General features: G+C 49.9%; 43 protein-coding genes and 1 pseudogene. 32 read left to right on the top strand and 12 right to left on the bottom strand.

Annotation, left to right across the window (positions count from 1 at the left end; genetic code table 11):
* Positions 1 to 87: 87 nt before the first annotated feature.
* A complete protein-coding gene (locus tag LQV63_RS05805; RefSeq protein WP_019422981.1) occupies positions 88 to 1,431 on the bottom strand; it encodes an ABC transporter substrate-binding protein in 1,344 nt (447 codons plus the stop codon).
* A 412-nt stretch (positions 1,432 to 1,843) separates the two neighbouring features.
* Here LQV63_RS05805 and LQV63_RS05800 point away from each other — a divergent pair, with 412 nt between their 5' ends.
* Positions 1,844 to 3,145 carry an MFS transporter gene (locus tag LQV63_RS05800; RefSeq protein ID WP_233696000.1) on the top strand — a complete coding sequence of 434 codons (1,302 nt, stop codon included), beginning with the start codon at positions 1,844 to 1,846 and terminating at the stop codon, positions 3,143 to 3,145.
* A gap of 237 nt (positions 3,146 to 3,382) precedes the next feature.
* Positions 3,383 to 4,147, top strand: a complete 765-nt coding sequence (locus tag LQV63_RS05795; RefSeq protein ID WP_233695999.1) for an SDR family oxidoreductase — start codon at positions 3,383 to 3,385, stop codon at positions 4,145 to 4,147.
* 198 nt (positions 4,148 to 4,345) lie between these two features.
* Here LQV63_RS05795 and LQV63_RS05790 read toward each other — a convergent pair whose 3' ends face one another.
* Together LQV63_RS05790 and LQV63_RS05785 are read right to left on the bottom strand one after the other, a co-directional pair.
* Positions 4,346 to 4,585, bottom strand: coding sequence for a hypothetical protein (locus LQV63_RS05790; RefSeq protein WP_233695998.1), 240 nt, complete (start codon positions 4,583 to 4,585; stop codon positions 4,346 to 4,348).
* A 213-nt stretch (positions 4,586 to 4,798) separates the two neighbouring features.
* Positions 4,799 to 5,542: a YwaF family protein gene (locus tag LQV63_RS05785; RefSeq protein WP_233695997.1), complete on the bottom strand. Its 744-nt coding sequence runs from the start codon at positions 5,540 to 5,542 to the stop codon at positions 4,799 to 4,801.
* A gap of 266 nt (positions 5,543 to 5,808) precedes the next feature.
* Between LQV63_RS05785 and LQV63_RS05780 the strand changes: the two genes are divergently transcribed.
* Genes LQV63_RS05780 through LQV63_RS05770 form a run of 3 tightly spaced genes read left to right on the top strand, consistent with a single transcriptional unit; the run spans position 5,809 to position 7,745 of the window.
* Positions 5,809 to 6,129: a PadR family transcriptional regulator gene (locus LQV63_RS05780; protein WP_019422986.1), complete on the top strand. Its 321-nt coding sequence runs from the start codon at positions 5,809 to 5,811 to the stop codon at positions 6,127 to 6,129.
* Entirely contained in the window at positions 6,126 to 7,463 is a 1,338-nt protein-coding gene (locus LQV63_RS05775) for a DUF4097 family beta strand repeat-containing protein (protein ID WP_233695996.1), read from the top strand. The genes LQV63_RS05780 and LQV63_RS05775 overlap by 4 nt, the downstream gene beginning before the upstream one ends.
* 21 nt (positions 7,464 to 7,484) lie before the next feature.
* Positions 7,485 to 7,745: a hypothetical protein gene (locus tag LQV63_RS05770; protein ID WP_233695995.1), complete on the top strand. Its 261-nt coding sequence runs from the start codon at positions 7,485 to 7,487 to the stop codon at positions 7,743 to 7,745.
* 97 nt (positions 7,746 to 7,842) lie between these two features.
* On the opposite strand, the gene LQV63_RS05765 is transcribed toward LQV63_RS05770, so the two are convergent.
* Positions 7,843 to 9,195: an Nramp family divalent metal transporter gene (locus tag LQV63_RS05765; protein WP_233695994.1), complete on the bottom strand. Its 1,353-nt coding sequence runs from the start codon at positions 9,193 to 9,195 to the stop codon at positions 7,843 to 7,845.
* A 310-nt stretch (positions 9,196 to 9,505) separates the two neighbouring features.
* Here LQV63_RS05765 and LQV63_RS05760 point away from each other — a divergent pair, with 310 nt between their 5' ends.
* The 5 genes from LQV63_RS05760 (at position 9,506) to LQV63_RS31980 (ending at position 13,223) form a co-directional block, all read left to right on the top strand.
* Positions 9,506 to 11,407, top strand: a complete 1,902-nt coding sequence (locus tag LQV63_RS05760) for a heavy metal translocating P-type ATPase (protein ID WP_233695993.1) — start codon at positions 9,506 to 9,508, stop codon at positions 11,405 to 11,407.
* Between the two features lie 144 nt (positions 11,408 to 11,551).
* On the top strand, positions 11,552 to 12,199 hold the full coding sequence (locus tag LQV63_RS05755) for an SGNH/GDSL hydrolase family protein (protein ID WP_019422991.1): 648 nt from the start codon (positions 11,552 to 11,554) through the stop codon (positions 12,197 to 12,199).
* Positions 12,200 to 12,432: 233 nt separating this feature from the next.
* On the top strand, positions 12,433 to 12,570 hold the full coding sequence (locus LQV63_RS05750; RefSeq protein WP_233695992.1) for a hypothetical protein: 138 nt from the start codon (positions 12,433 to 12,435) through the stop codon (positions 12,568 to 12,570).
* Positions 12,571 to 12,628: 58 nt separating this feature from the next.
* Positions 12,629 to 12,925 (top strand): hypothetical protein, encoded by a 297-nt coding sequence (locus LQV63_RS05745; protein WP_233695991.1) that lies wholly within the window; start codon positions 12,629 to 12,631, stop codon positions 12,923 to 12,925.
* The gene (locus LQV63_RS31980) at positions 12,903 to 13,223 is read left to right on the top strand and encodes a helix-turn-helix transcriptional regulator (RefSeq protein WP_407672893.1); all 321 of its coding nucleotides are present in this window, start codon (positions 12,903 to 12,905) and stop codon (positions 13,221 to 13,223) included. Before LQV63_RS05745 ends, LQV63_RS31980 begins: the two co-directional genes overlap by 23 nt.
* Positions 13,224 to 13,233: 10 nt before the next feature.
* Here LQV63_RS31980 and LQV63_RS05740 read toward each other — a convergent pair whose 3' ends face one another.
* Complete coding sequence (locus LQV63_RS05740) at positions 13,234 to 13,461, bottom strand: hypothetical protein (RefSeq protein WP_233695990.1); 228 nt, start codon at positions 13,459 to 13,461, stop codon at positions 13,234 to 13,236.
* Positions 13,462 to 13,494: 33 nt separating this feature from the next.
* Here LQV63_RS05740 and LQV63_RS05735 point away from each other — a divergent pair, with 33 nt between their 5' ends.
* The 13 genes from LQV63_RS05735 to LQV63_RS05675 all read left to right on the top strand — a co-directional run bounded on the left by LQV63_RS05735 (position 13,495) and on the right by LQV63_RS05675 (position 28,847).
* The gene (locus LQV63_RS05735; RefSeq protein WP_233695989.1) at positions 13,495 to 15,000 is read left to right on the top strand and encodes a potassium/proton antiporter; all 1,506 of its coding nucleotides are present in this window, start codon (positions 13,495 to 13,497) and stop codon (positions 14,998 to 15,000) included.
* Between the two features lie 350 nt (positions 15,001 to 15,350).
* A complete protein-coding gene (locus tag LQV63_RS05730; protein WP_019422994.1) occupies positions 15,351 to 15,641 on the top strand; it encodes a hypothetical protein in 291 nt (96 codons plus the stop codon).
* 133 nt (positions 15,642 to 15,774) lie between these two features.
* Positions 15,775 to 17,886 carry a methyl-accepting chemotaxis protein gene (locus LQV63_RS05725; protein ID WP_233695988.1) on the top strand — a complete coding sequence of 704 codons (2,112 nt, stop codon included), beginning with the start codon at positions 15,775 to 15,777 and terminating at the stop codon, positions 17,884 to 17,886.
* 266 nt (positions 17,887 to 18,152) lie between these two features.
* Positions 18,153 to 19,313, top strand: a complete 1,161-nt coding sequence (locus LQV63_RS05720; RefSeq protein ID WP_233695987.1) for a ParA family protein — start codon at positions 18,153 to 18,155, stop codon at positions 19,311 to 19,313.
* On the top strand, positions 19,310 to 20,593 hold the full coding sequence (locus tag LQV63_RS05715) for a CpaF family protein (protein ID WP_233695986.1): 1,284 nt from the start codon (positions 19,310 to 19,312) through the stop codon (positions 20,591 to 20,593). Before LQV63_RS05720 ends, LQV63_RS05715 begins: the two co-directional genes overlap by 4 nt.
* A 4-nt stretch (positions 20,594 to 20,597) precedes the next feature.
* Positions 20,598 to 21,371, top strand: coding sequence for a type II secretion system F family protein (locus LQV63_RS05710; protein ID WP_233695985.1), 774 nt, complete (start codon positions 20,598 to 20,600; stop codon positions 21,369 to 21,371).
* An 88-nt stretch (positions 21,372 to 21,459) separates the two neighbouring features.
* Positions 21,460 to 22,338: a type II secretion system F family protein gene (locus LQV63_RS05705; protein WP_233695984.1), complete on the top strand. Its 879-nt coding sequence runs from the start codon at positions 21,460 to 21,462 to the stop codon at positions 22,336 to 22,338.
* 56 nt (positions 22,339 to 22,394) lie between these two features.
* Positions 22,395 to 22,580 carry a Flp1 family type IVb pilin gene (locus LQV63_RS05700; RefSeq protein ID WP_019423001.1) on the top strand — a complete coding sequence of 62 codons (186 nt, stop codon included), beginning with the start codon at positions 22,395 to 22,397 and terminating at the stop codon, positions 22,578 to 22,580.
* An 18-nt stretch (positions 22,581 to 22,598) separates the two neighbouring features.
* Positions 22,599 to 23,300, top strand: a complete 702-nt coding sequence (locus LQV63_RS05695; protein WP_233695983.1) for a pilus assembly protein — start codon at positions 22,599 to 22,601, stop codon at positions 23,298 to 23,300.
* 36 nt (positions 23,301 to 23,336) lie between these two features.
* On the top strand, positions 23,337 to 25,601 hold the full coding sequence (locus tag LQV63_RS05690; RefSeq protein WP_233695982.1) for an acyl-CoA cholesterol acyltransferase: 2,265 nt from the start codon (positions 23,337 to 23,339) through the stop codon (positions 25,599 to 25,601).
* Positions 25,602 to 25,614: 13 nt separating this feature from the next.
* A complete protein-coding gene (locus tag LQV63_RS05685) occupies positions 25,615 to 26,577 on the top strand; it encodes an AAA family ATPase (RefSeq protein WP_233695981.1) in 963 nt (320 codons plus the stop codon).
* A 99-nt stretch (positions 26,578 to 26,676) separates the two neighbouring features.
* Complete coding sequence (locus LQV63_RS05680; RefSeq protein WP_233695980.1) at positions 26,677 to 27,183, top strand: A24 family peptidase; 507 nt, start codon at positions 26,677 to 26,679, stop codon at positions 27,181 to 27,183.
* Positions 27,184 to 27,224: 41 nt separating this feature from the next.
* Positions 27,225 to 28,847, top strand: coding sequence for a DUF6382 domain-containing protein (locus LQV63_RS05675; protein WP_233695979.1), 1,623 nt, complete (start codon positions 27,225 to 27,227; stop codon positions 28,845 to 28,847).
* Positions 28,848 to 28,951: 104 nt separating this feature from the next.
* Here LQV63_RS05675 and LQV63_RS05670 read toward each other — a convergent pair whose 3' ends face one another.
* Complete coding sequence (locus tag LQV63_RS05670) at positions 28,952 to 29,872, bottom strand: TIGR01777 family oxidoreductase (protein WP_233695978.1); 921 nt, start codon at positions 29,870 to 29,872, stop codon at positions 28,952 to 28,954.
* A 146-nt stretch (positions 29,873 to 30,018) separates the two neighbouring features.
* Entirely contained in the window at positions 30,019 to 30,489 is a 471-nt protein-coding gene (locus LQV63_RS05665) for a DUF2621 domain-containing protein (RefSeq protein ID WP_019423008.1), read from the bottom strand.
* Between the two features lie 123 nt (positions 30,490 to 30,612).
* On the opposite strand from LQV63_RS05665, the gene LQV63_RS05660 reads away from it, so the two are divergent.
* Entirely contained in the window at positions 30,613 to 31,734 is a 1,122-nt protein-coding gene (locus LQV63_RS05660) for a deoxyribonuclease IV (protein ID WP_019423009.1), read from the top strand.
* Between the two features lie 46 nt (positions 31,735 to 31,780).
* A complete protein-coding gene (purU, locus tag LQV63_RS05655; RefSeq protein WP_019423010.1) occupies positions 31,781 to 32,686 on the top strand; it encodes a formyltetrahydrofolate deformylase in 906 nt (301 codons plus the stop codon).
* 1,419 nt (positions 32,687 to 34,105) lie between these two features.
* Here the strand turns inward: purU and LQV63_RS31975 are convergent.
* The gene (locus LQV63_RS31975; RefSeq protein WP_157259650.1) at positions 34,106 to 34,219 is read right to left on the bottom strand and encodes a putative holin-like toxin; all 114 of its coding nucleotides are present in this window, start codon (positions 34,217 to 34,219) and stop codon (positions 34,106 to 34,108) included.
* Between the two features lie 674 nt (positions 34,220 to 34,893).
* On the opposite strand from LQV63_RS31975, the gene tkt reads away from it, so the two are divergent.
* Positions 34,894 to 36,912, top strand: a complete 2,019-nt coding sequence (gene tkt, locus LQV63_RS05650; protein ID WP_233695977.1) for a transketolase — start codon at positions 34,894 to 34,896, stop codon at positions 36,910 to 36,912.
* Between the two features lie 175 nt (positions 36,913 to 37,087).
* On the opposite strand, the gene LQV63_RS05645 is transcribed toward tkt, so the two are convergent.
* A complete protein-coding gene (locus LQV63_RS05645) occupies positions 37,088 to 38,404 on the bottom strand; it encodes an esterase/lipase family protein (protein ID WP_233695976.1) in 1,317 nt (438 codons plus the stop codon).
* 361 nt (positions 38,405 to 38,765) lie between these two features.
* Between LQV63_RS05645 and rarD the strand changes: the two genes are divergently transcribed.
* Complete coding sequence (gene rarD / locus LQV63_RS05640; protein ID WP_019423014.1) at positions 38,766 to 39,701, top strand: EamA family transporter RarD; 936 nt, start codon at positions 38,766 to 38,768, stop codon at positions 39,699 to 39,701.
* Positions 39,702 to 39,894: 193 nt separating this feature from the next.
* Here the strand turns inward: rarD and LQV63_RS05635 are convergent, their stop codons facing one another.
* Entirely contained in the window at positions 39,895 to 40,788 is an 894-nt protein-coding gene (locus LQV63_RS05635) for an NAD(P)-dependent oxidoreductase (protein WP_233695975.1), read from the bottom strand.
* Positions 40,789 to 41,064: 276 nt separating this feature from the next.
* On the opposite strand from LQV63_RS05635, the gene LQV63_RS05630 reads away from it, so the two are divergent.
* From LQV63_RS05630 to LQV63_RS05610, 5 genes are all read left to right on the top strand, one after another.
* Complete coding sequence (locus LQV63_RS05630; protein ID WP_019423016.1) at positions 41,065 to 42,420, top strand: glucose-6-phosphate isomerase; 1,356 nt, start codon at positions 41,065 to 41,067, stop codon at positions 42,418 to 42,420.
* Between the two features lie 102 nt (positions 42,421 to 42,522).
* The gene (locus LQV63_RS05625; RefSeq protein ID WP_233695974.1) at positions 42,523 to 43,155 is read left to right on the top strand and encodes a YigZ family protein; all 633 of its coding nucleotides are present in this window, start codon (positions 42,523 to 42,525) and stop codon (positions 43,153 to 43,155) included.
* A gap of 14 nt (positions 43,156 to 43,169) precedes the next feature.
* Positions 43,170 to 43,772 (top strand): TetR/AcrR family transcriptional regulator, encoded by a 603-nt coding sequence (locus LQV63_RS05620; RefSeq protein ID WP_019423018.1) that lies wholly within the window; start codon positions 43,170 to 43,172, stop codon positions 43,770 to 43,772.
* Between the two features lie 417 nt (positions 43,773 to 44,189).
* On the top strand, positions 44,190 to 44,822 hold the full coding sequence (locus LQV63_RS05615; RefSeq protein ID WP_233695973.1) for a hypothetical protein: 633 nt from the start codon (positions 44,190 to 44,192) through the stop codon (positions 44,820 to 44,822).
* Between the two features lie 127 nt (positions 44,823 to 44,949).
* Positions 44,950 to 53,532: a GH36-type glycosyl hydrolase domain-containing protein gene (locus tag LQV63_RS05610; protein ID WP_233695972.1), complete on the top strand. Its 8,583-nt coding sequence runs from the start codon at positions 44,950 to 44,952 to the stop codon at positions 53,530 to 53,532.
* A 332-nt stretch (positions 53,533 to 53,864) separates the two neighbouring features.
* On the opposite strand, the gene LQV63_RS05605 is transcribed toward LQV63_RS05610, so the two are convergent.
* Positions 53,865 to 54,371 carry a DUF4825 domain-containing protein gene (locus LQV63_RS05605; protein WP_267933917.1) on the bottom strand — a complete coding sequence of 169 codons (507 nt, stop codon included), beginning with the start codon at positions 54,369 to 54,371 and terminating at the stop codon, positions 53,865 to 53,867.
* 42 nt (positions 54,372 to 54,413) lie between these two features.
* Positions 54,414 to 55,221, bottom strand: a pseudogene (locus tag LQV63_RS05600) (IS1595 family transposase).
* Positions 55,222 to 55,418: the final 197 nt, after the last annotated feature.

Here is a 55,418-nt window from a genome sequence, read left to right as displayed (position 1 = left end):
CCATGTAGGTTCTGCCTACACTGCGCTCCTCCCTCTTCAGGTTCATGCAACCTTCTTGGTGTTGAAAAGTTCATTATTTGAACACGCTTAATTGCTGTCTTCCAACACTTTGTTGATTTCTGCTGCCGCTTCCTTCATCAAATGAGCCGGGTCCCCGTGTTCGAGCACCATTTTTCCGACCGCTTCAATATAGAAGTCGCTGAACTCCGGATACAACGGATGCTGGATGCGAGGCTGAACGTTATCGAAATTCTCGAGCACCACTTTGTATTGCGGCCAGCGTTCTTGATAAGCTTTGCCTTCCTCGGTATCGACGACTGACTTATGTGTTGGCAAATAGCCGACTTTTTCCGCCCATTTAATGTTGTACTCTTTGCTCGTCATGAACTGAATGAACTTCCACGCCGCTTCTTTTTGATTGTCTTTGGCACCGCTCATCATGACGATACCAGCTCCGCCGATATTGGAAATGCGTGTTTTGTCGCCAGGGAGGAAGGAGACACCGACTTCAAAGTCTGCATTTTCCACATACGTCTTAATCATGGCGGAAGTGTGTTCGATCATGGCGATTTTACCTTCCAGGAACATTTGGCGCATCGTGCCAGACGCTCCTTTGCCGTATCCGATATGCATGGCGCCTTCATCCACCCAACGATTGAAGTTCTGAATGTAGCGCAGGCTTTCTGGCGAATCGATGCTGGCTTGCGTCATATCGGCGTTCAAGACGGAGCCGCCGCCGTTGATCATCCATGGGTCATAATACCAGTTGTCCCATCCTGGAACGGAAAGAGCATAACGATCGGTTTTTCCATCTTTTTTCACAGTAACCTTCTTGTTGAACGCTTCGACTTCGTCCCACGTTTGCGGCGGCGTGACGCCGAGCTTGTCGAGCATCGTCTTGTTGTAAACCATGACGCTCATGCTCACGATAAGCGGAAATCCGAATTGGCGGCCTTCGTAAGCATAGGCTTTCGCCATGCCTTCGGAGAAGCTGGACATGTCAACCTGATCACGCTCGATATAAGAAGTAAGGTCTTCAAAGATTCCGTCATGCGCAAACATTGGCAAGGAAGAGACCTCAACGTTCGTTACCGCAGGAACATCGTTCGCTGCGACTGCAGCCAGCAGCTTCTTGTGCAGATCGCCATAGCCGCCTTGATAGACAGGTTCAACCGTAATGTAAGGATATTTCTTATGAAATTCTTCAATCATGTACGTCAAGCCCTCTTCTTGGGCTTCCGCATGAGAATGCCAGTATTGGATTTTGACGGGTGTCTTGTCTTCTTTCTTTGCTGCCGGAGCGGCAGCTTCCCCTTGGCCTTTGGCCGCATCGCTTGTGCTTTCCGAGGCGGAGCCAGTAGAGCATCCGACGACAGCGAGGAACAGCATGGAAATAACAGTTAGCATCGTAAACCAACGTTTTTCTTTCATAGATACATTTACACTCCTCATGAATGGGTTCCTAATGTAGGGTAAAGAGTGAGCTAACGACAAATTGGATTCTTTAGTAAAATCATCGGAACTGTGCACATGTCCCATTGTAAAACGTGATTTTTAACATAGCGTTAAGCTAGTAATAAGGAATTGTAAATAGTGCCATTAATTTTGCAGGGCTATTATAGAAATGCCTACTTCATCCTATGGGTATGCGCTTTCAAAAATAACTCGAATATTTGCAACATTTTAATAATCTATGAAAACGAAACCGCCTAAACTTTTCGTGTGCTAAAATAGGGAATATTCTTAATTCTGACACGAAAGGGACTATGAACAGCATGATGCGCATACGTGTACAAGATAAGAGCATGGGATTTCTTCTGAGCCTCGGTGCGGAGGCAGGCAGATGACTTCCATGGAATCCTTGAATCATAGTTTCTATCGCAAGAGGCAGCTCCGCCATATGTATGTCTACATGTTTATGCTTTTTACGCCGGCGGCGGTCTTTTCTTCTTTTTTTCCGTTATATTACAAAGATATCGGTTATAGCGACGCCATGTACGGATTGCAAAACGCGGTGCTTCCCATCGTTGGCATGATCGGCAATTATTTAATTGGCTATTTGAGCGACAAGTTCGCGGCCATGAAGCCTCTCCTGTTGGCCCTCTTGCTTGCGTTGATTGGAGTATTGTTTTTCGTCTTTCATACCTCGGAGCCGTGGACGGTGATGGGACTCATTTTTGTTTTTCAATTTCTGTGGGTTCCAGCCACGTCGCTGACCGACAGCATGGCGATGCTTGCGGCGAGACGGCTGGGAGATTCCTATGCGGTCATTCGCGGCTGCGGCGCGGCAGGGTTTGCCGTATCGGCGGTTCTTATCGGATGGCTGCTGGAGCGGCTGCCGGGACATGCATCGATGGGATGGATCGTGATGGTTCTGGTCGGTTTGACCGGCTGCGCGCTGCTGCCGCTGCGGGATCCGAGACGGGACGATACGGAACGAAATGCAACTGAAGCGCTTGCGGCAGAGGTTAGTGAAGAGAGTGCGGGCGGATTGTCGACTCGGAAAAAGCCACAGGCAAAAGTGAACATGAAAGAGTTCTGGAGCTACGTCTTCACGCGGCGCTTCGTATTATTCATGGTCGTGCTCATCATTTATAATATGACGCTCATCTTCAACGACCAATATTTTAGCTTCATGATCCGGGATATGAACGGAAGCTCGCTTGACATCGGTCTCGGGTGGATGCTGCCGGCGGCGACGGAAGTGTTTGTCTTTTTATACTTGGGCCGTTCTGGCCGGCAGTTCCGGCCGCTCTTCATGCTGGCGTTGTCCGCGGTCATTATGGCTGCACGCGCGCTCGTCATCTACACAACCGACGTCTTGCCGCTCATCTTGTTTATGCAGGCGGTTCAAGGAGTAGGCATTGCCCTGTACTTCATTTATTTGGCGGAGTATATGATGGATCTTATTCCAGACCGCTTCCGCGCAAGCGGCCAAGCGGTTATGTCGGTCATTATGAGCATCGGGGCGACGATGACGGGAAGTCTTATCGGGGCTTTTATATATAATCAACTGGGAACAAAGGCTCTGTATTTAGGCATGGGGCTGCTCCTGCTCGTATCCGCCGCCGGATTTATTGCCGCGGAACGTCTGGAAGGGCGGCATGGCACCGTTTGCCCAGAGACAGATACCCACTCTGCATGAGGCGAGCGCTCATCGCATGCAGAAGGTTCATTCCGTTATATTCAAATCTGATATCAAAGCCGTTCTCATCGTCGTGCTGCGACTGGGAACGGCTTTTGTGGATTTTGTGTACCTTTAAGACCGCTCTCTCAGTGACTCCCTCTGAACGACAAACATGAATTCCGAATGAGAGAGCAACATTTCAAACATCACCTTGTGCTATAACTAAACATGAATTCCAAACAAGGAGATGAGGGCATGAGTAAGTTGAAGGGTAAAATCGCTTTAGTAACCGGTGCAAGCCGGGGGATTGGTCGTGGCATTGCGTTACGTCTAGCACAGGATGGCGCATTCGTCGCCGTGCACTATGGAAAAAGACAAAATGAAGCAGAGGAAGTGGTTCATAAGATTCAACAAAGTGGAGGTTCCGCATTCACGATCGGTGCTGACTTAAATGCCCTTAACGGCATTCGTGATTTATATGCGACATTGGATGAAGCCCTTCGGAAACGTACAGGCGATAATCGGTTTGATATTCTTGTGAATAACGCTGGAATCGGGCAAATTCTAACCGTTGAAGAGGCAACGGAAGAATCTTTTGACGAGGTCATGGACATTAATGTCAAAGCACCGTTTTTTGTTACCCAGCAAGCCTTGCCGCGCCTGAAAGATGAAGGCCGTATTATCAATATCTCATCGTTTGTTACACGAGTGGCCTCCCCTACTGTTTTCACCTACAGCATATCGAAGGGTGCGGTCAACACACTTACGCACGTCTTGGCTAAGCAACTTGGGAGCCGTAATATTACGGTGAACGCTATCCTGCCTGGCATTATTAATACAGAGATGAATGCCGGGACGTTGCAAGATCCCAATGGACAGAAATATGCCGCTGGTCTTTCCACCTTCAACAGGTGGGGGGAGCCTGAAGATGTGGCGGATATTGCCGCCTTTCTTGCCTCATCGGACAGCCGTTGGGTAACCGGGCAATTGATTGATGCAAGTGGCGGATCTCATCTATAAATGAACGGGCACGTTAGTTGTATGAGTTCTACCAGAAAATCGGACTCCTTTATGAAATGAAGAGTCCGGTTTTTTGATGTTATAACCTGGCATAAGGGCCTCTCTTGATTTCAATCCGGTTCTATAGGGGCATCTTCGGGAATGGGGGTGGATGGCTCCTCGGCTCCTTTTAGGTGATAAAAGAAAATGTCAATACTTTCAAGCAGCAGCCTCACGGCCAGAGCAAGGAATGTCTCCACTGCCCGTCGTCGCATAAGTGATATTGAATACGGACGTGAGCGTCATTGCATGAGGCTCCTTCACTTCATTCTTAATCGCTAGATTCAGCCATTGCAGGAACAGCGCCCCAGGACTTTCCGGCAGTCGTGTCACATCAAAGGGCGGAAAAGGCCCAGACAACGATTTTAAGCTTCTTAATAGTTCATTTGGATTGTTCATCTGCACCATACCTCCTTGTCCTTCTCAATATATCTATTAATAACTCAAAATAGCTCGATATCCCCCCGTACCGAAAGATCAACGTGACTCTGGGCGTGTTTGTCAGAAAAATGCATGTATCCCGGTCAGTATATAGTGAGGCTGCTGCTGACTCCCGCTCGTGATTGTCATAGATCTGCGGTTGCCAGTCCGTCGGTATGTGAAGCACTGCGATTAATCATAGCCCGTCTCCTGAGGCTGCACTTGCCGAACTCGCGCAGAGATGGCAAATGGCAGGTACATGAGCAAGAACACCAAGCATGCGACAACCTCCAGCGACAGCAAATACCATGGATACGGTCCAAGCACATCCAGAAGCGAGGCCGTCTCAGGCTTGCGGGCGAGGAACATGTAATTGCCGCCGGTCATTGCGTTCACGGTGCCGACTGCAACAAGGAGCAGATTGAGAAAGCCCATGGCAGCGAATACAGATTTGAGGGTAGGACGGTATCCTTCCACCCAGAGCATGTACAGCACAGCCAAAATAATAGCGATATGCGCCGCAAAAAACTCGATGAATCGGAAATGAGGATAGTCATAATCAAGCGCTGGGGTGAGCAAGGCCTGCAAGGCTCCGCCAATTCCAACGAAGTATACGATCTGGAACAAGCGCCGGCTTTTCCAGATGAGCATGGCAACTGACAGATATAACGATATGGTGCACAGTTCAAGCGGCAGCGTATCCTTCACGTCGTATTGCCCATGCCAGATGTACCACACATTCAACGACAGCTCGGACAGCACGAGTACTGTCACCAGACTGAAGCGGACGATGTTCCCCGCTCGTTTCTCCCGCAGACTGTTCCGGAACGTATATAGACACAAGATAGAGCAGGCGAACAGGGCCAGGACGAAGAGATGAGTAGGAGAATAGGCAGTGAACAGGGCCGAAGCTTGTATATCGAATAGTCGAACCATGGGAAGATCCTCCATATAAAAACTGGATTTATTATACCACACCGAGGAAAATCGTCACGCTTTAATTTTGATGACAGAAGGGGGCGCTTTGCAATTAAACCTAGAATTTAGGCACTTAGTATTTATGCACTTAGAAATTATGCAAATGGATTTTAGTTTAGAAAGGTACCTTGTATTGTACAGTAGTGTGTGTTACTATGTAGAACAACAAGCCATGGAACTATTGACCAGATAAGTTGAAATAGATGTGAAAGGAGGCGAAACGGTTGAACGTTCAATTCAAGAAAGGGGCCTTGGAGCTATGTGTGCTTGTGCTGACCTATGAACAAGACCGCTACGGCTACGAACTCGTTCATCGCATTTCAGAGAAGTTCCTCGTGGCAGAAGGCACGATGTATCCTCTGTTGCGCAGACTGACGCAGGAAGGTTATTTTTCGACGTATTTGAAAGAGTCGCCGGAAGGGCCGTCCCGAAAATATTACAAGCTGACCGAGACGGGCGAGACTTACATGCGCGAGATGATGGCAGAATGGAGCCGCTTCTCGGAAGGCGTGGATGAAATTATTATGGAGGTCATGAAAGCATGAGCATGCAGAGACTGGAATTTTTAGTGAAGCTGGAACGGTTGTTGGAGGGAATCCCGGATTCCGAACGCAAGGAAATAATGTCAGATTTCGAAACGCATTTCGAAGAGGCGCGTGAAATGGGCAAAACGGATGAGGAAATCGTGCGCTCGCTTGGGAGCGTTCAGTCGATTGCAGACGAGATCATCGAGCAGTATCGCCCACATGCGGCTCCATCGGGCGGTTCCGGTGAAGAAAAGCCCGAATCTGGTGAGCGGAAAGAACCATTTCAAGCGGGCGGTTTGAACTTCGATTTGCCGAACTTTGGGCACAGCTCACCAGAGCGGGATCTAGCATACGGGCATGTGGGAGCGGCGATTCATGCGGCGAACATCATGACCGACATGGCGGACGTTTTTACCGAATCGTATGACGGCGATACCTTTGCTTACCGATTCGATAGTTCCGACCCGGAGCAATATGAGGTGATAGAGGAAATTAGCCACGATACCTACAACATTAAGGTCATGCTGCGCAGAACCGGAGCGAAGCGATTCTTTTCGTTCATCTCATCGGCCGGCGCCGATCTGCATGTCCGTGTGCCGCAATCGTTCCGCGGCAGCATGCGGCTTCATTCCAACTCGGGTGATGTGAAGCTGCGGTATTTGCAGAACGAACAGCTGCATATCCAAGTGAATTCCGGCGACGCAAGCATCGAGAACAGCTCGATCGGACTGCTGCGTATAGACGCTAAGTCAGGGGATGTGGAGATGGAGAATTGCCGCTTCGGTGTACTGGAGGCCGAGGCGCTATCGGGAGATTTAGCGATGGAGAACGTGGCGGCGCAACGGGCTCACCTCAAGTCCACATCTGGAGATATGGAGTTGGAAGATGTTGAAGCGGGAGAGCTCGTGATGGAACTGCTGTCTGGAGACTTGAACGTACGGGATGGACGTGGCGTGAATTGGAGCTGCAGCACTGCCTCCGGTGACGTGAAGCTGGTACGTATCGCGGCTGATGTGGAAGCGGCTTCGGCTTCGGGCGATGTGGCCGTGCAGGACATCTGCGGCACGCTGCGAGTGGACGTGAAGAGCGGGGACATCCGCTGTGCCATAGGTCCCGATACCGGCGCATGTTACATCGACAACGTCGCCGGCAGCATTGATGCCCGCCTTGCGTCCTCCATTCGTCAAATGCAGTTGGAAGCGTCTGCCCTGTTAGGAGACTTGTCGCTCAACGTGCCTCTGCTGCAACGGCGAAAAGGATCGGATGGCTTTTTCGAAGGCGGCATCGGAGAAGGCGGTCCGCTCGTCAGATTATCCACGAAGGTCGGAGACGTCAACGTAAAAATGGATTAAGAAGAATGAGGAGTGAAGTACGTGCAGCATGATTATTATTCCGTCGAGAAGCTTATTGAGATGGAGCAAGGACAGGTAGAACGTCAGTCGCGTCACATGCGGATGCTGGGACAGACGAAATGGCTCCCGGCAGAAACGGGGTTGAACGATTTGCGTGACAAGGCGCTTTTCGTGCTGCGGGAAATGCTTGATTCCGATCAGGAAGAGGTTCGGCTCCGTGCGGCTGAAATCATCATGCGGCTCCAGCCGGGCAAGAAGCGCATCTTCCGTCTCGGTTCATGATACAGGCAAAGGCTGCCCCCTAATCGCGGTTCGATTGGGAAGCAGCCTTTTATGTTTTAATAGGAGTTCAAAAAAGGATCTTTTTGAACAACCTCCTCTACATCAATGTTCTTACAAGCAAATAGAGATTCAAGCCTGCAATAATGATGCCGGCTATCCAAGCGAGACTGTTCATCCAGAGTGGGGATACGAAAGCTCCCATCTTTTTCTTATCGCTCGTGAACCGGATGAGCGGAAAGACCGCAAACGATAATTGCAGCGATAGAATAACTTGACTCAATATGAGCAGTTCTGCCGTTCCTTGCTCTCCGTAAATGGCGATGACGATGACCGTAGGCACGATGGCGATAAGACGCGTAATGAGGCGGCGCACCCAAGGCTTTAATCGAATTTGCAGAAAGCCTTCCATGACGATTTGCCCAGCGAGGGTTCCAGTCAAGGTCGAGCTCTGGCCGGAAGCGAGCAGCGCTACAGCGAATAACACGCTTGCCATGCCCGTACCGAGCAGCGGCGTCAGCATTTGATACGCATCCTGTATTTCCGCAATCTCGGTATGTCCACTCGTATAGAATGTAGCGGCCGACAAAATCAAAATAGCGGCATTGACGAACATGGCCAGCATCAACGCAATCGTTGAATCGAGCGTTGCGAACCGAATCGCCGATTTCTTGCCCTCGTAAGACTCTTCATAGTTCCGTGTCTGTACGATCGATGAGTGTAAATACAAATTGTGGGGCATGACGGTTGCCCCGAGAATACCGAGCGCAATGTATAGCATTGCCGGATTTTTCACAATCTCGGCACTAGGAATGAATCCGTGCAGCACTTCTTGAACGTCGGGTCTGGACAAAATAAGCTCTGTGCCGAAGCACATCATAATCGTAGCAATCAGAACAACGATGATAACTTCAACATATCGAAATCCTTTGTTCTGCAGCAGCATCACGATCAGAATATCCAATGATGTAATAATGACCCCGATAATAAGGGGAAGTCCGAACAACAGCTGCAGCGCGATCGCCGAACCGATAATCTCCGCCAGATCGCAGGCCGCGATTGCCAACTCACACAGAATCCATAACGCGAAATTGACCGGCTTGCTGTAGTGGTCGTGACAGGCTTGCGCCAGATCTCTCCCCGTTGCAATTCCGAGTCGTGCAGACAATGATTGCAGCAGCATGGCCATCAGATTTGATATCAAAATGACGGATAAGAGCGTGTAATTAAATTGCGCGCCGCCTGCAATATCGGTTGCCCAGTTCCCGGGATCCATATAACCGACGGCGATGAGGTAGCCCGGACCGACAAATGCGAGAAACTTCCGGAAGAAGCTGCCCTTCTTCGGTACCGGCATTGATTTATACGCTTCGGGAAGACTAGGCTCATCCCGCTGTTGCTTCCATCCGTCTTGAACGTCAGCCGTTGGTTCATCATTAGCATACGGCTTCATAGTATAACCCTTCTTTCTAGCTGTATCGAGATAAAGTATATGTTATACCTATATAAATATTATACTCCCCAACTAACGAGTTTGCATCAGGCGAATAATGTTTCCTTGAGGCAAAAATAATCTTTTGTTCACATTTTCTCGATTGCAGATTATAATAAGTATAGAAAAGTTTCCTCTACTCAAAAAAAATGACTGCGGTGAAAATTAATCTCATTCTCAATGTATGCTGTTCCCTTCACGGGAACAGCATGTCGCATTTTTAGGGGGTTAACAACGATAGTCATTATCAATGAAGGAGGATATTACAGTTATGATGAAACGAACAACAATCCAATTGTGGTGTGAAAAATATGGTGAGGCTCTCGCAGCTGCAGGCACCTTAATCTTTATTTTACTGGCTTTAGTTACCGGAACGGTGTCGGAAATATGGTCTGTCTCTTTCTACCTGTTAGCTTATGTTAGCGGAGGCTGGTTAAAGTTAAAGGACGGGATTGTTACGCTGGTCCGAGACAAGGATTTGGATGTCAACCTGCTAATGATCGCGGCTGCGGTTGGTGCGGCCAGCATCGGGTATTGGTCGGAAGGCGCCGTGCTGATTTTTATCTTCGCTCTGAGCGGTGCGTTGGAGACATTCACGATGAATCGAAGCTCCCGCGATATATCCGCGCTGATGGAACTGAAGCCCGAGCATGCGAACGTGCTGCGGAACGGTGAAGAAGTGAACGTTCCAGTGGAAGAGCTGCAAATTGGCGATCTGATATTAGTTAGACCAGGAGAACGTATTCCGGCTGACGGGATGATAACGGAAGGAAGTTCGGCTGTAAATCAAGCCTCCATTACCGGGGAGAGTCTCCCTGTCGATAAAGTTCGGGGTGATGAGGTGTTCGCGGGTACGGTGAACGGCCAAGGGGTGTTATATGTGGAAGTGACGCAGAGCAGCGATTCCACCCTCTTTTCCAAAATCATTCGCCTCGTTCAGGAAGCGCAAAGCGAAATGCCGAAATCGCAGCGGTTCATCGAGAAGTTCGAACGCATCTATGCCAAAGTCATTATATTGGCAACGCTCGCGCTCATTTTCGTCCCGTTCTTGCTCTTCGGAGTATTGTGGGAGGACGTGTTCTACCGTGCCATGGTATTTCTCGTCGTCGCATCGCCGTGCGCTCTAGTCGCTTCGATTATGCCGGCGACATTGTCGGCTATCTCGAATAGCGCCCGCAAAGGCATGCTGTTTAAAGGCGGGGCGCATTTGGATCATATCTCGCGTATTAAAGTGATTGCCTTTGATAAGACTGGCACGTTAACAAAGGGAGAATTGTCGGTTACAGATGTTGTTCCGTATGCCGGTCTGTGTGAGCACGAGCTGCTTCAGGCGACGGCTGCGCTTGAAACGTTATCGACGCATCCCATTGCTAAGGCAATCGTGCAGAAGGCCGATGCGTGCCGAAGCGAAGATGACTTCGATGATGCATGGATGCGTCCGACCGACTATCAAGCATTGACAGGGCTGGGCATCGCGGCGCGCATGGGTGGCATGCGCTGGCGCGTCGGCAAACCGAAATTTATTATGCCGGCGGATGAAGAGAATGATGTGCACGGCGTGGTGCGCAGCCTGCAGCAGCAAGGCAAGACGGTCATCGTCGTTCAGCGAGAAGAAGAGATTGCCGGCATTATCGCACTGCAAGATCGCATCCGTCCGCAAGCGAAAGTAATGGTGCAACAGTTGAAGCGGATCGGCATCCAAGTGGCAATGCTGACTGGTGATCAGGAGCAGACGGCTGCGGCTATTGCGAAGGAAGCCGATATCGAATTGGTATTCGCCGAGCTGATGCCGGAGGATAAATTGGATATCGTGAAGAAGCTGAAGGCTCAATACGGCGAAGTCGCTATGGTAGGGGACGGCGTGAATGACGCTCCCGCACTTGCAGCCGCCTCCGTTGGCATTGCCATGGGGGCAACCGGCAGCGATGCAGCTCTGGAAACGGCGGACATGGTGCTGATGAATGATGATCTGGATAATATTAAGCACGCTATTTTACTTGGAAGAAGAACGCAGTCGATTGTTAAGCAAAATATCATTTTTGCTTCTGTAGTCATCTCGGCATTAATTATTACGAATTTCGTGTTCGGCGTTCCGCTTCCGCTTGGAGTAGTCGGTCATGAAGGAAGCACTATATTAGTTATATTGAACGGACTCCGGCTCCTCAAATCCTGAATACTTTTTCCTAAATTACAGGCTTCCGGATGAACAAGCAGGAAAATGCTGGCCTCATATCGTATCTATATATTGAACAAATGCTCCTCGTTAACTGGTATAATGAGGAGAGTTATTCCATAACCATGTAGGGAGGTTCATTCCTTGACATTGCAACAAGGCGATAAAGTTGTCATTATTGGGGATTCAATTACCGATTGTGAGCGGGCGAGACCGGTTGGAGAAGGATTATTCGGCGCCCTTGGCAAAGGATACGTCTCTGTATTCGATGCGCTGCTCCAGACGGAGCATCCTGAGCTTGGCATCAGAGTCGTTAATATGGGGCTTAGCGGCAATACGGTTATGGATGTGGAAGCTAGGTGGAACACCGATGTCATTCAACAACACCCGGATGGGGTAATCCTTTGCATAGGAATTAATGATGTGTGGCGCCAGTTCGACATGCCGCATGTGGAGGAATCCCACGTGTATGCGGACACCTACGAAGCTGCATTGGATCGTCTGGTGAAGCGGACGAAGCCTCAGGTGAGATGGATGGCGCTCATGACTCCGTACTATATCGAACCAAATCAGGAAGACGAGATGCGCCGTATGATGGATGAATATGGTGGTATCGTCAGGAGAACGGCCGAGAAGCACGGTACGTTTTTTGTCGACACACAGGCGGTATTTGACCGGTTGCTGCTCAATATGTACCCAGCCGCCTTAGCGTGGGATCGTGTCCATCCGAATATGATAGGACATATGGCTATCGCAAAATCGCTCATTAACGCATTGCCCGTGTCATCCTAATGTTTAATACTCCATCATTCAGCGTCCCGGTATAGGTTTTCTTTTGAATAGTCACAGTAAACAGCCGACAACCGGGACTTTTTCCCCGATAAGAGGACGGCTCGAATATGTCCTCATTTCCGTAACGAACCAAATCAAATGCAAGTTATACACCGCGCGATAAGTATATTGTAACCGCTTACTTTATCTGGCATGCCCATATTCCGCATATCGATCATGAATAGGAGGAATGAATGATGTCTGTCGTACAAAGTGGTCGGGTTATGAAAAATATGTGGGTGAATCGGGATATGGCTGAACTTGTGGCCGCCGTATGCGGTGCATCGGGTCGAGTGGATGCCGCAGGGAAAGACCGAGATCATCGGCTGTGAATTCCTTCCTATATATATTAATGATCGCTTTAATCAACCGATGCTGCAGGAGGATTGCTTGGATTATCGATATTTGCAGCCGCTCTTGGCTGAAGAAGGCAAGCAGCTTATGCATGTGAGGCTTATTGGCGAAGATGATCTCCAAGTGCGTCACATCCTCGATGAAATGCTGAAGGAATTTCGGATGAAGACGCCGCATTATGGTCTCATCATGAAGGCCAATCTGCTGAAGCTGCTCGTCATTATTAGCCGCATTCGCAAGGCGGAGCGAGAGGAGGGAGACGCTGCTCCCACGATACCTAAGGAAGCGGATCGTCTCAACCGTTGCCGCGATGCGGTGCTGGCTTTCGATTGACTTCGTGCAGAAGCATTATCGCGAAGAGATTCGTCTTGATCAAATATGCCGTCACGCCTCTTTGTCCAAAACCTATTTTTGTGATGTATTTAAAGCCTATACCGGGAAGACCTTTAACGAGTATTTAAATGATTTGCGGCTCCAGCATGCCACAGAGCAGCTCCTCAAGCCTGACGTTACCATCGCTGAGGCCTGCCGGGCGGTGGGATTCCGTGATCTGACCCACTTTTCGCGCATGTTTAAAAAGTGTATAGGCGTTTCGCCTTCTCATTTTCGGAAAATAAGCCGACGATTGTGAACATTTGACCTTAACCCTTCTGTTTCCCGTCATGAAGCGAAAGAGCCGTAAACACTTCAACGTTTTCGGCTTTTTTTGATTTGTCTAAATTGGTTACGATATAATGAATAGGCATATGCGCCTGGTATAAGTTTACTTGGCTTCCATAACCCAATGCCCCCTGCCTCATTCCTTTATTGAATTGCAAAGCATCATGAAGGATCAACGCCGCATTGTTGCGCGTTATCTCAACACTCATCTAAGAATTATCACATGAAAGGGTGATGCCGTCTTGTGGACGACTGACGGATTGTTATTTCTCTTCGGGGGCTTATTGTTAGCCGGGGTGATCAGTGCCAAATTCTCGAACCGATTCAATGTGCCGTCCCTTGTTTTTTTCATTATAGTCGGTATGGCCTTGAATCCGTTTATTTTTTACGATAATGCCAAGTTGACGCAGCTATTCGGGATTTTGGCTCTGATCATTATTTTATTTGATGGCGGGATGCAGACGAATTGGAGGCACATTCGCCCGGTTATTGGATCCTCCGTCGTCTTGGCAACATTAGGGGTTGTCATTACGGCCGTTGTGTTTGGCGTAGGCGCCGTCTATATTTTGAATATTGATTGGCGGGAAGGGCTGCTGATCGGCGCCATCGTCGGCTCTACCGACGCCGCGGCCGTCTTCGCCGTGCTGGGGACTCAGAATGTAAAGCAGAAGCTGACGTCTACCTTGGAGGCAGAATCGGGAACGAACGATCCAATGGCGGTATTTCTCACGATCTCATTCATTGAACTTATTCAAGTACCGGACATGTCACTGTGGAACATGCTGCTCTCCTTCCTATGGCAAATGGGCTTAGGCCTAGGTCTTGGCTTGTTGGCGGGGTGGATCGCCATCCAAATCTTGAACCGCATCTCACTTGATACATCCGGGCTCTATCCGGTATTGTCCATCGGCTTCGCCATCTTTACATACAGCGGCGTCGGTTTGCTGCATGGCAGTGGATTTCTAGCCGTTTACGTGATGGCATTAGTGCTCGGGAACGCCGATTTGCAATACCGGTTCACCATCGTCCGTTTCAATGAAGGCTTTGCCTGGATGATGCAGATTATGATGTTTATTCTTCTTGGATTGCTTGTGTTCCCACATCAGTTGGTGGAAGTAGCCTGGCAGGGGATCGTGCTTTCTATCATCTTGATGTTTGTCGCGAGGCCGATCGGCGTGTTCATCAGCTTGATTATTAGCAAATTCTCACTGAAGGAGAAGACGCTGATTGCTTGGGCGGGGTTGAAAGGAGCGGTGCCTATCGTCATGGCCACCTATCCGATGATTGCCGGGCTAGAGCATGGACAATTGTTCTTCAACGTTGTATTCTTTGTCGTCCTGACGTCCGCCCTCATTCAAGGAGCAACGATTTCACCTCTGGCCAAACGGTTGGGATTATCGGGGGATGCTCCGGGCGAAGCGGTGCATGCGCTTGAACTGGTGTCTGTCGGAAAGACGAATATGGATATGGTGAAGAAGACGATTGAGCCAGGTGCAAGCGTTGAGAATCGCCCTCTGCATGAATTGAAGCTGCCGGACGACACCTTGATCACCGCAGTTATTCGCGGAGAAGAGATGATTGCGCCGAAAGGGACGACGAAGCTGCAAGCCGGCGATGTGGCTTACGTGCTCGTATCGAAGAAACAGCGGGACGAAATTCGCAAGCTGTTTACGGAGAAGGAAGAAGTGCGTTGCGAGGCGTCTGATAACGAGCTTGAGGCAGAAGTGAACAATAATGAAGTGAAATAAATGATTCGAATGTTTGCATCATGCTGTGATCGATTTCCTTTAATTCAGCTATTTAATCAGGCACTATGAAATAGATAGGGTGTATGCGTTTTTAACCGCAACGCCAGACGGAAGATACGCTGATTGTATTTGTATCCCCCCCACCATCGCATGAGGCGTAGTTCCTATTTTGTCGACAAACGCACCTGTATAATAGCAGGTGTGTTTGTTCGTTATGAACATTTTTTCAGCATAGATGCAAAAAAATGAGGAAAATGTTGCATAAGCTATTGTGAAATAGGTCCATTTGACCGATATTATAATAGTGTATTGCAAAAGTAGCACAGCAAAGAAAGGTGAAGTTCATAACGATGAATTACGAGAAATTAAATGAAGCGTTCAAGCATTTGGGGTACCACCCGAACCGGTATATTCACGTTGTGGATGTAACCAGTCAGACCGTCGACTTTGATTACAGTGACAAAGAGCGGGTGGATCAGCTGGTTATTGGCGCGGAGGAGCCGATGACCGTCGAGGAGCTGCGTCATGCCGCCAGAGATAAGCTAGTCGGGGAACATCCCGATTTTCAATTTTACCGCGAGGTGAATGTAACGAAGCTTGATGTTGTGCACGCATTCGATCTGGGAGAAGAGTGCTCATAGCCGCGCTCACGATCTGGGAGCAGGTTATACATATGTAATGCCTGGCACCTTATCCTCTCATGAGAGGCTTCATGGGATAGGGTGCTTTAACTTACACAGCAAAGAATGATTCAGAGATAAGGAGATGAATCGGTTGAAGGGGAATCAGGGGAAACAACGCAAGAAGCAATGGAGTTGGAAAACGCTTACGTCTAAGATTGTCCAAAATCCGGCTCGTTCGGTCGGCGCGAAGCTGTTCCTTTTGTTTGTCGTCAGTATTATCGTGTTCGTATTTGGCGTAGGTATGTTTTCCTATATGGTGTCGAAAGATGCGATTGAGAAGCGCGTAACGAATTCAAGCTACCAGACGATGGTGCAGGCTACGCAGAAGATTGATATGCAGCTTACCCAATTTAACAATATGACGATGCAAATTATGTTCGATCCGAACCTTACCTCATCGCTGAAGACGATGCGCGGATTGAAGGTCGGAACCTACGACATGATTCAGATGACGGATGTGGTTCAGAAAACGCTTCAGACCTATAGCGTAGGCAATTCGCTTATCGAGAACGTGTACCTCATTCCGATTAACTCAGATCGTACACCGTTATCAGCTATGGGCGTACGACAAGGCATCCAGGATATTAAGAAGAACGCTTGGTTCGAAGAGGCCAAGAACAGCAACGGGCAATCAATCTGGGTAGGCACGATGCCGAAGGGTGTCGATAATTCGCCTGAGTCTACGTTCGGTATTGCAAGACCGATGCGTGATTTGAATTCCGGCGAAGCGGAATATATCATTTTCTTGGAAATTAAGTTGAGAGCGATTAGCGATTCCTTGGAAGATATCGATATCGGTGATGGTTCAACGATTCAACTCTTGAATCAGCAAGGGAAATATATGTTTGCCCAAGACGCGAAGGCATTGACGACTGCCGCGCCGGATTGGCTGCAGCCTAAGGCAGAAGAAGGCAAAAAGTCGTTAAGCGGGGGAACGACGGTCCGTTCAGATGACAGTGGTGACATGCTGCTCGTGTACGATCAGATGAAATCGAACAAGTGGGTTCTCGTAGGAGCAGTGCCTGTTGAGGAATTGGTAAAGGACGCGAAAAGTATCCTGACCTTGACCTTCATATCGATGGCTGCTGCAGCGTTGCTTGCTGCTGTTATCGGCTGGCTCGTCATTAAATGGGTGGCAGCACCGCTGGTGAAGCTGCGCAACTTGATGAATGAGGGGGCGGAGGGGAATCTCTCCGTGCGGGCAACGTCGAAGAGCAAAGATGAAATCGGTCAATTGGCGCAAGGCTTTAATATTATGATGGAGCAGATTACGATGCTCGTGCAGAGTACGGATGCGAGCGCGCGCGCCGTGCTGGAAACGGCAACGTCTTTGTCCGAAGCATCACGAACGACAGCCATTTCCGCGAAGGAAATCGCCGTTGCGACGGAGGAGATTGCGAAGGGAGCCACTTCCTTGGCCGTAGAAGCCGAGCGAGGACATGATCTGACGCATAATATGGCTTCGCAAATGAAGATGGTTGTTGGAGCGAACGAGCAAATGGATGCTTCTGCGCAAGCGGTGGCGGATTCAAGTGAATTGGGTGCGTCGAATATGACCTCTTTGATGGAGCGGACTACGTCGACCGGAGAAATGATGCGCTCTTTGGCTAATAAGGTCAACACGCTGAGTGAAAGCACGCAATCGATTCGTAAAATATTGGAAGTGCTTCATAACATGACGAAGCAGACGAATATTTTGTCTCTGAACGCTACGATCGAAGCCGCACGTGCAGGAACGGCAGGCAAAGGATTTATGGTCGTGGCCGATGAAATCCGCAGTCTCGCGGAACAATCACGTCAGTCCATCGATGTCGTCGGCCAAATTACCGAGCGTATCCAGCTGGAAATTACCGAGACAGTCCAAGCATTGTCTGAAGCGATTCCGATGTTCCAGAAGCAGGCGGAAGCTGTAAATGAGACGGATGTCATCTTTGGAACCGTTCAGAATCAGATGGGTGGCATGATTCAAGAGCTCAGCCACGTTACCGGTTCGATTGAACGGTTGAATGAAGCGCAATCCACGCTTGTTGAAGCGATGAGCAATGTGAGCGCGGTTGCGGAAGAAGCATCTGCTACTTCTGAAGAGGTGGCATCGTTAAGCACGGAGCAGCTGAATATTTCCAACCGGTTGGTCGAACTGTCCCAACAGTTGGAAGACGTGTCCGTAAGCTTGAAAGACAAGCTGTCGCAATTTAAATACTAGGCAACAATTAGCCGGATTCAATCCGTAACGAGAAATGCCCGTATTCCTGATGTGAGGAGTACGGGCATTTTGTTTTAGCGCAGTCAAAACAACGGGATATTGCACATACCATTAAAATATGGTACTGTAGGAATAACTTCACATTGAACGATTGTACGGAAGCACCGTCATCGAGCTAATGGCATGTTCTGCATGTCAGCTTGGTGGCGGTGCTTTTTTTGTGCTTGGAATTCGATGCGGTGAAGTGGAAAGGAGAGAAGAAAAGTATGAGCAGGTGGGATATCGTCATCGCTCATCAACATAAGCGCATATTGGACGGGGTTACGGATTATTGGAAGCATTCCAATTATGGTGAGTCACTTCATCTGCGTGTGTTTACCCAGCGTGATACGCTGCGTCATTATTTACGGTTGAAGCCCGGGATTCATATGCTTGTATCGGAGCCAGAGCTCCTTCAGGAATTAACGCAGGAAGATGTGAGCGGGATACTCGTTATGGCGTTATCAACAGATGACGGAGCATTAGAATTTACGTTTCCTTTTATTGTCGAGAATCCGTATCAGCCGCTTTCCCGATTATTTCACATCATTACAGAGCGTTGTCAATTAGAGCTATCGCAAGCCGCCGATCAATCATTAGCACACCCATGCCGCATTGTCGGGATTACCTCTGCAGGGGGAGGAGCAGGGAAGACGACCGTCGCGTTTCATCTTGCCAAGCATGCAGTTGGCTTAGGGCAGCGAACTTTCCTTCTGAATATCGATCCGATTCAAGAATACTCGCTTCTGCGGCAGCCACGGGGAGAAGCAGACGAAGCTTCTGCTTCCTTGTCTCAGCTTTTTTACTATTTAAAACGTGAGCAAGAGAGCGACAAGCGGCTTCCTGTGCCATTGGAGCAGTATACCGTTTCATTGCCAGCACTTGGGGCAAGCACGTTCGACCCGCTGCACATGATGGAGGAATGGGGTGTAATTGACCTCAAGCTGATGCAGCGGCTGCTTCACTGTATTCAAGCCAGCGGCCGTTACGATCTGATTATAGTCGAAGGTGGACACGAGCATCGGCCGTTTGAAGCCGTGTGGAGCATGAATGGTGAGGTCATTTGGCTGCTGCACGACGAGATGGGGCATATGCTCAAATCCCAGCTTATTTTTCAGGAATGGATGGATGCGGAAGATGAGACAGTTCGCCGGCGACCTAAGCAAATGAGATTGATTGTAAACCGCTACATGGGGACATTGATGAACCGCTGGACGTATCGTGAGGCGGTCGTTAGTGGATTTCTTCCATATATTCCTACCTGGAAACAGATTCACAGACCGGAACAATGGTTCCAATCGACGGTATTCGAGTCAACACTGGCGAATTGGGCGCACACTCACTTGAATCTGACAGGGCTCGATTCGTTAAGGAGAACGGCGCAATGACGAATGGAAGCGATACTGTATTGAGCGCGGCTCGTCAACCCGATGAGTTGGAAGCCGTCTATCTTCTTGTGCGTCAGCGGGTAAGGGACAGTCTGGAATGGGGAGAACCGCTTATCGATGAGGCACTGACGGAACGCATCGAGCAGACGTTGTTCGCTTGTGAAGAAGCGCGACATTTCACTTCCGACACGCTCTATCAGCTAGTCAGCAGAGTGTTCTATGCCTTCCGTGGACTGGATGCGCTGCAGCCGCTAGTGGACGATCCCGAGATTACGGAAATTATGATTAACAGCCATCACGAGCTGTTCATTGAACGGAGCGGCTGTATGGAGAAGTTGACGCTTGGCTTTGAAAGCCGCGATAAGCTGGAAGATATCATACAAGCTATCGTATCTCAAGTGAACCGGGTGGTGAATGAGTCTTCGCCCATCGTGGATGCGAGGTTGCCCGACGGGTCTAGAGTGCATGTCGTTCTGCCGCCCATTGCTCTGAAGGGGCCAACAGTAACGATTCGTAAATTTCCGGCTCAGCCGCTCACTATGGAAGACCTCGTGGACATCGGAGCGATTAATGGAGAAGCGGCATTGCTGCTGCAGACACTAGTTCAAGCAAAATACAACATTTTCATTAGCGGGGGAACGGGCTCGGGGAAGACGACATTTTTGAACGCACTCTCGCAATATATTCCTGACGATGAACGAGTAATCACGATAGAAGATGCTGCGGAATTACAGATTCGTACGGTTCCCAATCTGGTCTCGCTTGAGACAAGGAATGCCAATTCTGAGGGAAAAGGAGCGATTACGATCCGCGAATTGATTCGCGCTTCGCTGCGGATGAGACCGAACCGTATCGTAGTCGGGGAAGTGCGCGGCGCAGAGGCGCTTGACATGCTGCAAGCAATGAATACCGGTCACGATGGCTCCTTGTCGACCGGGCATAGCAACGGGACGAAGGATATGCTGAGTCGCCTAGAGACGATGGTCTTGAGTGGGGCACACCTTCCTATCGTTGTCGTGAGGCAGCAGATTGCATCGGCGCTTGATATAATCGTCCATCTCGCTAGAATGCGAGACGGCACGCGCAAAGTAATGGAAATAGCTGAAGTGCTTGGATTTGAAGAGGGAGACGTGGTGTTGGCGTCATTATATCGGTTTGAAGAACAGGGGGAACAAGACGGGGAAATAGCAGGCACTCTCGTTGCGTCGGAACATGCTATTCGACATAGGCACAAGCTGCAGATGGCAGGACTGGCTATACATCAGGATGGAAAGGAGTAAGTACATGGAGCAAACTTCTCACCGGTCTGAGATGAGTCTGCCACAATACACCGTTTATGTAATGAGCCGCAAAGAACGCCTCTTTGCGCTATGCGCAGGAGTATCGGTTATGGCGGGAATCGGCTGTTTGTTCTACCAGCATTGGTTGGCAATGATGGTGCTAGCCGTTGTCGGCACGTGCTACCCCCGTATCCGGCGGGTTACGCTGCTGGAGCGCAAGCGATCGCAGTTGACTCAACAGTTTAAGCAAGCGCTGTATTCTATATCTTCTTCGTTATCCGCAGGGCGTTCCATGGAAAATGCTTTTCGCGAGGCCAGGCATGATCTGAAGCTGCTGTACCCGGGCACGGAAGTGGATGTCATACGGGAGCTGCACATTATTTCAATGAGAATGGAGAATGGTGAACCGATCGAGCAGGCGATTATGGATTTTAGCCGTCGTGCGGAACAGGATGACATTTCTAATTTCGCCGACGTGTTCGTCACTTGCAAGCGAACGGGCGGGGATTTGATTGAGGTCGTCCGCCGGACATCGTCTGTCATCGGTGAGAAAATGGATATTATGCAAGAGATAGAGGTGCTGATTGCGCAGAAGAAGCTGGAGATGAAGGCGATGATTGCGGCGCCATTCTTGTTCCTGGCGTTCCTGAATCTGACTTCGCCTGACTTCATGGCGGCTTTGTATGAAGGAGTAGGCAGAGTGATTGCCACGGCCGCGCTAGCCTTGCTGATGCTGGGAGCATGGTTAATCCAAAAAATGATGAATATTCGTGTGTAAATAAGCAGGAAGCTGGTTGTTACTATTGAAGTGCGTGTTCAAAAAGGGGCTTTTTGAACAACTTTTAGAAAGCGAGGTGAAATAAAGCATGCTGCCGCGATGGATATGGGGGCTTGCTTGTATAGGGGGAGTGATTCTTTACTTGCTGATGAACCAGATAAGCAGAGTCCGTTACGACAAGCTGATTGCAAGCATGGGAATCGAATCGAAGACGGCCCGTTGGCTGTCAGCGCCGCTCCTGTGGCTGGAGAAGGCGCAGCCTGCCTTGGACACGCACCCTGCATTGGCTTCTCTGCGTCAAGCCGTGATGCAAATCTATGGGCCCGCCCATTCACATACGATGTATCGGGCTGTGATGGCGGAAATGGCGCTATATGTTTATGCGGCCCTGCTTGCCGCCCTGCTGATGCCTGCTGTTACCGATGGAAGCTTCACGAACATGATGGGAGGGTTGTTGCTCGGCATCATCTTGCCGTTAGCTCGTGCACGGGACGTCATCAACAAAGCGGAGAGCAAACGGCAAGAACTGCAATTGGAGCTGCCTGAGCTGCTAAGCAAGTTAACACTGCTGGTACAGGCCGGAGAGACGGCTCAGAAGGCAATGGCTCTCTGCATTGAACGCAAACGGGACCAATCCGAACATCCCTTGTATGCTGAACTGAACCGCATGATGAAGGATATGCAGAACGGCTATTCTTTCCCTCAAGCAATGGAGCAGTTCGCTAAGCGCTGCGCGATACAGGAGGTGTCGATGTTCGTCACCACGCTTCTTATTAATCAGCGCCGTGGCGGCACGACATTCGTTCTTGCGATGGAGGATTTGGGAAGACAGCTATGGGAGAAGCGCAAGTCGGTTGCCCGCAAACGGGGCGAGGAAGCTTCAACGAAGCTTGTATTTCCGATGATGCTTATGTTCCTCGTTGTATTGGCCGTAGTTGGGGCGCCTGCTTTATTAATGATGAAATAACAGATTCAATCCATTGCAAGAAGGCAAACAAACTGAAGAGAAAAGAGGTTATTGCGATGCAACGGCAATTCATAGGGAAGCGGTTGTGGCAGGAAGAGGATGGACTTGGAATGGTGGAAATCGTCGTTATTATTGCGGTTATCGTCGTATTGGCGCTCGTATTCCGTAAAAATATTACTGCATTTTTGGAAAAACTCATCGGCAAGGCGGAGAAGGAGACGGACAAAATTTTTAAGCCATAACGATGAGCAGGCGGAGTAATGTCAATAAAGGAGGGGAGCACTATAAAGAAGCTGCGGCAATGGATAAAGAAGATGTCGGCGGATAATGGAACGATGACTTTGGAAGCGTCCATCATCTTTCCGGTTGTATTTTACTGTACGCTTGCGATGCTATTTTTTGCTGTATTGATCTTTCAGAGTGTGCTCACTTCTCATGCGGCAACGCTGGCCTCGGAACGAGGAGCCGCTTTCTGGGATAACAGTTATAAAGATGGCAAGGACGGCTCCTTTCAAGCTGGTCAGCATGACGGGCTTTACTGGCGTCTATTCGATGACAAGCTGATAGACCGGCTATTCGCAGGCTTCTCTGACGCGACATTGTATGCAGTGACATTACCTTCACAGCATAATTCCGAACGGTTGCCCGAACGTAAATTGGAGCGCGCGGCCATGCTTCTGCCGAACATTTTTCAAGGCGAAATGAAATACGATAATTCGATGATAGAGCGTACCGTGACGACGACGTTAACCAGACCCCTGTATCAAGCAGCCTTTCAACGTTTGACAGGCAGCCGCGTATCTCCCGAAGGACAGGCCGTCGCTGCTGTGGTTGAGCCAGTCGAATTCATTCGTTCCGTCGAATTGTCCCGCTATATGTATACCAAGTTGCAAATATGGAATAAACAAGGGATTTCAGCGGGACAAGCCGCTGAAGTCGTTAAGCAAGCAGCAGTTCAGTAAGACGGTGCTTGAAATAATGACAAGAGGAGGAGAGCTATGAAGCGGGGCGGTAAATGCGGAGGCAACTTGAAGCGGTATTTAGGATGGGCAGATGCTCAGGGGTCCGTATCCGTGCTTCTTATCTTCATTGTGGCTGCAATATTTTTGTTTACGTCCGTGCTCATTGATTACGCCCGCATCGCCGCAGCCGAATGGAGAACCGAAGTGTTAGCGCAGTCGGGCATCCGTTCGGTTATGTCAGCCTACGAGCCAGTACTGCAAGAACGGTATCAGCTGTTTGCATACGGACAATCCGATCCTGCACTCATTATGGAGTATGTGATGCAGGATCAGAATGAGCTCAAATCAACGGGTGTGTTTCCCTGGGTGTCTTTACAGCTGGACAGCCATACGACGACAATTACCCGGCCCCTCGGCCGCTACGATGAATTTGAGCGGCAAATTCTGGATGATATGAAATACAAAGCTCCTGTTCAATTTGCCTTTGAGCTTTCTGGTAAGTTGAAGCCGATGTCAGGCGCACTGAAAAAAGCGGCTCAGACGACGGATCTGCTCGCCAAGCTGCAGAAGCTGGCAGACCGCCGGAACAAGGAGCTGGATAAGGTCGTTCGCTTGCAGAAGAAAACGCGGAATCATGCAGCTTCTTCCGCTATAGAGCGCACGATTGCCTCCGATGAGGCATCCATCATGCGGGATAATCCATTAGGGTCCACCCGTTCCGCTGCCGACATTGGTGCTCAATACGACGATTACGCAACGAAAGTGCGCTCGGACGCCTCTCTGGAGGAGGGGGAAGAGAAGCAATACGAGCGAGAGACGGAAGATTACGAGGACGATTCCCGTAAAATCGTCTATATATTGCGACGAATCGTATCCCGGCAGCACTCCGGTCATACGAATATGCTCCAACAGGCAGTCACTCATTTAAATAAAGCAAGTACATATAACGAAGATATGAAGAAGGTTATTGAGAAGGTTCGTTCCAGTCGCGCATACGACGGATATGACCGTGTAAGCCAAGCAGCAGACTCAGATACGGGCAGTATGCCGGATGATGCGCAGATTGTCGCAGCGATACAACAAATCAATGAAGCTGCCGATCAGTTGGTGCTGCCCGACTCGTTCGCGCAGGAATGGAATGAGGAGATTCAGCAGCAGCAGATGAAGATGGCCCAATTAAATGGCGCTGCGGATTCGTTTCAATCCACGGCCAGTCAGATTAATAATCAGTCCGTTTCCTCACACTCGTTGAAACTATCCGTGTTCCGTCTGTGGCAACTGTGGAGAGAGTATGAACAGGAATATATCCATCCCTCCAACAATCGCATCGATATGCGCGAGCAGGAATTGAGTCGGCATAGAGCGGCTGAAAACGAGCGCAAGCAAATGGAAAAAGAAGCAAATCAAAAGTTAAGCAAAGCGAATGATTTGCTGTTCATGCTTGCCAATCTGGACAGTCGCCTGCAGGCCCATCAACAGACATTTCAAGAGGTGAGAAGCAAGGCGGAAGCAGTGGCGCAGTTCAATGAGACACCTGCTTCTGAAGAAAGAATGGGGAATGTGAGCGGGGACGACGCGATTGATAAGAGCAAGCAGTCGATGAATTCGGTAACATCCCTGTATGACCAACTAGCCGAGGGACTGGAGATGGTGCGGGAGCGGCTGTATCGCAACGAGTATGCCTTTTTATATTTTACTTCCTACGATCCGACTAAGCTGCAGTCATTGATGAATTCCGGCCAGCCCGGGGAAGAGTTGCTGGGTTCGTTAAGCATTGACAATCAAGAGGTGGAGTATATTTTGTACGGATTTAACAGCCCGATCGGCAATATCGCGGCGGCTTATGGTGAAATCTTCACCATGCGGCTCGCTATACGGACGATGGAAGGCTTTGTTGAATTCAGTAAACTAGGCAATCCTCTGCTCATTCTAGCGGCAGCAGTAGTATATGGCATAGAGCAGGCGTTCCAGGACATGCTTCTGCTCATTACCCGCAATGAAATTCCGATATCACGCTTCATTCCGTCCGTGACGCTGACCTATAGTGATCATTTGCGATTGTTCATGCTGGCTCACGGAAGCCGCGAAGGGATGCTCATGCGCATGCTCGCCCTTATTCATCAAAATACCGGCGTAGATCCGTCCACTCGCGGTACTTACGGGCAGGTGGAGCTGACATTAAACATGCCGATGTGGTTCCTGCCGGGCCTCATGAGGTGGCTGGGACATACCGGCATATGGGACGGGGACATAGCGGATGGCCGCTTGTATTCGAAAAAAACCTCCGTCTTCTCTTACTAATGAGGGGGGAGAGATGCTGCGATATTTCTTTAAAATCATTCGAGACAGACGTGCCAGCATTACGTTAGAGGCGGCATTATTGCTGCCTATGGTGCTTCTGCTATTTTTATTCTTCATCTTTATGATTCAAGCCGCCGTAATCTCGACATCTCTCCAATCGGCTGCCATCAACGCAGTCAAGCAGGTGGCCGCTCATATGTATCCGATCAGTCTAGCGGCGAATCAACTGCCCGACTCGACCGAGCACGGAACTGCGGGGAAATGGTTGTCCAAGCCTCCGGCGATGACTATGAAAATGGCGGTGCGCGAATTCGGCTCGCGATTTGGTGATGCAATGCCTGAGCCGATTAAGGACTGGGTGCAGGATGGAACGGAATGGGCAGAGCGCCAAGCAGAGGCTGCTGGGGAACGGGGGCAGGGACGCATTGGCGAAGCGGTATTTAAACCTTTAATGACCCGATACGGCATTCAAGGAGTGCTTCAAGAGGAGCGCATTCGCATTACGCATCTTAAGCTGCCAGACATCATTAAAAAAGAGGAACCGTATGTCGCGATAGAAGTCGCATATGATCTGCCGATGCGAGTCCCGTTTTTGATGAAGAGAGTTACCATCGTTTCTAGAGCGTCCGAGCGCGTATGGGTTGGCGATGGTCCGCCACCGGGAGCGGATGGGACGGGAGACGAAGGAAAGGACAAGTCTGTTCCCGTATTGGTCAGTTTAACGCCGGAACCGTTGCTCCCGGGCAGGAAAGCGAAGCTGACCGCTAGAGTAGAGCCTAATGAACGTGTTGAGCTGATCGTATTCTACAAAAGCGGGCAAAGCCAAGCGAAGCATGTTGGATGGGCCGTTGCCGATACGGATGGAAATATATTTTGGGAATGGCACGTCTCGGGCAATACGACATCTGGAGCATGGCGTCTTGTCGTGAAGACGGAAGATGGCCGCAGTGCAGAGCGGATGTTTACTGTGAAGTAACGATAATGCGTCTTTGCTAACGAGAACGGCATTCTACAATAAGAGGTTGTGCAAAAAGCCCCCTTTTGATCACGATGCAATAAAGAAAGGTGGAACCGCATGATGTGGACGGTATGGTTCTGCAGCGTGATGCTGCTGGCCGCTTTTATCACCGATATTTTCACGCGCAAAATTCCTAACAAATTGACCATGACAGCCTGTGCTGCGGCAGTTATCGGACATGGCATCATGAATGGATGGAGCGGAATCGCCTTTAGTGTGGCAGGAGCGGCGGGCGGGTTCGGACTTATGCTGCTGCTGTTCTTGGTGCGGGCTGTTGGTGCTGGGGACGTCAAGCTATTTGCCGCGATAGGCTCATTCATGGGGATGTACTTTACGTGGGAAACGATTATCTATTCGATATTGTATGGAGGGGTCATTGCCGCGCTCATTCTTCTGGCAGGTCGAAACGGCAGAATGAAGCGGCTCTGCATTGCATTCATGCAAGTGATATGGCTTCGGACGTGGATGCCCTTGAAGCTTCAGGCCGCCCGCCAAGCGACATTTCCGTTCATGTGGGCTGTATTGCCTGCCGCGATTACGGTATATTACAGCCGGCTGTTATAAATTGCTATGATCTGGCGGACACGAAAGGAGTGGGGAACACATTGTATGGATATCAAGCGGATTTCGTTCATGAAGGCAAGATGGGGATGCTGCTGAGCCGTGAACATCCCATTCATTCTGATGAGCTGGATCCTCATCAGTTCAATATGCTGCGTCATAACGTCGTGCCTCATTTTTTGCCGCTTGAAATTCAAGAAATTGATTTTGAGGTAACCTTTTTATACGACATTAGCGGTAAAAAGATGCTTCACCAAGTGCTGCGCACGGCTAATATGACATCCATCCAATATTTTGAATGGATGCTGCAGCTGGTGCGGGTGTTGGAAGAGTGCCGGACATACTTGCTGTATCCCAATCACATATTGCTTCATGAGCAGTTTATTTATGTGGACAGTCATGCGTGGAACGGCAGTTTGTATGTACCTTATATTCCTACGCTCGAGCCGTTGCATCCGCAGGCTGGAATGGATGGATTACGCCGCTTGGGCATATTGTTGTCATCACATGTTAGCAATTGGAACGGGGACGGATTTCAGCGTCTTATTCAGATTTTGTCCCTGGAGGACAAGTCATTAGTAGATGTGCGCCGCTTGCTGCAGTCTCTTATCATAGGTTCTCCTGAGGAGAAGGATAATCCGTCTACATGGAAGGATAATGCCAATACAACTAATGATGTGCAGCAGGTCTCTTCTCCGTTTTACTTGCCTGATAAAGCTTCGAATTCCGTTGCCGATGATGCACGAAAGGAAAGTCCGGTAGAGCTGGCATGGCCTGCCACGGCAGAACGGATTAGAAAGGGCTCAACAGATGAGGCCGTGCAAGAAGATACCGCTTCTTCCGTCAAAAAGCATACTATCATCGTCACGGGGGCGGTTATCGTCGCAGCCGCATTGGGGTGGAGGTATAGTTATATGTCTTCGCCGTCGGCTGCCTCTTTGGCTGTATCCCTCATATGGAGCGTTGTTGTGGTTGGAATCGGCGGCGCATGGTTGTCCGGCTGGATTGCGAAGTGGAGCAACCGTTGGTCGAAGCGCAGAGGAGCCGCTGCTCCGGCTGAGGAACAAGCACCTGCTTCCACCTTTGACGTTATCTCCAATAAGGATATGGCGTTGCCTGACTTTTTGTCCATGGAGCTGCGGGGGAGCGCTTATTCAGCGGAAGCAACGAGGCAAGGAGATACATTACAGCCTGAATCGGTTCATCCAAGTGAGTATCATGCACAAGCAACGCATAGCGGAGCTGCTTATTACGACAGTTTATCGCAGTATACGTCGATGTTAAGTGAATCCCAAGGAGATGCTACCGTCATGTTGGGGCAGGATGCTGAACCGGCTCAGACGACAGCAGGCATTCAGGGTCCTCATTTGCAGAAAATGAATGAAGCGGGCAGCGTGCTGCCGGATCGAATTATACTGGCGTTGTTCCCCTTTACGATCGGCCGCGCGGAACAAGGCGTGCATCTTCGCGATGAAGGCATAGGTGTATCGAAGCATCATTGCGAAGTCGTACACACAGAAGAAGGAGGCTGTGCGATTCGCGATCTCGGATCGAAGAACGGCACAGAGCTTCAGGGAGAACTGCTCATACCTTACAAGCTGTATCCGCTTAAGGATGGGGACACAGTGGCAATCGCCCGTTCCGTGTACATATACCGGGCAGGATAGGGCTTGGGCATGAGGAGTGACATGCAGTAAAAAAAGAGCTGACCCCGGAATGCGGACCAGCATGTTCATATTACTAGTGGTGATCGCTTATTTGGGAAAGTGGTCTACGTTGCAGTGTGTCCTGCAGCGCGAAGTGCGCTCAACGCTTTCTCAAGCGTTCCGTGTTGGAAGGTGAAGCCGTGTTCCAACGCTTTGGCAGGATAGACGCGTTGGCCTTCCAGCAAGAGCATGGACATTTCACCGAATAAGAGCTTGAGCGCGAAGGAAGGAACCGGGAACCAATGGGGCCGATGATACACTTTGCCAAGTGTGCGGCCGAAGTCGTCGTTCGTAACCGATTCTGGCGCAGAGGCATTAACAACGCCTTCCATACTGGTGTCATGAACGACAAAGTCTATCAATCGCACCATATCTTCAATATGTATCCAGGAGAACGGCTGCATGCCGCTCCCAATCCGTCCGCCGACTCCAAATTGGTAAGGAAGCTTCATTAACGGGAAGGCGCCGCCATCGTTGGCAAGAATCGGGGCGATGCGCAGCTTGACGCAGCGTGCGGCAGGGATGGAATCGGCGGATGCCTCCCATTGATAGACGACGTCGGTCAAAAAATCATCCCCGGCAGCGGGACTCATCTCATCGAAGGTTCCCGTCTCCGAAGGGCCGTATACCGAAATGCCGGATGCGCTTACCAAGAGAGGCAGCTTTTGCGGCAGTTTGCGGGCCCATTCCGCTATCCGGCGGGCTGGGACGACGCGTGAGGCAACAATACGGTTCTTCGCCATATCGGTCCAGCGCTGATTGATCGTTTCACCGGCCAGATTGACGACGACATCGACGTCGTGGCAGTGTTCCGGAGCATAGGCCAATTCAGACCAGCTAATTATGGATATTTGAGGGTGCTGGTCTTCTATAACTAGCTTGGTACGGGAGCGGGATACAATGATGACTTCATGCCCTTGCTGCAGCCAAGCCTTATACAGCGTTTTACCGACGAGGCCGGAACCGCCGCATATCATCATTTTCAATCGTTATCCCTCCTTAAAAATGCGTGTTCAAAAAGGGGCTTTTTGAACAACCTCTTAAAGTGGTTGAAAGTCGACATCCTCAAATGTGGGGAATGGTCATTTCAACCTCGGATGTGTTCTACAGCGATTGACTGGCGTGATGAAAATTATTTGTTGAGCAGGTGCTTGAATGGCGCGTAATCGATTTCATTTTTGTCCAAAAATCGGACCAAGCTGCGGTAGTCACGCTTCGGTGTCGCAATGATGTAGCCTTGAATGCAATGATCACGCGTTACCTCCGAAGCGCCGCTCTCCACGGCGACCTGTCCGATCTTGGCTGCAATCGAATGGCGTGCGATATCTCGGAAAGCTTTGGGAACAGGCTCGACCAGCTGCTCCAAGAAAGCTTTGGCATCGTCGGTCCATAGCTCCCGGCTTCGTTCCACCCAGTAATTTTGCCAGTCCAGCTTCGATTTGCCGTCATTCATCGGCAGTACCTTCATGAACTTGCGGAACATGAAGAAGCCTCCGATAGCCATAAGCCCAAGCAGCACAAAGGTCCAGAAAGCTATCGAGTTCATGAACCATTTATTCGGCACGTCGGTTGTCAGCGGAAAAAAAGCGAATGTGTTAAGCATAGGTTCACCTCACAAGCATGTGGTACATTTTACAAGTAGTCTATTAGGAATTATACCGCATTCCTAGATTTATTTCGATATACCTTGTAAAATAAGGGGTAATGATCTGAGAGGAGTTGCCTTATGCTAAAAATAGGTTCACATGTTTCTTTTTCCGATAAAGGGCTGTTGACTGCGACGAAGGAAGCCGTATCTTATGGGTCCAGCTCGTTCATGATATATACCGGCGCGCCACAGAACACTCGACGCAAGCCGATTGAGACGCTCTATATTGAAGAGGGTAAAGAATTAATGGCACAGCACGGTATTGAGGAAATTGTCGTGCATGCCCCGTATATTGTTAACCTTGGCTCCTACAAACCAGATACCTTTGAATTGGCTGTTAATTTTCTTCAGGAAGAAATTCGCCGAACAGACTGCATCGGCGTACAGAATATTGTGCTTCATCCTGGCGCCTATACAGACAAGGATGCCGAGTATGGCGTGAACCGGATTGCGGAAGGCTTAAATGAGGTGCTGCGCAATACGAAGGAAACGAATGTGAATATCGCCTTGGAAACGATGGCTGGCAAAGGCACGGAAATCGGCCGCAGCTTCGAGGAATTGGCGGCGATTATTGATAAGGTGGAAGACAATCAGCGCTTAACTGTTTGTATGGATACATGCCATATTCACGATGCTGGTTACGATATCGTCAATGATTTGGACGGCGTGCTGGAACAATTCGATCGGTTGGTCGGATTGGATCGCATTGCTATCGTTCATATCAACGATAGCAAGAACCCTACAGGCGCAGGCAAAGACCGTCACGCTCCAATTGGGGCAGGATGGATTGGATTTGACGGCATCAAGCGAGTCGTTCATCATGAGGGACTCAAGGGGCGTCCGTTTATTCTCGAAACGCCATGGATTGGGAAAGATGCGAAGAAGCAGCGTCCGATGTATGAGGCGGAAATCGCCCTCTTGCGCGGAGATGCGGCAGAACGGTTCGGCGGAGAATTTTTTGAAGACGTAGAGCGTTTGGGTCATTTCTTCAAAGAGCAGGATATCGAACACCGTGCATTCGTTTTGGATACATGGAGTCTGCTGAAAAATGACGCCAAGGCAAAGAAAGCGGATCCGCGCGAACCGATGGAACGCCTTTATGATATGGTGGTCGAGTCTGATCTGTTCCCCAACCTGGCGGAAGAAGAGATTAACCACCGATTTACCGCGTGGTTTGCTGGACAAGCAGTGAAAGAATAGCAGCCGAGCGCAGCTACTAAGGCATTTTACTGGAGGAGTCACATTCATGACGCATCAACATACAATGGTACATGCCCGGCAGCAGGCCGGAGAACATTCACATAACCGCGCGCGCATGCTCATTTCATGCCCGGATCGTGCGGGGATTGTAGCGACGGTGTCTCGTTTTCTCTATGAGCACGGAGCTAATATCGTTCAATCCGATCAGTATACGATGGATCCGGAGGGCGGCATGTTCTTCATGCGCATTGAGTTCGACATGGAGCAGCTAGAGGAGCGCATGACTCTGTTGGAGTCGGATTTCCAAGCGATTGCTGAAGATTTTAATATGCAGTGGCGTATTTCACGAGTCAGTCAGAAGCAGCGCCTCGCGATCTTTGTGTCAAAAGAAGATCATTGCTTAGTCGAGCTGTTGTGGCAATGGCAAGCAGGTGATTTGGATGCGGACATTGCGATGGTCGTAAGCAACCACCCGGATATGAAGGACTATGTGGAATCATTTGGTATTCCGTATGTTCATATTCCGGTGAATCCGGACAACAAGCCGGAAGCAGAGCGTTTGCAGCTTGAAGCGGTGGAAGGGAAAGCGGATGTTATCATTTTGGCCCGTTACATGCAGATCATTTCACCGAAGTTTATCGAGCGTTATCCGAACCGGATTATTAACATTCACCACTCGTTCTTGCCAGCCTTTGTCGGAGGCAAGCCTTATCAACAAGCCTTCAAGCGAGGTGTGAAGCTGATCGGCGCAACCGCCCACTATGTGACGGAAGAGCTGGATGGCGGTCCGATTATCGAACAGGATGTCGAGCGCGTGACACATCGTGCTGACGTGAATGACTTAAAGCGAATCGGCCGCACGATTGAACGTGTCGTTCTTGCCCGTGCCGTGCACTGGCATACTGAAGACCGGATTCTCGTATATCAGAATAAGACTGTTGTATTCAATTAATAAATAGTAGTGGCTGTACCGTAAGAGCGTATCTTTCTGCTCGAGGGTATGGCCCTTTTTTGTGCTGCAACGAAGCGCAATGACGATGTGTTTTAAAGATAAGATAACGTTAAATCAAATGAAATTAAGTATATATGGTAAGTTGTTTTTTTCTTTGTCCGTCTTCGGGTGGGCGGCCCGCTGGATGTCTTCTGGATAATCCTGCAGCCATATACAGGGGTTAAGGGGTTAAAATCGAAAATTGTCATCATTGTCTAGTACTATGCTGAAGGCAATCCTTGTATGCTTGGTTATAGCAATTCACTGAAACCAAAAACACAAGGTGAACTGCGGATTACAATATAAAATGGCGGTTGGCTAGCTCAAAACATGGCATATCATATCAAGGAAAAAAATTTAATTCCTCAATCGAGATTAAGAAATGCTGAGACATTAACGCGGCTGGATTTTGGAACCCGAACCTTAAAGGTCAGGATGATTACGATGCTTTAATAGCAAAAAAAGATTGGGTAAAAGTGATAGATTACAAAAAACCTATTAACTTTGTAACAACTGGCGATCCAGTTAGCCACATAGCTTTTAATGGACATGTTGGTCAGACTCTGAAGGTAGTCAATCGAGGATATCATGGAGTGCACAGTATTTTGAGTTTTTATGGTAAGAGATATTCACCATCTGGAATATTGAGGATTGAAATAATATAAATCCACGCATTATATACAATAACAAACGCTCACTAACGTTATCCACGTCGGTGGGCTCTTTTTTTCATTCGAAACATGTTAGGTCACGGAAATAGTAGTTGGCTTCTTCGGAGGTATCTTCACGCAAAGAGTCGTATACTTCTGGAACAATCCCCGGATCCATAAAGCAATTCATTGTTAAGGGTTTTGAGAATGTAGGGGGTAGAAGGGAATTTATGAAGAATTGAAACACGTTTCATATCATAAGACATCTACAATTGGAGTCGGTTTGTAAAGTACCAAATAAATGGAAGTGCATACGCTCCGGTTCGAGCACTGGGCGAAATGGAACGGGAAGAAAAAGAAGGCATCCGTTCACAAAAAATAGGACATGGTGTATGCTGGAAATGAATCTGACGGTGAAGCAGATTCTGGAACCCTCTAAGAGCCGCTGAGGAAAGTATCCCGCGGTTCTTTTATAAATCCCCATTGTAAGCCTGAAGTGGCAATTACGAAGAGGGCGCTGGTGTGAGCATTTAGATGGTACCAGCTCTTAGATGAGCACGGGACTTGAAAAACATAATGTTTTTCAAGTTTACGTTTGGAAAGCAAAATGCTATCATATAATTATAAAAGGAGCCGTGCGGTAACACGACTCCAGTGCAATAGCCGCTTTTAAGGGCGGCAGGCTACGGAAGTAACACGAAATAGACCGCGTACCTTTCGCGAGGGCGGTCTATTTCTTTTTGTGCAGGTATATAAGCAGCGTTATGATCAACGTCAGTAACGCGAATATCCAAAGTCCAAATTGGAACATAACGGATAGTGCTTCGTATACGCTCACTAGCATCACCTCCCTTCCGGGAGATTAGCCGACCGCCCATAAAGCCATTCTATTGCCTATTTATCATACCATATTTTTCTTGAACGAGTGATTAATATCTCTTTGAGCGAAAAAATGAGTAAAGCCGTAGGATAAATCCCACGGCTCTTTTTGCACTACTTTATATTAGAGAATTCTTGTATCAGGAGATAAAGTAGCAACCACAGTAAGTTGTCCTGGTTTAAGTGCAGTCAGATTACCATACTTATCTAAATGAACAATATCAATAGGGCCGGCACCTATCCAGAAATTAGACCCAGATAGCGACCTCCCTCTCCAACTCTTAAATTCATACGGACAACGAGATCATCTGTTGCCGCAACAAAACTTTAGCAGGAGAAAAATTTTTCGAATAACCAATTATCTTTACCTAGGTAAAGATTTGGGATATGCATGCAGCAGAATTTGATGGTATAACAGGTTCAATTCGGATAGGGTGGATTATCATGACAGTAGAATGATGCTGCTTCCAGCTGAGGAGCGATGCTGCACGTATTTTTTACTACGTTAAAGTGGCATCGAAAGGTGAGTAATGGTACAATAATGCAAAATGGGGCAGAGTACAAGTTGAGCATTACGCATTCTCAATTCATCCTAAATATCAACTTGTGAAGAGCAGGAGTCTAAGGAGGAAATCAGCAATGACTGTAAATCAAACTAACATCGATCAGCTTTCGGTATCGGCTATCCGTACGTTGGCTATCGATGCAATTGAGAAAGCGAAATCGGGACATCCTGGTATGCCAATGGGCGCCGCACCGATGGGGTATCACTTGTTCGCGAAAGCGATGACGCACAATCCTTCCAATCCGACATGGATCAACCGCGACCGCTTTGTGTTGTCAGCAGGTCATGGGTCTATGTTATTGTATAGCTTACTGCACCTTAGCGGCTATGGTCTTCCGATGGAAGAGATTAAAAATTTCCGCCAATGGGGCAGCAAGACTCCAGGGCACCCCGAGTTCGGACATACGGCCGGAGTTGACGCAACGACTGGTCCACTGGGACAAGGGATTGCGATGGCCGTCGGTATGGCCATGGCTGAAGCGCAATTGGGCGCCACATATAACCGTGACGAATATAATGTAATCGACCATCATACGTTTGCCATTTGTGGCGACGGTGACATGATGGAAGGTGTGGCAAGCGAAGCGGCATCGCTCGCAGGCCATTTGAAGTTAGGCAAATTAATCGTGCTTTACGATTCGAATGATATTACGCTTGACGGAGAAGCCAATCTCTCCTTCAGCGAAAACGTACGCCAGCGTTATGAAGCGTATGGCTGGCATACGCTGCTTGTGGAAGATGGCAACGACTTGGCTGCTATCTCTCAAGCAGTGGAACTGGCGAAGACAGAACACAACAAGCCGACCCTAATCGAGGTGAAGACGGTTATCGGTTTTGGCAGCCCGAACAAGCAGGGCAAGGGCGGTCACGGCGGAACGCACGGCTCGCCGCTTGGTGCAGATGAAACGAAGCTGACCAAAGCATTCTACAATTGGGAACACGAAGACTTCTTCGTGCCGGAGGAAGTGTACGCTCACTTCGAACAGAATGTGAAAAATAAAGGTGTACAAGCCAATGAGGCTTGGAATAAGCAGTTCGAGCAATACGCGCAAGCGTATCCGGACTTGGCTGCGCAGTTCAACACAGCGATTAGCGGCCAACTGCCTGACAATTGGGATACTGACTTGCCAACGTACACATCCAGCGACAAAGCGGTTTCAACTCGCGTCGCTTCCGGTAACGCGTTAAACGGTCTGGCGAAAAACATTCCATTCTTGACGGGCGGATCTGCTGACTTGGAAAGCTCGACGATGACCCATCTGAACGACCTGCCTACGTTCCGCCCTGGCCAATACGAAGGCCGCAACCTGTACTTCGGTGTGCGCGAATTCGCGATGGCTGCTGCGATGAACGGTATGGCGCTGCACGGCGGCGTTAAAGTGTTCGGCGGCACGTTCTTTGTATTCACAGACTATCTGCGTCCAGCTGTGCGCTTGTCCTCCATTATGGGCTTGCCTGTAACTTATGTATTGACGCATGACAGTATCGCTGTCGGCGAAGACGGTCCTACTCATGAACCGATTGAGCAACTTGCATCCGTTCGTATCATTCCGGGCGTGACGGTTATCCGTCCTGCCGATGGCAACGAGACATCTGCCGCATGGGCGTACTCGCTGCAGAACACAAGCAATCCGGTAGTGCTTGTGCTGACTCGTCAGAACCTGCCAATTTTGGAGGCTACTGCAGAGGGTGCCCGCGAAGGCATCGCTCGCGGTGCGTATGTCGTGGCTGACGCTGCGGACGGCAAGCCGCAAGCGCAAATCATCGCAACAGGCTCCGAGGTTCAATTGGCAGTGCGCGCGCAGCAAGCATTGGCTGAAGAAGGCATTCAAGTTCGTGTCATCAGCATGCCAAGCTGGGATCTGTTCGAAAAGCAATCGAAGGAATACAAAGATTCCGTATTGCTTCCAGGGGTGAAAGCGCGTCTCGCTGTAGAAATGGCTTCTCCATTCGGTTGGGAACGTTATGTTGGCGACCAAGGCGACATACTTGGCATCTCGACGTTCGGCGCATCCGCACCTGGAGACCGCGTCATGAGCGAGTATGGCTTTACAGTGGAGAATGTTGTCAGCCGCGTGAAAGCTTTGCTGTAACGCTCAACGCTTGCAATTGAAATACTTCTCCACGCATGCTGTAACTGTAATGCTTGCAGAGATGTATAATCAGCACAGCATAATGTGATATGTGTAAGACCGCTACAACGGGCGGTAAACAGACTGATGTCTGATGCCCGTTGCAGCGGTCTTTTTTTTGGCTTGGCCGTTCGTGTTAATCAGCCGGCAAAGATCCGAGCATATCAGCTATATCGCGGTACCATCCGCGCGTATCTTTTGTCCCAAGCCCAACAGTATCCGCATGATCCCAAGATTCCATTAATCCGAGATAATTCCATTTCCCGATTTGCGGTTTCCCGCTGTAAGCAACGATTTGATCGTTTGATCCATTTCTCGGTCCGCTCATTGAAATCGTATTGACCAAACCATCATTTTGCCACCATTCATGATCGATTGTTACGCGCCCAGGGATATCAGAGGTATAAGAGCCCATAAAAAAGCTGGATGGGTGCAAAAAAGGATTCATGAATAATTTCGGCACATGCCGCCCCCAGAACGGCACTTCGAATGTTTTCTCCGCCGCCGCCGAGAAATAGTAGACGTGTGGCTGCGCCCTTGCCCGTTCGTTGAATTCTTTTGCGCCATCTGGACTTAGATCCCATTGGGAAATATCCTTAGAGGTTCTCCAAATGCCGCTGTTGTAGATGCGTGAGGAATAACTGAGAAACGACTCCTCAGGTAATCTTTTCAGACCCCATTGATCCAATTTAAAATCATAAACGGGATGCTCCAAATTACCGGCTACTGCGGCGGCCAATCCTATGATTTGTTGTGCATAGGGAGCGATTCCATCAATAAAATGCGTTAAACTGGTACCGTCATGCGGAGAGGCGATGGCAACAAGGCTGCTCACGAGCGATTCCTGTGTGTTACTGAATAGTGACGATAAACTGAATTCCGGGGTGACATCACGTTCCGAAGCGTCTCCGTCCTGAAGCAATTGTATTAACAAACGTGCGGTTTGTCCCCCTTGGCTATGGGCGATCAAATGTATTCGCTTAGGTATTCCGGTGTCCGGCTCGATCTCTCCCCACTCAGGGTACAACCCCTCATACGTTCTTCCATATCGCGCATGATTGTACAAGCTCGAGTGGGCCTCTCCATAATCCACGGTCCCTCCTTTAATCTGCGCATACAGCTCGCAGGCCCGATCCCAGTTGCTCGAAACAGGCCCTACCGCGGCAGTGAAGACGGAATAGCCGTAATGGCGTAAATCTTCTTGGATATCGCTGAATCCGCCCCAGTACTTAAAACCAAGCATCTCCTCCCTTCCCCATCCCCCAAACCCGTGTACAAGCACGATCGGATAATCATTTTGACTGCTCCCGTGAATCATATCCTGCAGCAGGCTCATGTCTGTAAATTCATTTTTGAATTCACTGGTTTGCACGTGGGCATTTAATAAGTTCGCATTTGATAGGGAGTAAAAAAGAATAAAGAATATAACACAAAGCGACAGTCTGCGGTTCATAAACAGGCCCCCTCCTTGTCAGAGTTTAAAAAACTCTGCTATTCTTTTCTGTGATTATGCTGCTAGAGTCATTCATACAGGACACCAGAGGAACGTACGTCTCGATGATGCGGCAAGACAGGCGATATTTCGAGGAGTATCTTCATTCGTAACTTTATTTCCTAATAACACCTCCTAATTCTCTTTATAGGAAAATATTACTATTTTAGTCTTGTGTTTACAACCATATTTGAGCAAAATGATATGGGAAATACCAAATAAAAATGATAGGCTTACAAAATACTCCCCAGTTATATCTAAATTTTGATATAGTAGAAGGAGATTTTTTAGATGAACATCTAGGGTAGAGCGAGGGATAGCAATGAAAATAAAGCAAAGCCAGAATTCCATGGGGGTGCTGGCAACGGGTTTGTCCTATCTTTTATGGGGTATTCTGCCCATTTATTGGAAATCGGTTGGATCCGTTCCTGCCGGAGAGGTGTTGGCTCACCGAATCATTTGGTCATTGGTGTTTATGCTCCTTATTCTTTTGCTTCTAGGAAAACTAAAGATGGTAGCCACAGAAATGAAATACGTGTTTACCCATAAAAAACAGGCCATGAGCATGATTTTGGCCTCGGTTTTGATCAGCATCAATTGGCTGGTTTTTATTTTTGCAGTAGAGAGTAATCAAGTGGTTGAAGCGAGCCTTGGGTATTATATTAATCCTCTGCTAAATGTCTTCCTTGCCACATTCTTCTTGAAGGAACGCTTAAACAAGGCTGAGTGGGTATCCGTTGCTATTGCGGCAGGCGGTGTGTTGTGTTTGACCTTGTATTACGGAACCTTCCCTTGGGCCGCGTTAACCTTGGCTTCCACCTTCGGATTTTATGGCTTGATTAAAAAGAAGGTCTCCATTGGAGCGTGGACGGGACTGACGATTGAAACACTCATCATGACGCCATTTGCCCTTATTTTTCTGTTCTTTTTCGACCACAGCTCCGTCTCTTTATGGGAAAGGGATGTATCGATTATCTTGCTGCTGATGGGGGCAGGCGTTGTGACAGCCATCCCTTTGCTGTTATTTGCCGCTGGGGCCAAACGAATTTCCTTCACGCTGCTAGGCTTTCTTCAATATATCGCGCCGACGATCATGCTGCTTTTGGGGTTGTTTTTGTTTCATGAGCCCTTTAGCACACCGCAATTGCTGGCGTTTATGCTGATTTGGCTCGCTCTTCTTATTTTTTCATTTTCCCGTTCAAGGGAAATCTTGCTAAGAAGAAGATTGAAAAGCAAGCTTGATATCCAGAAGATGTAAAAGGAAACCATACACAGGAATGAGCGCGTGACGGCTTCTTCTGAAGGAATGGGAGAGTGGGCATAAGGACTGATTAAAGAGAGGCATGCTGTGGAAGAGATGAATGTTGCAGCTTTCTGTGACATAAAACAAGGGAGTGGCGGATTTCCCCCGCTCACTCCCTTTCATCATGGACCTACTGCCGATAAGCAGCTTACTTGTTTTGCCCGATGGCATGTCCAATCCATTGCTCATACATTTTCACGACAGAGCACAGGTCTTTCTCGCCGAAGCCAGCGGTTCGTCCCATTTGGAACAAATTCTTGGCGGCATCGAGCATTGGAGAAGGGGACTGCATGTCCTCCGTCAAAACGGATGCGAGCTTCAAATCCTTGAGCATCAATTGCAGCGAGAATTGATTGTCGAAGTCGCCCGCGATGATCTTCTCGCCCTTCAGCTCGGCTGCTTTGCTTCCGGCGCTGCCATTCTTGACGACGTCCAAGAAGGCGCTCGGGTTAACTCCAGCTTTGGCGACGATAGAGAAACCCTCGGCCAGCGCGGCATTGTTGATGCCTACGATCGTATTGTGGGCGAGCTTCGTAATTGAGCCGCTGCCTGTAGGCCCCATATGGACGATTTTGCGTCCCATCGCTTCTAAGACAGGCATGGCGGCTTGAAGCGCTTCCGCGTCTCCGCCGACCATGAAGACGAGCGTGCCGTCGACAGCAGCCGGCTTGCTGCCGGTAACCGGCGCATCGAGGAACTGCGCGCCGCGCTGTTGGCAGTCGTCAGCCAAACGCTTCACGAGCACAGGAGAAATCGTGCTGCAATCGATAATAATCTGGCCTTCTCGAATGTTTGTCATCAGGCCATCTGTGCCATAATAGATTGCATCTATCGAGCGGTCATCGCTTACCATCGTGATGACGACATCGGCATGCCCGGCCGCTTCTTGCGGCGTGGAGGCCGCCGCAGCGCCTAGAGCTTGCAACGGCTTAGCCTTCTCTGGCGTACGGTTATACACCGTCACGGCAAATCCTGTTCGAATCAAATTCGCGGCCATCGGCGCTCCCATTGTTCCCAATCCCAATACTGCTACGTTATTCACACGGTTCACCTCGCGTTAGTGTAAACTGATTGTCTGATGATAGTGTACCATACTCGGAAGAAGCGCGGGGACACATCGAAGCGGCGGTATTTTTTTTGCCTGATAGCGCATTCATACTTGATTTTGTGCAATGCTATAAATATGTTTTATCGTGTAAACCTTTTCAATAAGATGCGTTCCCTTGTGTTTCCGTCCAAAATCCAGTATTCTAGGACTATATCTTGATTTTCGTGGGTTAAAGTGGCAAAGTCAACCAATACTCGAGGAGGGTGTACGATGACAAAAAAAGTGCACTTTGATTACAGCAAGGCGTTGACGTTCGTTAGTCAGCATGAAATTGATTATTTTAAAGAGCCCATTCGCTTGGCGCATGAGCAATTACATAATAAGACAGGCACAGGTTCCGACTTCTTAGGTTGGATCGATCTGCCTTCCGCGTATGACAAAGAGGAGTTCGCACGCATTAAAGCGGCTTCCGAGCGCATTCAGTCCAATTCCGATGTGCTGATTGTCATCGGTATCGGCGGGTCATACTTAGGCGCGCGCGCTGCGATTGAGATGCTTGGACATTCCTTCTATAACATGCTGCCGAAGGACAAGCGTAAGACGCCAGAAATTTATTTCGCTGGCAACAACATCAGCTCGACTTATATTACGCATCTGCTTGAGCTGATTGATGGCAAAGATTTCTCAGTCAACGTCATCTCCAAGTCAGGCACGACGACAGAACCAGCGATTGCATTCCGTATCTTCCGTGAATTGCTGGAGAAGAAATACGGCAAAGAAGAAGCGAAGAACCGCATCTATGCAACGACGGACCGGGAGAAAGGCGCGCTCAAGAAGCTGGCAACAGAAGAAGGCTACGAGACGTTCGTTATTCCGGACGACGTTGGCGGACGGTACTCCGTACTTACTGCTGTAGGCCTATTGCCAATTGCGGCTGCAGGCATTAATATTGACGAAATGATGCAAGGCGCGCAGGATGCAGCTGTAGAGTTTAACAATCCGGATGTGTCGGAAAACTTGAGCTACCAGTATGCGGCTGTGCGCAACGCGTTGTACCGCAAGGGCAAGACTACGGAAATTCTCGTGAACTACGAGCCTGCCCTGCACTATGTGTCTGAATGGTGGAAGCAGCTATACGGTGAGAGCGAAGGGAAAGACAACAAAGGAATTTTTCCGGCGGCAGTCGATTTCTCGACGGATCTTCACTCCATGGGACAATTCATTCAAGAAGGAACGCGCAACTTGTTCGAAACCATCATTCAAGTGGATAAGGTTGCTCATCACGTGACGATTAATGAAGATGCGGACGACTTGGATGGACTGAACTTCTTGGCGGGCAAGACGATGGACTTTGTCAACAAGAAGGCATTTGAAGGCACGATGCTCGCTCATACAGATGGCAACGTTCCGAACTTGATTGTAACAATTCCGGATATGACACCGTATTCGTTCGGTTATTTGGTATACTTCTTTGAAAAAGCATGCGGAATCAGCGGATATTTGCTCGGTGTTAATCCATTTGACCAACCAGGTGTTGAAGCTTACAAGAAAAATATGTTCGCCTTGCTTGGCAAACCAGGCTATGAAGCAGAGAAGGCGGCATTGGAAGCGAGACTGTCCCGTTAATCGGGTCGGCGCCAGTCAACACAGCTAAGATAAGCGACAAGCCGATGAAAGCAGTTCACCGTTATGGGGAACTGCTTTCTTGGCAATAAGAAGGTGAGTCCCTTGTTAGAACGTTACAAGACCGTGCGCCAATTAGGCAGCAAGGAAATAGTCATTAAGAAGTCGCGTTTCATTGGTTACGGAAAACCGGTAACTACCGAACAGGAAGCGATTACATTTATTGAAGATATGAAGAAGAAGCATTGGAATGCAACTCATAACTGCTCCGCATACATTATTGGGGAGCGCGATGAAATCCAGAAGGCGTCGGATGACGGCGAACCAAGCGGAACCGCAGGGAAACCGATCTTGGAAGTGATGAAGAACCAAGGCCTGAAAGATACGGCTATCGTCGTCACGCGCTACTTCGGAGGCATTCTGCTCGGGGCCGGCGGCCTGATACGTGCCTACTCAGACGGTGCCGTAGCAGCGATTGAAGCCGCTGAAGCGATAGAGAACGTATTGCATCAAGAAGTATTTGTCGAAATCGATTATACATGGCTCGGCAAATTGGAAAATGAGTTGCGAAATAAAGAAACGCGGATGGGAGAAACGCAATTTACCGATAAGGTGACACTGACGTGTTTGCCCGTCGTATCCGAGTGCGAGCAGTTTATCGCATGGATGACGGATCTGACGCAAGGTCAGGCTGTAATTCGGAAGGGAGACCCGCTATATTACATTGAAGGGGAATAAGGAGAACAACCGCTATGGCAAGAAAAGCAGTGGATCAAGAGTTATCGCGGGAGCGAATCTTGGAAGTGGCGCGCCATCTGTTCGTTACGAAAGGGTACCGAGCCATCTCCATGCGAAGTATCGGCCAACAATTAGGTTATAGTCATGGTTCGCTTTATTATCATTTTAAAGATAAAGCCGAGCTGTTTTACGCTCTCGTCCAAGAGGATTTCATGCGCCTGGGACGGCTGTTCGAACGTGTTGTCAACCAAGCTCCTTCCGATGGCTTGTCCAAGATGGAGCAAGTGATGATGGAGTTTGTCCGATTTGGACTGGAACACCCTCATCACTATGAGATTATGTTCATGACGCGGGATGAGGAATTGCTTGCCTATGCCCGGACGGAACAGGGGCGCTGTTTAGAGACGTTTTCAACCATCGTAAGACAGTCCCTGACAAGCAATATGCATTCCGATCAAGAGCGCCATAATATTCCGCTCAGTTTATTTCTTGCTATGCACGGATTCATCTCCTTTTATATTCAAGATCAAGTCACCTTTGAAGAGGTCAAACCGGCTGCATTGGCCCATGTTCGATTTCTATGCCGGAGAGCATTGGAATCGGCGCAATCGGCATAATACGATGGTGATTACAACGAACCACATAAAGTCTCCTCACGTTCTCATGCGGCTGCACATATAGTGGCAGCAGCCCAGCCACAGCCGTCATTGGTAAGGATGGGGCTGAATGAACGTGAGGAGGCTTTTTTATGATTGAATATGTGGAACAGGCGCTTCAAATTCCGGTCGGCGGGGGTTGAGCGTTCCCGACTCCGCAGCCTACTCCTCCTTTCGTACGTGGGAGTACGTTGCAATATTGTAAGCTGAATGTAATCCGAATCGCATGACTCTTTCGTTCACATCTTTTATGCTTATAAGGGGACGTGCATGTGTGTCCTGTCTCGCTATCCAGGCGGGCTTAATGCTCAAGGAAGGGGAAAGCGGGGCGCCGCGCGTCTTATATAGGCAAGATAAGGGACAAGGGGAGAAAAACGGATGAACAAAACAGCGGTGCTGCTCGCGGGAACCGTAATCATATGCCTTGTGCTAACGGGATGCGGACAAGCGGTGACAGATACGTACCATCAAGTAAGCGAAACAGTCAAAGCGTACGGTAAGGAGAAAGCGATCGACAAAAGCAGGATGCAGCAATTAGCCGTTAATGGATTGAAGCGGTATTTTGATCTCTCGATCGATATCGGACAGTGGAACATGAAGTATGGCTTCACCAGACGCATGGGAGGCTCCGGGAAACGCAAGGCATGCCCCGGTCATGTCATGTTTGTCGGCTTACCGAAACAAGCAGCATCCGCAGGGGGAATCGAACGTTTTTACGGTGAATTGGATTTGAAAACAGGTGACTTTTACGAACTCGGTGTATCGCGCAAGACGATGAAGTCGCCGCCAGCGAGAACGGAAATGAAGCGCTTGGAATCAGAAGCCCGTCATTATGTGGTGCAGCAGCTGCACGCCTCGGCGGGAGAATTGGAGTTGCTCTCTAGCGAACGTGCATTGCGACATGATATTTCACATGTTGTATTTAGAAATAAACGCAGCAACGCGACTTACGATATCGGCATCGAGCCCACACAGGGGCGGGTCGTATCCTTTGTCATCGCGAAGCGATAAAACCTGAGGATGTTTCATATCTTCGGGTTTTTTAATATCTATTTTCATACAATCCCATAAAATCATTGCCTTTCGGAAATCATATGAAAACGTGGAATCTTAATTAAATTGATTTTCGGAGGCCCTAATGGTTGATAATCGTGATGAACTTCGCCACAAAGCACGCGAGCTGGCGTTACAGCATGCACCAAAACGAAGCGACCGCTCTCGCACAAGTCTGTTGAAGCTAATAGAAGCAGATTTGGAATCGCTGCGAGCGTTTGCTAACCATCTGCAGCTTCATCCAGCAAGCTGCACCCAGCCTGCAGAGGATTGGCTGCTTGATAATATTGAATTTATCGGAGATCAAGTAAAAGGTGTGCAGCAGCACTTCACCGGGGCGCTGCTAGACAATTTGCCTTATTTGCGCAAGGAGCGCAAATATCGCATTCAATCGATTTGCGGTGAATATATCGCGCTCGTTGATGGCGTGCTGGATGAAACGTCTCTCGTTGAGTTTGTGAATGCCTATCAGGAAGTGTCGGTTCTGACCGTTGCGGAAGCGTGGTCAATCCCTCTTTTCCTGCGCCTTGCGCTCATTCATCAGCTCACGGATGTCATGCTTCAGGTGCAAGATAGAAGAGCAATCTGCATGGACGTCGAACGGCTGCTCGGACAGTTCGAACCCGGCGCGTGGAATACCGAATCGCTCGGCGCCAAGCTGGAGGAGGAGGGGCAGTCCTTCCCTCTATCCGGGGCATGGGCAGTCCATTTAATATCCCATCTGCGTGAGTGGGCCGACCATACCGCTTCCGTACGGGAATGGTTGATCTGCCAGTTCGAAAACGGGGGTCGGGATCTGGACCAAATTGTTACGTATGAGCAGCAGCTGCAGGCATCTTATCAACGGAAGGCAGGTCATCTCATCAGCGGCCTGCGGAAGAACGAGCGCTGGTCGTGGGAGGACGCATTCGTTCACATCAGCTTGGTGGAGCAAACCCTTCGTCAAGACCGGACAGATACGTATCCGAAGCTGGATGCGGGCAGCCGAGGAACGATCCGTCACCGGGTGGAAGTATTGGCCCGGCGGCTCGGGGTACAGGAGAATCTGATTGCACGGGAAGCGCTTGTGCTTGCGGAGCAAGCTCCTGCCATGCCAGTGGGAATGGCGGTGGAATCAATATCGGCAGAACAGGCGAGTCCAACGGAAACGTCGAGCGCATCGACTGTATCGACTGCCGATCTTATGCCACGGCGTTCGTTCTTGGCCTATTACCTATTCGAGCCCCGAGGAGTAAGCGAGCTCCAACGCTCCTTGAAGAAATGCAGCAAGCCCCGGCCGCTGCCTGGTAACCGGCTCTTGGGCCGTGGCAAGACATCCTATATGACGCTGCTCGCTTGTCTGTTTGCGGCATTCTGGATTGCCTTGGCGTTCATCATTGGCGGGGGGCAGGGAATCACTCCATGGGGCTGGCTTATCGTTGTGTTGGCCTTGGCGCTCCCGGCCAGCGAATGGGCGGTGACAGGTCTTCACTTTATTATCGAATGCGCCATTCGTCCGAATACGCTGCTGCGCTACGATTTCTCTGCCGGAGTGCCGGCTGAAGCCGCGACGATGGTCGTTATACCAGTCATTTGGTCTTCCCATGAAGAAGTGGACGAGATGGTGGACCGCCTTGAAATCCATTACTTAGCGAATCGGAGTCCCCATATCCATTATGCGATCCTGGGGGATTTTACGGACTCCCGTCTGGAAAGGCTTCCCGAGGATGACAGATTGGCCGCTTATGCCAAAGGGAAGATGGAAATGCTCTGTAAGCGATATTCAAGCTCGAATGAAACGACGTTTCATCTCTATCAGCGCAGCAGACGGTGGAATCCTGGCGAAGAAGTGTACATGGGCTGGGAACGGAAGCGCGGCAAGCTTGTGGAATTCGTCGAGCTGCTGAAGGGCAGCAACGAGACAAGCTACGACTATACATACGGAAATACCGCGGTGCTGCCGCGCATCCGCTACATTATCACGCTGGATGCGGATACTCAGCTTCCGTTGGAAAGCGCCCATCGCATGATTGGAGCCCTGCATCTGCCTTATAACAGACCCCGTCTGAATGAGCAACGCTCCCGGGTCGTTGAAGGATATGGGGTGCTTCAACCTCGGATCGGAATCCATCTGGAATCGGCTTTGCAATCGAGGCTTGCCGGTTTATGGTCCGCACCAGGCGTGGATCCGTATTCGTTCGCTGCCTCGGATCCGTATCAGGATGCTTTAGGCGAAGGGATTTTTACCGGGAAGGGCATTTTTGACGTGGATGCATTTGCGGAAACATTGTGTGAACGCATTCCCGAAAACCGGGTGCTGAGCCATGATCTGCTCGAAGGAGGATTTTTACGGGCAGGCTTGCTGACGGATGTTGAGCTTATCGATGATCATCCCGTCAAGTTCATCGCTTATCAGAAGCGGCTTCACCGTTGGGTACGTGGAGATTGGCAGCTGCTCGGCTGGCTTTTTCCCCAGATGGAGAGCCGCCGCGGCGAACTACTGCCCGTTGACTTGTCCTTCATTACGCGCTGGCAAATTATCGATAACCTGCGGCGCAGCCTGCTGCCGATCGCCTTATTCGCGCTGCTGCTCGGTTTCACCGTCCTTCCTGGCACGCCTTGGAGGTGGCTGGCCGTTGTGCTTGCGACGATGCTCATTCCCATCGTGCGTCAATTGGTGAATCTGCCTAGAACGGGATGGCATCCAAGGGGAATAGGGATGGCGGCGGCTCATGCGGGGCTCGTCTTGCTTGCCTTGCCTTTCCAAGCGGTGCTGATGGCTGATGCCATCGCCAGAACCTTGTACCGGTTATCAATCAGCAATCGCCGCTTGCTGGAGTGGACGAGTTCTTCGCACATCGAGCGCAGCAATCGGGAGAATGTACATCCGCCCCTCCTGGGGATGACGGCGGGTTATGTGCTTGTGCTGCTCGTAGCTGCTGCTTCCATACTGCAGCCGGATCCATACATAGCGGGTATTGGCTTGGCTCTATGCCTGCTCTGGGCAATGGCCCCGGTAGTCATCCGCTGGCTGGACCAAGCGGAACCGGAGGAGCGCGAACCCTTGTCCGTGCACGACGAACGTGATCTGCGGGAGCTGGCTCGGCAAATCTGGGCGTTCTATGAGGATTATACGGTGGCCGAAGACCATTGGCTCCCTCCGGATAATGTGCAGCTCGATCCGCTCAATGGGGTCGCGCACCGTACTTCTCCGACCAATATCGGATTCCTGCTGACTGCGTCATTGACCGCGCGGGACTTCGGATTTATTAACTCGGCCGAGCTTCTGGAGCGTCTGGAACGAACCATCCATACCGTAGAGCAGATGGAGAAGTGGAACGGGCACTTGTTCAACTGGTACGACACGCTTACTCTCAAGCCGCTCATTCCTGTGTATGTGTCCACGGTCGATTCCGGCAACTTTGTGGCCAGCCTCATCACTGTCAAGCAAGGGGTGGCGGAATGGCTGCTGAAGGAATTTTCGGGGAAATCACATTCTGAGCGCAAGCGAATCGATCCATATGGCAGGGATGATCTTCATTTTGAATTTGCGGCGGAACTGGAAAAGCTCAAGCAGGGGGCATCCGACGGGCCGGATCAAATACTGGAACGCGGCCGGGAGCTGTTAGAACGCTTGGAGGCGCTCATTACTGGGACCGATTTCCGACCGCTTTACGATCATAAGGCAAAGCTGTTCGTGCTAGGCTATCATGCCGCCAGCGGAGAGCGTGACGCGGTGTTGTATGACCTCCTCGCGTCGGAAGCGCGACAGACAAGCTTTGTCGCGATCGCGTTGGGGCAAATCTCTGTGTCCCACTGGATGGCGCTCGGGCGGGCCGCTCGCAGTCAAGGCGGACACACGACGCTCGTCTCCTGGTCGGGAACGATGTTCGAATATTTAATGCCGTGGCTCTTGATGCGCACCTATCCAAAAACAATATGGGACAGCACGTATCGGGGCGCAGTTCGTCAGCAGATGGCGTATGCGATGGAACGCGGTGTTCCGTTCGGCATTTCGGAATCGGGATATTATGCCTTCGACTACCAGAAGAACTATCAGTACCGGGCATTCGGTGTTCCCGGCCTCGGCTTCAAGCGGGGGCTGGAGCAGGATTTGGTGCTGGCGCCGTATGCGGCAGTCATGGCGCTTCCATATGCGGTTGCTCAAGGCATGGACAATTTGCGCTGGATGGAGAAGATGGGGGCCCGGGGAAAATACGGTTTCTACGAGGCGATCGACTGCACGCCGGAACGAATGCCGGACGGCAGCAAGGCCGAGATCATTCGCAGCTTCATGGCCCATCATCAGGGAATGAGCCTGCTGACCATCGCAAATATGCTGCATGACCATAATATGATCGAGCGTTTCCATCGGGATAAACGCATTCAGGCGGCCGAATTGCTGCTGCAGGAGCGGATTCCGGCCAAGCCAGCGCAGGTGCGCCTCGAGGCTGTGCCCCGCCAGCGCATTGCGCAGTCGGAGAAGCCACAGGCCTCACCGGTCCGCTTCTATCCGTCTGCCGCTACGCCAGTGCCGGAAGCAGTGATACTGTCCAACGGTTCGTTCACGACCGTGGTCACGAACAGCGGCAGCGGACAGCTGCGGTCTCAAGGGCTGGCCGTATCCAGATGGCGGGAAGACCCGGTGAAGGATGATTGGGGCAGCTATATGTACATTCGGGACGTGCAGCGGGACGAGTGCTGGTCGCCGACTTTTCAGCCTTGCCGCGTGCCATCATCTACTGCTGATGCGCATTTCTCGTTGGAGAAGGCGCTATTCAAGCGGACGGACGGGGAGATGAAGACCACATTGGAAATCGCGGTATCTCCCGATGCCGATGCGGAGATGCGCAAGCTGACGCTGTACCATGCTGGCGCAGACACCCGCACCTTTGAAGTGACCACCTTCCTTGAATTGGCGCTGGCGCGACCAGATGCAGATGCGGCCCATCCCGCGTTCACGAAGCTGTTCATCGAGACGGAGTATGATGCGGAAGCCCGTTGCTTGCTTGCGCGCAAGCGGCCGCGGAGCGAAGGCGAGCAGGCGTTGTGGGCGTTCCACATCTTTACGGATGGAGAGGCGTCCGACACGCCGGAAGTGGAGACGGACCGGGCTCGCTTCATCGGCAGGGGACATACGCTTGCCGCACCGAAGGGATTGCGTTCCCGCTTAGGCGGGGCGGTCGGATCGGTGGCTGATCCGGCGTTCATCATGCGGAGAAGAATTACGCTGCAAGCTGGTGAACGCATTGAGCTGTACGCCGTCACCGGGGTGGCCGAGTCGCGTGAGGAGGCGATTGCGCTTGCGCGGACTTTATCGCGGAAGGCAGAGGCGGAGCGGGTATTTGAGCATGCCTGGACCCATGCCCAAATTGAACTGCATAATATGCAGATGAGCCCAGCCGATGCAGCCGTGTATCATGTGCTTGCGAGTCGTGCGTTATATTCCGCGCCATTGAATATAGAGCAGGAGACGAGCATCGCGGCCAACACGAAGGCCCAATCCGGCTTGTGGGCATATGGCGTATCAGGGGATCGGCCCATCGTGCTTGTCACGATCGCTGATGCGATTCATTTGCCGTTTATCCATAAGCTGTTGTCAGGCCACGAATATTTGCTCCGCAAAGGGCTGTTTCTTGATGTGGTCGTGCTGAACGAAGCGCTCGAAGGATACCAGCAAAATGTGCAGGAGAGCCTGCAGCGCAGCATCGAGCACAGCTTGAACCGTTACCGCACCGATCACGGAAGCGCATATCTCGTAGCGTCGGCTGGATTGCCGGATGAGGATCGCGCTCTGCTGTTCGCTACGGCCCGCGTCGTTCTGCGAGCGGATGGGCCGAGCCTGAAGGCACAGCTGAAGGTGGCGGAGGCGAGCGATCTGGAAGAACACGCTCCGGAAGCACATGAGCCGGAAGCACACCAGTCGGATACGCATGAGTCGGATGCTCTTCAGGAGAATGAAAGCTTGACTGGTATAAACACAAGCAAAAACATAGCAGATGGATGGCGGGACAGGACATTAGTACGAGAGGATGAAATACAGGCAGAGGCGAATCACAAGCCAGTAAGCCAATTGAACGCGAATCCGGGGAAAACGAAGCAGCAGCGCCTTAAAGCAGTGAACACGCAAGCTGATTCCCCTTCATCCATGGTGACTAAGGGCATCGAGCGTCTAGATTCCAAGTCGCTCCTCTTCTTCAACGGATGGGGCGGCTTCTCTCCAGATGGCAGCGAATATCGAATGGTGCTCAAGGATGACCGCTTCCTGCCAGCACCGTGGATTAACGTCATGGCCAATCCACGTTTCGGATGCCTTGTATCCGAGCTGAACACGGGCTATACATGGTGGCGCAACAGCCGGGAATGCAAGCTGACCCCCTGGTCTAACGATCCTGCGCTGGATCCTCGGGGCGAGGCGTGCTATCTCAAAGATGAGCAGAGCGGCGAATATTGGCTCGTCGGCTCTCCCAACAGAGATGTTGGGATGGAAGGGGGAGTTCCATTCGGTGTCGCTCACGGCATGGGGTATTCACGCTATGCTCATGACAGCGGCGGCCTCCATCAGGAGCTGACTGTATTCGTGCCTGTAGACGATCCGATCAAAATTATGAAGCTGCACTTGCGCAACCCGTCAGACGAACAGCGGGAGCTGTCCGTCACGTACTATGCAGAGTGGGTGCTAGGCGTGAATCGTCATAACAACGCCTCGCATATCGTGAGCGAGTGGAACGGATCGGTGCAGGCCTTGATTGCACGCAATACGTACCAGGATACATTCCGCGATGCGACGGCCTTCCTTGCGGTGTATCCCGCAGCATCCGCACAGGATGAACCGTCTGCGGCAGCCGATGCCTCCATACGGGAGACGTCCTGGACGGTGGACAGGCAGGAATTCATCGGACGGAACCGGACGGCGGAGCAACCAGCAGCGCTCGATCGGGACCGATTGTCGGGTGCGGCCGGTCCGGTGAGCGATAGCTGCGGTGCCGTGCAGACCCGTTTTGCCGTCGAACCTGGCGGGGAGCGGACGATTTATATGTTGTTAGGCTGCGACGATTCCGTACAGGCGGCCGAAAAGTGGCTGCGTAAATACCGCGAACCCGCTGCTTGCGAGCAAGCCTATGAAGAGATACGGCAATTTTGGAGCGGGGTGTTGGGAACAGTGGCAGTGTCCACGCCGAGCAAAGAGATGGATATGCTGCTCAACAATTGGCTCCTATATCAATCGCTGTCCTGCAGAATGTGGGCTCGATCGGCCTTCTATCAGGCCGGGGGCGCATATGGCTTCCGGGATCAACTGCAGGACTCCCTTTCCATGCTGCACTGCCGTCCTGATTTGACCCGAGCCCAGATTATCATTCATGCTTCCCACCAGTACAAGGAAGGGGATGTCCAACACTGGTGGCACGAAGAAACGCATCGGGGTATCCGCACCCGTTTCTCCGATGATCTGCTCTGGCTGCCTTATGCCGCGAGCCGGTATTTGGAGCATACGGGAGATGACAGTCTGTTGGAGGAAATCGCTCCTTATTTGCAGAGTGAGCTTCTGCGCGAAGGGGAGCATGAACGATACGAGGAGACGGTCCTATCCGGCGAAACAGGAACGGTCTATGAGCACTGCTTGCGCGTGCTTGACCACAGTCTGGAGCGGTTCGGCGAACATGGCCTGCCTCTCATGGGCATCGGCGACTGGAATGACGGCATGAGCCTCATCGGAGCGGAAGGCCGCGGCGAGAGCGTCTGGCTCGGCTGGTTCATGGGAGATGTGCTGACCCGTTTCGCCGGAGTATGCGAGCGGCGTGGAGACACGGAGCGAGCGGCACGGTACCTTGAAGTCGTCGGCAAGCTAAAAATTGCGCTCAATGAGCACGGCTGGGACGGACAATGGTACCGCAGAGCCTTCACCGATGCGGGGCAATGGCTTGGTTCCGTGCACCAAGCGGAATGCCGGATCGACTCCATCGCCCAGTCCTGGTCGGTTATTTCCGGACTCGCGGAAGCAGACAAGGCCGCGTGGGCCATGAATTCGTTCGACCGTGAGCTTGTGGACCGCAATCTGGAGATGGCCTATATCCTAACACCGCCGTTTAACAAGACGGAACCGAGCCCCGGATACATACAAGGCTATCCGCCTGGCATCCGGGAGAACGGGGGGCAGTATACGCATGGGGTCATATGGAGCATTGTCGCTTGGTCCATGCTTGGCGACGGGGATAAGGCATTTGAGCTGTTCCATATGCTGAACCCGATTACCCATACGATGACTCCGGCCGAGATCAATCGCTACTACGGGGAGCCCTACGTCATGGCGGCCGATATTTATTCGGCAGAGCCCCATAAAGGGCATGCCGGATGGACCTGGTACACAGGCGCAGCGGGTTGGATGTACCAAGCCGGGCTGGAATGGATCCTTGGTATTCGCCGCCGCGGGGACAAGCTGGTTATTAGCCCATGCATTCCGAAAAACTGGCCGGCGTTCTCCGTCCGTTACCGCTATGGGGACGCGGAATATCAGATTCAGGTTAACAATCCAGCTGGCAAGTGCAGTCCGTCCCGTCCTGCTGAGGGTCTGACCAAGCTGGCTATTGATGGGAATGAGCTCAATTTGGAGCAATATTTTGGGGAAGAAGGCCCGTTCATTCCGCTGAGGGATGAACGGGGTGTGCATGAGGTCGAATTGACGTTGTAGCTGTGTAACTGCGAAATGAACAGGGGAGGTTTCCGTGCAATGACATGGATTCGTTAAGTCGCCAAGCGATAGAAGCGGCCTCCCGCCCTGTTTGTTTCTTTTAGCCATCCTTCGGGACGGCTTTTTTGTTTTTAAAGAATGATTTAGTTCTGTGAAGCTATAAAGTGTACTTCATCACTTTACCCTGCTCGAAGAAAGTATGCCTGTTCCCTCTCTTGCCTCACTCTCCCTTTTATTCAGAATGACAACCTTCCTTTTTTTTGGCTCTGTTAAAGTTAGTTATTGATAAAGTCTAAAAATAAGAGTGCTTTTATCCAGAGCACTCTTATTTTTTACTGGTGAAAAAACTGATTAACTGATTCCTCAGACTTCAGGTGTTCCTGTATCAGTTTCTTTAAGTCTTGTTCATTTTCAAACCCATCCAATTTATTGTTGTACCAATCTTGTAATTTCTCTTTTGTTACTGTGAATTCTTGGTCTGGAAATTTGAATGTAATCCAATCTACATTTTTGATTAAAGCAAAAAGAAATGTAGAGTTTGTTATAACAGTTTCTTTCATTTCTTTATCTACTTTTTTCGCATCAATATCTTTGTATTCCAAAGTAATTCCGTATGGTTCTTTCTTGGTCTCAAGTGAAATTTGATTCAACTCTTTGTTATGTGTCAATTCTTTTACGATATTCCCAACAGCACTGTTGTCACCCACATATGAATTCTTATATTGAAACAAATCTGTTTTTGAATCAGCATTTAGACTACATCCACTCAATAATATAATTAGCGATAACAATGAAATAAAATAAATGGTAAACCGCTTCACTATTTCCTCTTCTTTCATCTAATATTTTTCATCTAATTTTATCATATTCAACAAAATCCCTCAAATTACGGAGAATTTAGAGAGACGCAAACTATCATAAGTATCTGTCATTTCAAATACAAATGAAGTTAATAGAAATTCCTTAATATGTTATTTAGTGCTTTCGTTACTACGACTATCGACAAATAAAAACCAAGCAAGGTAATTATCAAGATACTTTGTGTCCACGCCTTTAAAGCGGTCTATCCACTGTTTTAGACGGGAATGGAGACCATTGACATTTTGTGAGAACACAAACTTGTTCGTGGCTTATTCCCCTATGTTTAGACTTTCCCCCACGCTTTCGAGTTTTGCGTTCAGTAATGCCTCATTGTGCCTTTTGGGAGTATAGAAAATAGGTCTCGTCAATTTCAACGATACCTTCAAAACGCTCAAAATCCATTTGTTTCAGAGAGTTTAGCAGTTTATGTCTCCAATAAAAAAGCGTAACCCAAGTAACCCCTACGATTTCAGCCGATTTTCGCAGAGAATATCCTTTGAACATACATTCTACAAATGTAATCCATTCGTTACCTTTTCGTGTGCGATACAAAACAGTGTTGGTTGTGTCAGTAAAAGTTTTGCAACAACATTTACAGCGATACCGTTGCCGACCATTATATTTTCCGAACCGAACAACGTGTTCTGACGAACAATGAGGACACTCAAATCCTTCTTTGAAGCGAGTTTCTCTCATTTCATTGATTAAACGACCACCAGCAGAGGAAGAAGGTTCAACATAGCGTTTAACCCATTGATATACTTGTTCTTTTTTGGTATGTGGTAATTTGTCGATATACTTTAACAAGTTGCTAAACGCTTTGCTCACCTTGATAACCTCCCCGAATACTTGTTCTCATACTGATTATAACAGGATTTCGGACAAGCATTAAATATCAACATTTACCTTTAACAGATCCTTTTTTTTAATAAATGCTGTAGGGCATCCGTGCAATGGTCCATATGTCCAATCTCCCCTGCGGTCAGGAAGGAGAACAGTGAGGATAAGGCATATGCCGTTCAGTA

It is taken from the genome of Paenibacillus profundus, from assembly GCF_021369635.1.
GTDB lineage: Bacteria > Bacillota > Bacilli > Paenibacillales > Paenibacillaceae > Paenibacillus_B > Paenibacillus_B profundus.
Note: the sequence above shows the minus strand (reverse complement) of the source record. Positions and strands in the feature narration are given on the sequence as shown.

Coding starts and splice junctions, on each gene's coding strand:
- LQV63_RS05605 (WP_267933917.1), bottom strand. CDS start 54,371: ATGAAAGAAGAGGAAATAGTGAAGCGGTTTACCATTTATTTTATTTCA.
- LQV63_RS31980 (WP_407672893.1), top strand. CDS start 12,903: ATGCGGTGCTGGCTTTCGATTGACTTCGTGCAGAAGCATTATCGCGAA.
- LQV63_RS05800 (WP_233696000.1), top strand. CDS start 1,844: ATGACTTCCATGGAATCCTTGAATCATAGTTTCTATCGCAAGAGGCAG.
- purU (WP_019423010.1), top strand. CDS start 31,781: ATGACGCATCAACATACAATGGTACATGCCCGGCAGCAGGCCGGAGAA.
- LQV63_RS05715 (WP_233695986.1), top strand. CDS start 19,310: ATGACGAATGGAAGCGATACTGTATTGAGCGCGGCTCGTCAACCCGAT.
- LQV63_RS05610 (WP_233695972.1), top strand. CDS start 44,950: ATGGTTGATAATCGTGATGAACTTCGCCACAAAGCACGCGAGCTGGCG.
- LQV63_RS05760 (WP_233695993.1), top strand. CDS start 9,506: ATGATGAAACGAACAACAATCCAATTGTGGTGTGAAAAATATGGTGAG.
- LQV63_RS05790 (WP_233695998.1), bottom strand. CDS start 4,585: ATGAACAATCCAAATGAACTATTAAGAAGCTTAAAATCGTTGTCTGGG.
- LQV63_RS05805 (WP_019422981.1), bottom strand. CDS start 1,431: ATGAAAGAAAAACGTTGGTTTACGATGCTAACTGTTATTTCCATGCTG.
- LQV63_RS05660 (WP_019423009.1), top strand. CDS start 30,613: ATGCTAAAAATAGGTTCACATGTTTCTTTTTCCGATAAAGGGCTGTTG.
- LQV63_RS05720 (WP_233695987.1), top strand. CDS start 18,153: ATGAGCAGGTGGGATATCGTCATCGCTCATCAACATAAGCGCATATTG.
- LQV63_RS05700 (WP_019423001.1), top strand. CDS start 22,395: ATGCAACGGCAATTCATAGGGAAGCGGTTGTGGCAGGAAGAGGATGGA.
- LQV63_RS31975 (WP_157259650.1), bottom strand. CDS start 34,219: ATGCTAGTGAGCGTATACGAAGCACTATCCGTTATGTTCCAATTTGGA.
- LQV63_RS05690 (WP_233695982.1), top strand. CDS start 23,337: ATGAAGCGGGGCGGTAAATGCGGAGGCAACTTGAAGCGGTATTTAGGA.
- LQV63_RS05705 (WP_233695984.1), top strand. CDS start 21,460: ATGCTGCCGCGATGGATATGGGGGCTTGCTTGTATAGGGGGAGTGATT.
- LQV63_RS05795 (WP_233695999.1), top strand. CDS start 3,383: ATGAGTAAGTTGAAGGGTAAAATCGCTTTAGTAACCGGTGCAAGCCGG.
- LQV63_RS05730 (WP_019422994.1), top strand. CDS start 15,351: ATGAATTACGAGAAATTAAATGAAGCGTTCAAGCATTTGGGGTACCAC.
- LQV63_RS05695 (WP_233695983.1), top strand. CDS start 22,599: ATGTCAATAAAGGAGGGGAGCACTATAAAGAAGCTGCGGCAATGGATA.
- LQV63_RS05710 (WP_233695985.1), top strand. CDS start 20,598: ATGGAGCAAACTTCTCACCGGTCTGAGATGAGTCTGCCACAATACACC.
- LQV63_RS05620 (WP_019423018.1), top strand. CDS start 43,170: ATGGCAAGAAAAGCAGTGGATCAAGAGTTATCGCGGGAGCGAATCTTG.
- LQV63_RS05775 (WP_233695996.1), top strand. CDS start 6,126: ATGAGCATGCAGAGACTGGAATTTTTAGTGAAGCTGGAACGGTTGTTG.
- LQV63_RS05615 (WP_233695973.1), top strand. CDS start 44,190: ATGAACAAAACAGCGGTGCTGCTCGCGGGAACCGTAATCATATGCCTT.
- LQV63_RS05680 (WP_233695980.1), top strand. CDS start 26,677: ATGATGTGGACGGTATGGTTCTGCAGCGTGATGCTGCTGGCCGCTTTT.
- tkt (WP_233695977.1), top strand. CDS start 34,894: ATGACTGTAAATCAAACTAACATCGATCAGCTTTCGGTATCGGCTATC.
- rarD (WP_019423014.1), top strand. CDS start 38,766: ATGAAAATAAAGCAAAGCCAGAATTCCATGGGGGTGCTGGCAACGGGT.
- LQV63_RS05740 (WP_233695990.1), bottom strand. CDS start 13,461: ATGAGTGTTGAGATAACGCGCAACAATGCGGCGTTGATCCTTCATGAT.
- LQV63_RS05750 (WP_233695992.1), top strand. CDS start 12,433: ATGATGTCTGTCGTACAAAGTGGTCGGGTTATGAAAAATATGTGGGTG.
- LQV63_RS05785 (WP_233695997.1), bottom strand. CDS start 5,542: ATGGTTCGACTATTCGATATACAAGCTTCGGCCCTGTTCACTGCCTAT.
- LQV63_RS05665 (WP_019423008.1), bottom strand. CDS start 30,489: ATGCTTAACACATTCGCTTTTTTTCCGCTGACAACCGACGTGCCGAAT.
- LQV63_RS05630 (WP_019423016.1), top strand. CDS start 41,065: ATGACAAAAAAAGTGCACTTTGATTACAGCAAGGCGTTGACGTTCGTT.
- LQV63_RS05685 (WP_233695981.1), top strand. CDS start 25,615: ATGCTGCGATATTTCTTTAAAATCATTCGAGACAGACGTGCCAGCATT.
- LQV63_RS05765 (WP_233695994.1), bottom strand. CDS start 9,195: ATGAAGCCGTATGCTAATGATGAACCAACGGCTGACGTTCAAGACGGA.
- LQV63_RS05645 (WP_233695976.1), bottom strand. CDS start 38,404: ATGAACCGCAGACTGTCGCTTTGTGTTATATTCTTTATTCTTTTTTAC.